51 protein-coding genes, 1 CRISPR repeat array and 1 riboswitch (1 of these 53 running past the window's edge) are annotated in these 57671 nt (G+C 58.2%); of the genes, 38 read left to right on the top strand and 13 right to left on the bottom strand.

Going from position 1 to position 57671, the window contains the following annotated elements; translation table 11 throughout:
- The 8 genes from L6439_RS22390 to L6439_RS22355 form a co-directional block, all read left to right on the top strand.
- On the top strand, positions 1 to 238 hold the final stretch of the coding sequence (locus L6439_RS22390) for a type II secretion system F family protein (protein ID WP_213470844.1). Its footprint begins 536 nt before the window's first position; 238 of the gene's 774 nt are visible here — the last part of the coding sequence; its start codon lies off the left edge, out of view; it ends in the stop codon at positions 236 to 238.
- A 41-nt stretch (positions 239 to 279) separates the two neighbouring features.
- Complete coding sequence (locus L6439_RS22385; protein ID WP_237096597.1) at positions 280 to 1161, top strand: type II secretion system F family protein; 882 nt, start codon at positions 280 to 282, stop codon at positions 1159 to 1161.
- A 95-nt stretch (positions 1162 to 1256) separates the two neighbouring features.
- Positions 1257 to 1442, top strand: a complete 186-nt coding sequence (locus L6439_RS22380; RefSeq protein ID WP_213470843.1) for a Flp1 family type IVb pilin — start codon at positions 1257 to 1259, stop codon at positions 1440 to 1442.
- Between the two features lie 26 nt (positions 1443 to 1468).
- Positions 1469 to 2167: a pilus assembly protein gene (locus L6439_RS22375; protein ID WP_168178335.1), complete on the top strand. Its 699-nt coding sequence runs from the start codon at positions 1469 to 1471 to the stop codon at positions 2165 to 2167.
- A gap of 19 nt (positions 2168 to 2186) precedes the next feature.
- Positions 2187 to 4439, top strand: a complete 2253-nt coding sequence (locus L6439_RS22370; protein WP_213470841.1) for a TadE/TadG family type IV pilus assembly protein — start codon at positions 2187 to 2189, stop codon at positions 4437 to 4439.
- A 187-nt stretch (positions 4440 to 4626) separates the two neighbouring features.
- Positions 4627 to 5520: an AAA family ATPase gene (locus L6439_RS22365; protein WP_237096596.1), complete on the top strand. Its 894-nt coding sequence runs from the start codon at positions 4627 to 4629 to the stop codon at positions 5518 to 5520.
- Positions 5521 to 5570: 50 nt separating this feature from the next.
- Entirely contained in the window at positions 5571 to 6092 is a 522-nt protein-coding gene (locus tag L6439_RS22360) for an A24 family peptidase (protein WP_213470839.1), read from the top strand.
- A gap of 78 nt (positions 6093 to 6170) precedes the next feature.
- Positions 6171 to 7907 (top strand): DUF6382 and FHA domain-containing protein, encoded by a 1737-nt coding sequence (locus L6439_RS22355; RefSeq protein ID WP_237096595.1) that lies wholly within the window; start codon positions 6171 to 6173, stop codon positions 7905 to 7907.
- 402 nt (positions 7908 to 8309) lie between these two features.
- Here the strand turns inward: L6439_RS22355 and L6439_RS22350 are convergent, their stop codons facing one another.
- From L6439_RS22350 to L6439_RS22320, 7 genes are all read right to left on the bottom strand, one after another.
- Entirely contained in the window at positions 8310 to 9275 is a 966-nt protein-coding gene (locus tag L6439_RS22350) for an ABC transporter ATP-binding protein (RefSeq protein WP_213470836.1), read from the bottom strand.
- Positions 9256 to 10254 carry an ABC transporter ATP-binding protein gene (locus L6439_RS22345; RefSeq protein ID WP_213470834.1) on the bottom strand — a complete coding sequence of 333 codons (999 nt, stop codon included), beginning with the start codon at positions 10252 to 10254 and terminating at the stop codon, positions 9256 to 9258. Before L6439_RS22345 ends, L6439_RS22350 begins: the two co-directional genes overlap by 20 nt.
- A 14-nt stretch (positions 10255 to 10268) precedes the next feature.
- On the bottom strand, positions 10269 to 11186 hold the full coding sequence (opp4C, locus tag L6439_RS22340; protein ID WP_237096949.1) for an oligopeptide ABC transporter permease: 918 nt from the start codon (positions 11184 to 11186) through the stop codon (positions 10269 to 10271).
- Between the two features lie 31 nt (positions 11187 to 11217).
- Positions 11218 to 12171, bottom strand: a complete 954-nt coding sequence (locus tag L6439_RS22335) for an ABC transporter permease (protein WP_168178330.1) — start codon at positions 12169 to 12171, stop codon at positions 11218 to 11220.
- 80 nt (positions 12172 to 12251) lie between these two features.
- The gene (locus tag L6439_RS22330) at positions 12252 to 13961 is read right to left on the bottom strand and encodes an ABC transporter substrate-binding protein (protein WP_213470830.1); all 1710 of its coding nucleotides are present in this window, start codon (positions 13959 to 13961) and stop codon (positions 12252 to 12254) included.
- 310 nt (positions 13962 to 14271) lie between these two features.
- Entirely contained in the window at positions 14272 to 15177 is a 906-nt protein-coding gene (locus L6439_RS22325; protein ID WP_213470828.1) for a TIGR01777 family oxidoreductase, read from the bottom strand.
- Positions 15178 to 15215: 38 nt separating this feature from the next.
- On the bottom strand, positions 15216 to 15656 hold the full coding sequence (locus L6439_RS22320; RefSeq protein ID WP_168178370.1) for a DUF2621 domain-containing protein: 441 nt from the start codon (positions 15654 to 15656) through the stop codon (positions 15216 to 15218).
- Between the two features lie 205 nt (positions 15657 to 15861).
- On the opposite strand from L6439_RS22320, the gene L6439_RS22315 reads away from it, so the two are divergent.
- From L6439_RS22315 to rarD, 4 genes are all read left to right on the top strand, one after another.
- The gene (locus tag L6439_RS22315) at positions 15862 to 16980 is read left to right on the top strand and encodes a deoxyribonuclease IV (RefSeq protein WP_168178329.1); all 1119 of its coding nucleotides are present in this window, start codon (positions 15862 to 15864) and stop codon (positions 16978 to 16980) included.
- A gap of 107 nt (positions 16981 to 17087) precedes the next feature.
- Entirely contained in the window at positions 17088 to 17993 is a 906-nt protein-coding gene (gene purU, locus L6439_RS22310; RefSeq protein WP_168178328.1) for a formyltetrahydrofolate deformylase, read from the top strand.
- Positions 17994 to 18345: 352 nt separating this feature from the next.
- The gene (tkt, locus tag L6439_RS22305) at positions 18346 to 20364 is read left to right on the top strand and encodes a transketolase (protein ID WP_213470826.1); all 2019 of its coding nucleotides are present in this window, start codon (positions 18346 to 18348) and stop codon (positions 20362 to 20364) included.
- 148 nt (positions 20365 to 20512) lie between these two features.
- Positions 20513 to 21457, top strand: a complete 945-nt coding sequence (gene rarD, locus L6439_RS22300; protein WP_168178326.1) for an EamA family transporter RarD — start codon at positions 20513 to 20515, stop codon at positions 21455 to 21457.
- A 123-nt stretch (positions 21458 to 21580) separates the two neighbouring features.
- Here the strand turns inward: rarD and L6439_RS22295 are convergent, their stop codons facing one another.
- Positions 21581 to 22471, bottom strand: a complete 891-nt coding sequence (locus L6439_RS22295) for an NAD(P)-dependent oxidoreductase (RefSeq protein WP_213470824.1) — start codon at positions 22469 to 22471, stop codon at positions 21581 to 21583.
- Between the two features lie 251 nt (positions 22472 to 22722).
- Here L6439_RS22295 and L6439_RS22290 point away from each other — a divergent pair, with 251 nt between their 5' ends.
- The 7 genes from L6439_RS22290 to L6439_RS22260 all read left to right on the top strand — a co-directional run bounded on the left by L6439_RS22290 (position 22723) and on the right by L6439_RS22260 (position 29826).
- Positions 22723 to 24078, top strand: coding sequence for a glucose-6-phosphate isomerase (locus tag L6439_RS22290; protein ID WP_213470822.1), 1356 nt, complete (start codon positions 22723 to 22725; stop codon positions 24076 to 24078).
- Positions 24079 to 24228: 150 nt separating this feature from the next.
- Positions 24229 to 24861 (top strand): YigZ family protein, encoded by a 633-nt coding sequence (locus tag L6439_RS22285; RefSeq protein ID WP_168178369.1) that lies wholly within the window; start codon positions 24229 to 24231, stop codon positions 24859 to 24861.
- A gap of 14 nt (positions 24862 to 24875) precedes the next feature.
- Positions 24876 to 25478, top strand: a complete 603-nt coding sequence (locus tag L6439_RS22280) for a TetR/AcrR family transcriptional regulator (protein WP_213470820.1) — start codon at positions 24876 to 24878, stop codon at positions 25476 to 25478.
- A gap of 429 nt (positions 25479 to 25907) precedes the next feature.
- Positions 25908 to 26723 (top strand): sulfate ABC transporter permease subunit CysT, encoded by an 816-nt coding sequence (gene cysT / locus L6439_RS22275; RefSeq protein ID WP_168178322.1) that lies wholly within the window; start codon positions 25908 to 25910, stop codon positions 26721 to 26723.
- 83 nt (positions 26724 to 26806) lie between these two features.
- The gene (locus tag L6439_RS22270) at positions 26807 to 27592 is read left to right on the top strand and encodes a sulfate ABC transporter permease subunit (protein ID WP_168178368.1); all 786 of its coding nucleotides are present in this window, start codon (positions 26807 to 26809) and stop codon (positions 27590 to 27592) included.
- 1 nt (position 27593) lies between these two features.
- Positions 27594 to 28664 (top strand): sulfate/molybdate ABC transporter ATP-binding protein, encoded by a 1071-nt coding sequence (locus tag L6439_RS22265; protein ID WP_168178321.1) that lies wholly within the window; start codon positions 27594 to 27596, stop codon positions 28662 to 28664.
- 16 nt (positions 28665 to 28680) lie between these two features.
- Positions 28681 to 29826 carry a sulfate ABC transporter substrate-binding protein gene (locus L6439_RS22260; RefSeq protein ID WP_168178320.1) on the top strand — a complete coding sequence of 382 codons (1146 nt, stop codon included), beginning with the start codon at positions 28681 to 28683 and terminating at the stop codon, positions 29824 to 29826.
- Between the two features lie 731 nt (positions 29827 to 30557).
- Positions 30558 to 32112: direct repeats of the CRISPR family, unit length 32 nt; unit sequence GTCGCATCCTACGCGGATGCGTGGATTGAAAT.
- A 444-nt stretch (positions 32113 to 32556) separates the two neighbouring features.
- Here the strand turns inward: L6439_RS22260 and L6439_RS22255 are convergent.
- Positions 32557 to 33297 (bottom strand): glycerophosphodiester phosphodiesterase, encoded by a 741-nt coding sequence (locus tag L6439_RS22255; protein ID WP_168178319.1) that lies wholly within the window; start codon positions 33295 to 33297, stop codon positions 32557 to 32559.
- 234 nt (positions 33298 to 33531) lie between these two features.
- Here L6439_RS22255 and L6439_RS22250 point away from each other — a divergent pair, with 234 nt between their 5' ends.
- A complete protein-coding gene (locus L6439_RS22250) occupies positions 33532 to 34422 on the top strand; it encodes an MBL fold metallo-hydrolase (protein ID WP_213470818.1) in 891 nt (296 codons plus the stop codon).
- 45 nt (positions 34423 to 34467) lie between these two features.
- Here the strand turns inward: L6439_RS22250 and L6439_RS22245 are convergent, their stop codons facing one another.
- Both L6439_RS22245 and L6439_RS22240 read right to left on the bottom strand, forming a co-directional pair.
- Positions 34468 to 35304 (bottom strand): Cof-type HAD-IIB family hydrolase, encoded by an 837-nt coding sequence (locus tag L6439_RS22245; RefSeq protein ID WP_172879037.1) that lies wholly within the window; start codon positions 35302 to 35304, stop codon positions 34468 to 34470.
- Positions 35305 to 35362: 58 nt separating this feature from the next.
- Positions 35363 to 36274, bottom strand: coding sequence for a DMT family transporter (locus L6439_RS22240; protein ID WP_237096594.1), 912 nt, complete (start codon positions 36272 to 36274; stop codon positions 35363 to 35365).
- A 207-nt stretch (positions 36275 to 36481) separates the two neighbouring features.
- Between L6439_RS22240 and L6439_RS22235 the strand changes: the two genes are divergently transcribed.
- Positions 36482 to 37339, top strand: coding sequence for a MurR/RpiR family transcriptional regulator (locus L6439_RS22235; RefSeq protein WP_213470867.1), 858 nt, complete (start codon positions 36482 to 36484; stop codon positions 37337 to 37339).
- A gap of 90 nt (positions 37340 to 37429) precedes the next feature.
- On the opposite strand, the gene L6439_RS22230 is transcribed toward L6439_RS22235, so the two are convergent.
- Entirely contained in the window at positions 37430 to 38434 is a 1005-nt protein-coding gene (locus tag L6439_RS22230; RefSeq protein ID WP_213470814.1) for a lipoate--protein ligase, read from the bottom strand.
- Between the two features lie 150 nt (positions 38435 to 38584).
- Here L6439_RS22230 and L6439_RS22225 point away from each other — a divergent pair, with 150 nt between their 5' ends.
- A complete protein-coding gene (locus L6439_RS22225) occupies positions 38585 to 39142 on the top strand; it encodes a nitroreductase family protein (protein ID WP_168178315.1) in 558 nt (185 codons plus the stop codon).
- A 92-nt stretch (positions 39143 to 39234) separates the two neighbouring features.
- On the opposite strand, the gene L6439_RS22220 is transcribed toward L6439_RS22225, so the two are convergent.
- Entirely contained in the window at positions 39235 to 39693 is a 459-nt protein-coding gene (locus L6439_RS22220) for a phosphatase (RefSeq protein ID WP_213470812.1), read from the bottom strand.
- Positions 39694 to 40037: 344 nt separating this feature from the next.
- Here L6439_RS22220 and cobD point away from each other — a divergent pair, with 344 nt between their 5' ends.
- The 16 genes from cobD to L6439_RS22140 all read left to right on the top strand — a co-directional run bounded on the left by cobD (position 40038) and on the right by L6439_RS22140 (position 57223).
- Positions 40038 to 41135 carry a threonine-phosphate decarboxylase CobD gene (cobD, locus tag L6439_RS22215; protein ID WP_213470865.1) on the top strand — a complete coding sequence of 366 codons (1098 nt, stop codon included), beginning with the start codon at positions 40038 to 40040 and terminating at the stop codon, positions 41133 to 41135.
- Positions 41136 to 41380: 245 nt separating this feature from the next.
- The gene (locus tag L6439_RS22210; protein ID WP_213470810.1) at positions 41381 to 42118 is read left to right on the top strand and encodes an adenosylcobinamide amidohydrolase; all 738 of its coding nucleotides are present in this window, start codon (positions 41381 to 41383) and stop codon (positions 42116 to 42118) included.
- A 93-nt stretch (positions 42119 to 42211) separates the two neighbouring features.
- Complete coding sequence (gene cbiB, locus L6439_RS22205) at positions 42212 to 43174, top strand: adenosylcobinamide-phosphate synthase CbiB (protein ID WP_213470808.1); 963 nt, start codon at positions 42212 to 42214, stop codon at positions 43172 to 43174.
- Between the two features lie 32 nt (positions 43175 to 43206).
- Positions 43207 to 44091 (top strand): histidine phosphatase family protein, encoded by an 885-nt coding sequence (locus tag L6439_RS22200; protein ID WP_172879036.1) that lies wholly within the window; start codon positions 43207 to 43209, stop codon positions 44089 to 44091.
- A 116-nt stretch (positions 44092 to 44207) separates the two neighbouring features.
- A riboswitch (cobalamin riboswitch) is annotated at positions 44208 to 44428 on the top strand.
- A 328-nt stretch (positions 44429 to 44756) separates the two neighbouring features.
- Positions 44757 to 45752 (top strand): ABC transporter substrate-binding protein, encoded by a 996-nt coding sequence (locus L6439_RS22195; protein WP_213470806.1) that lies wholly within the window; start codon positions 44757 to 44759, stop codon positions 45750 to 45752.
- Between the two features lie 20 nt (positions 45753 to 45772).
- On the top strand, positions 45773 to 46816 hold the full coding sequence (locus tag L6439_RS22190; RefSeq protein WP_168178309.1) for a FecCD family ABC transporter permease: 1044 nt from the start codon (positions 45773 to 45775) through the stop codon (positions 46814 to 46816).
- Positions 46813 to 47718 carry an ABC transporter ATP-binding protein gene (locus L6439_RS22185; RefSeq protein WP_237096593.1) on the top strand — a complete coding sequence of 302 codons (906 nt, stop codon included), beginning with the start codon at positions 46813 to 46815 and terminating at the stop codon, positions 47716 to 47718. Before L6439_RS22190 ends, L6439_RS22185 begins: the two co-directional genes overlap by 4 nt.
- 187 nt (positions 47719 to 47905) lie before the next feature.
- A complete protein-coding gene (gene cobT / locus L6439_RS22180; protein ID WP_168178364.1) occupies positions 47906 to 48985 on the top strand; it encodes a nicotinate-nucleotide--dimethylbenzimidazole phosphoribosyltransferase in 1080 nt (359 codons plus the stop codon).
- Positions 48982 to 49593 (top strand): bifunctional adenosylcobinamide kinase/adenosylcobinamide-phosphate guanylyltransferase, encoded by a 612-nt coding sequence (gene cobU, locus L6439_RS22175; RefSeq protein WP_168178308.1) that lies wholly within the window; start codon positions 48982 to 48984, stop codon positions 49591 to 49593. The genes cobT and cobU overlap by 4 nt, the downstream gene beginning before the upstream one ends.
- A complete protein-coding gene (gene cobS / locus L6439_RS22170) occupies positions 49590 to 50429 on the top strand; it encodes an adenosylcobinamide-GDP ribazoletransferase (RefSeq protein WP_168178307.1) in 840 nt (279 codons plus the stop codon). The genes cobU and cobS overlap by 4 nt, the downstream gene beginning before the upstream one ends.
- A 5-nt stretch (positions 50430 to 50434) precedes the next feature.
- On the top strand, positions 50435 to 52051 hold the full coding sequence (locus L6439_RS22165) for a cobyric acid synthase (protein ID WP_237096592.1): 1617 nt from the start codon (positions 50435 to 50437) through the stop codon (positions 52049 to 52051).
- An 821-nt stretch (positions 52052 to 52872) separates the two neighbouring features.
- Complete coding sequence (locus L6439_RS22160; RefSeq protein WP_213470805.1) at positions 52873 to 53388, top strand: DUF2179 domain-containing protein; 516 nt, start codon at positions 52873 to 52875, stop codon at positions 53386 to 53388.
- Between the two features lie 331 nt (positions 53389 to 53719).
- Positions 53720 to 54883 carry an ABC transporter ATP-binding protein gene (locus tag L6439_RS22155; protein WP_168178304.1) on the top strand — a complete coding sequence of 388 codons (1164 nt, stop codon included), beginning with the start codon at positions 53720 to 53722 and terminating at the stop codon, positions 54881 to 54883.
- Positions 54884 to 54886: 3 nt separating this feature from the next.
- Complete coding sequence (locus L6439_RS22150; RefSeq protein ID WP_168178303.1) at positions 54887 to 55546, top strand: ABC transporter permease; 660 nt, start codon at positions 54887 to 54889, stop codon at positions 55544 to 55546.
- A gap of 63 nt (positions 55547 to 55609) precedes the next feature.
- Positions 55610 to 56506: a glycine betaine ABC transporter substrate-binding protein gene (locus tag L6439_RS22145; RefSeq protein WP_168178302.1), complete on the top strand. Its 897-nt coding sequence runs from the start codon at positions 55610 to 55612 to the stop codon at positions 56504 to 56506.
- Between the two features lie 15 nt (positions 56507 to 56521).
- The gene (locus L6439_RS22140; RefSeq protein ID WP_168178301.1) at positions 56522 to 57223 is read left to right on the top strand and encodes an ABC transporter permease; all 702 of its coding nucleotides are present in this window, start codon (positions 56522 to 56524) and stop codon (positions 57221 to 57223) included.
- The last annotated feature ends 448 nt before the right edge of the window (positions 57224 to 57671 follow it).

The following is a 57671-nucleotide window of genomic DNA, read 5'->3' as shown; positions in this document are numbered from 1 at the left end:
CATTGGCGAGAAGATGGATATTAAGCAGGAGATTGACGTTCTTGTCGCCCAGAAGCGGTTGGAGATGAAAGTGATGATGGCCGCTCCGTTCCTGTTTTTGGCCTTTCTTAATCTCGCTTCCCCGGATTTCATGGCGGCGCTGTATGAAGGCGTCGGCCGCGTTATCGCCACGGCGGCGCTGCTGCTTCTGCTGCTTGGCGCGTGGTTGATTCGCAAGCTGATGGATATCCGCGTGTAGCGCGCTGGTTACATCATTTTTTTGGATGAGGTGATGGGGACATGATGCTGCCGCCATGGATATGGGCTTGCGGATCCGCCTTACTGCTTCTCCTGTTCCTGCTGCTCAATCATAGGAATCAGCCGCGTTACGGGACGCTGCTGGCCGGCATAAATCCCCGGATCAAGACGGTCCGCTGGCTCGCGGCGCCGCTGCGCTGGCTGGAGAGGGTCCAACCGGTTCTCGATACGCATCCGGCTCTGTCTCCGGTTCGCCAAGCGTTGATGCAGATCCACGGCCCGGCCCGGAGCCATACGATGTACCGGGTGCTGCTGGCCGAGCTGGCGTTGTACCTGTATACGGGCCTCTGCGGGACTTTGCTGCTGCCGGCGCTGACGGACGGGAGCGTGACGAATCTGGTTGGCGGCATGCTGGTTGCCTTCGTTCTGCCGCTGGCCAAGGTGAAGGACACGCTGAACCGGGCGGAGCGGAAAAAGCAGGACCTCCAATTGGAGCTGCCGGAGCTGATCGGCAAGCTGACCTTGCTCGTGCAGGCGGGAGAGACGGTGCCGAAGGCGCTGGCCATCTGCACCGATCGTAAGCGGGAGGAATGGAGCCACCCGCTTTACGCTGAGCTTGCCAGGATGCAGCAGGATGTGCATAACGGGTATTCGTTCGCGCAGGCAATGGAGCAATTCGCGAAGCGATGTTCTCTTCCGGAGGTTTCGATGTTCGTTACGACGGTGCTGATCAATCAGCGCAGGGGCGGAGATACATTCGTGCTGGCGATGCAGGATGTCGGCCGGCAGCTGTGGGAGAAGCGCAAGGCGGTGGCCCGCCGGAGAGGGGAGGAAGCGTCGGCGAAGCTGGTCTTTCCGATGATGTTGATGTTCCTGGTCATCCTGGGCATCGTGGGCGCTCCCGCCCTGCTTTTGATGAAGTAGGAGATGAAGCGGCGAAATAATCAAGAAAAAATAATTCAGGAAACACTCAGGAAAATAATCACAAAGAAAATGGGATCGGAAAGAAGGAAGCGGACATGGACAAAGACTTACTGTTTTTTAAACGGCTGTGGAAAGAGGAAGACGGGCTCGGCATGGTGGAGATTGTCATTATTATCGCGGTGATCGTGGTGTTGGCGCTTGTCTTTAGAGAGCAAATTACGGCGTTCCTGGAAAACTTGATCTCCAGAGCGACAAAGGAAACAGACAAGATTTTTAAATAGAAGCCGCTTTGAAAGGAGGATGTGGCTTGAGCCCAAAGCTGCGGCGTTGGCTGCGTTCCGTTCAGGAGGAAGAAGGCTCGATGATGTTGGAAGCTTCGCTTGTCTTTCCCGTCATTTTCTACTGTACGCTGGCGATCCTGTTCTTCGCCATCCTCATCTATCAGACGGTGCTGAGTTCGCATGCCGCGTCACTGGCCGTGGAACGGACGGCAGCCTTCTGGGACAACAGCCACAGGGAGGCGGTGACCGGCGCTTTTGAAGCAGGGCAGCAGGATGGATTGTATTGGCGCCTGAATGACGATCGGATATTGGACAAAGTACTCGGGATAGGCTTCGGCGGGGAGAACCATATGGTAAAGCTTCCTGCCGGCGCTGCCGGCGCCTCTCTGCCCGAACGGAAGCTGATACGGACCGCCAGACTCGTGCCTGATGCCTTTCGCGGGAAGATGATCTACGAGAATGGCCTGCTGGACCGCAGAATTACCGCGGTTGTGGACAAGCCCTTCCATCAGGCGATGTTCCGGAACATTGCGGGAAGAGAGATCTCGAACGAGGGACAGGCCGTATCGGCCGTAGTGGAGCCGGCAGAATTCATCCGCACAGTGGAGTTCGCGCGGTATATGGCAGCGAAGCTGAAGGAATGGAAGGGACAAGGCGTCCCAATAGAGGAAGCGGAAGGCATCTTGAAGCAAGCGGCTGGACAGACTTCGGAACCGGCATCTTGAGCAGAGGGGAGTGCTGCCTGTGAAGCGCAATCGGCTGAACCGATTGGCGAAGCGGATTTTTATGGCAAAGGACGGATCGGTGTCGATATTGCTTGTGTTTATTGTGGCTGTCATGTTCTTGTTTACTGCAGTGTTCATTGATTATGCCCGCATCGCGGCGGCCGAATGGCGGACCGAGGCGCTGGCCCGTGCAGGCATCCGCTCCGTCATGTCCGCTTATGAGCCCGCTCTGCAAGAGAGATATCAATTATTCGCATACGGAGCGACCGATCCGGCTCAAATCCTGGAGGATGTCATGCAGGAGCAAAATCTGCTGCGCTCGACAGGCGTATTTCCATGGGTTCCTCTGCTGTTGGATAGTCATTCGACATTGGTTACCCGCCCGCTTGCGGACTATGACGAGATGGAACGCCAGATTTTGGAGGAGATGAAATATAAAGCGCCGTTGCAGTTTGTGTTCGAGCTGTCCGGCAAGCTGAAGCCGATGTCGGGAGCGTTGAAGGAAGCGGCCCAGACGACGGAGCTGCTCGCCAAGCTGCAGAAGCTGGTTGATCGGAGGGACAAGGAGCTGTCGGCTGTCTTGAAGCTGCAGAAAAAATCCCGCGATGCGCTGGACCGCTCGGGGATCGGCAAGAGAATCGCGGGTAATAGGAACGAGATAATAGAGGATCGTGCCGTTGGCCCGATTCGAACGGCAGCCGATATTGCAGCCCAGTATGCCGATTACGCAGAGAAGAAGCGCCAAGATGACCGCAGGGGAGAAGATGAGGGGCCGCAGTATCGGTACGATACGGATCGTTACGAGAAGGATTCGCGCGAGCATGCATGGCGACTGCGGCGTGCCGTCACCCTGCATAGCGGGAATCATGAGCGTTGGCTCCGCGAGGCCATACCGCATCTGAAGGAAGCCAAGGCGCTGAACGAAGAGATGAAGCGGGTTATCGCAGAGGTGCGCTCCAGCCGACACTATGCCGGATATGACAGGATAGGCCAGTCGGATATTCCGGGCGGGGGAACGATGGATAACGGCAAGCAGGTTGAAGATGCCATCAAGGAAATCAATGCTTCCGCCGAGCAAGTGGTTATCCCTGACTTTTTCTTCGAGGAATGGAGCGGAGAAATCGATCGCCAGCAAGCGGCCATGTCGCAGCTCGATCACGCCGCTTCCGCATTCCAGCAATTAGCGGAAAGCTTATCCGCATACACCATCTCCGCTTATACATTGAAGAATGAGGCGAGACAGCTGTTCGAGGCTTACGACACGTATGACTCTGAGTTTATCCGGCCGGCCGGCAGCTATATTGAACGGAGAGAGGTGGCAATGACCAAGCATCAAGGAAAGGACAAGGACCGCAAACGGTTAGAGCAGGAAGCGGACAAGGAACTGAAAAAAGCGAAAAACTTGCTCTCTTCGCTGTCTGGGCTGAAAACCAAGTTGCGGGAGCACCAGGCTGCTTTCGATGAGATTCGCAGCAAGGCGGATGCGATTGATGCCTATAACCAATCAGCGTCCGAGATGCCTGTGGAACGAACGGTCGGAGACGATGCCGTCGAGGAGAGCAGGCAGTCCATGGATTCCGTCACCGCGCTGTATGATCAAGCGGCAGACGGCTTAGTATCGCTGCGCGATCGTCTGTACCGGAACGAATATGCCTATACGTATTTCACCTCCTATGATCCGCTGCAATTGAAATCATTGCTGGAGGCAGAGGATGCGGGTGAGGAGGTCGTGAAATCGTTGGGGATTGGCAACCAGGAGCTGGAGTATATTGTGTACGGCTTTCACAACCCGGTCGGCAATATTGCGGCCGCCTATGGCGAGATTTTTTCGATGCGGCTCGCCGTACGCACGATGGAAGGATTGGTGGAATTCGGCAAGCTCGGACATCCGCTGCTTGTTTTGGCTTCAGCGATTCTGTACGGCATTCAGCAAGCGATTCAGGATATGCTGCAGCTCATTGCGAAGAATGAGATTCCGATTTCGCGTTATTTACCGTCGGTGAAGCTGACCTATGCCGATCATCTTCGCCTGTTCATGCTGGCTCATGGAAGCCGGGAGGGAATGTTGAAGCGGATGCTGGCGCTGATTCACTATCATACCGGAATCGATCCGGCTGCGAGGGGGACGCATGGCGAGACGGAAGTCCGCCTCAGCACGCCGCTCTGGTTCCTGCCGGGATTTATGAAGCTCTTAGGACATGCCGGACTATGGGACGGTGAGATTGAGAATGGATGTTATTACGCGGTCAAGCGCTCCGTGTTCTCCTATTAATTGCGGAAGAGACCCGGTTAAATGCGCAAGTATCCCGGGATCTAAATCCGAAAGGGACCCGGTTAAAAGGGGAAGTGCCCCGGGAACTAAATCCGGAAGGGACCCGACATTTTGGGGGAGAGCGGGCCGGATCCCGTCTCGGAGCCTGTCCATTGACAGGGGCGGCAGCATCACGGTTGAAGCCGCTTTGCTCCTGCCGATGGTCCTGCTCGTGTTCATGTTTTTCGTGTTCATGATTCACGCCGCCGTCATCACGACGTCTCTGCAGTCCGCTGCCATGAATACCGTGAAGCAGGTGTCCGCTCACTTGTATCCTGTCAGTCTGCTCGCTGCCCAGTCTGCCGATGCGGATGGAGCCCGTTCAGAGAAGCCGGGCACATGGCTGCCGCCGGCGCAGAGAATGAAGATGGCGGTGCAGGAATTTGGCCGCTCATTCGGGAGCGAGCTGCCGAAGCCAGCCGGCGACTGGGCGAAGGACGGAACGGAGTGGGCTGCCCGGCAAGCGGAGGCGGCAGGGGAAGCGGGCCAGGCTCGCCTCGCCGAGACGGTTATCAAGCCATTGCTGGTCCGCTATGGAGTTCAAGGCGTCCTGCGAGAGGAGCGGATTCGGGTGACACATGTGAAGCTGCCGGATCTGGATAAGAAGACCGATCCTTACTTCGCCATAGAGGTGGCCTATGACTTGCCGATGCGTGTTCCGTTCCTGAACAAGACGCTGACGTTGTCCGCGCGAGCCGTGGAGCGGGTCTGGGTCGGCGACGGACCGGCTGCGTCTGATTCGGGCAGCGGGTCGCCGGATAAGGCGGCCCCGGTCCTCGTAGAGCTGACGCCCGATCCGCTCCTTCCCGGCCGAAAAGCGAGGCTTACCGCCAAGGCGGAGCCGCATGAACGGGTGGAACTGGTCGTCTATTACAAGAGCGGCAAGAGTCAGGCGAGGCATGTCGGCTGGGCAGCCGCGGATGCGGATGGCATCGTTGCGTGGGAATGGCATGTCTCGGGCAATACCACCTCGGGAACATGGCGGCTGTCCGTGAAGACGGAAGACGGGCGAAGCGCTGAACGTGAGTTTGAAGTAAAATAACGGGCTCCAACCGGAAACGGACGGAAGCGGATGAGAGAAAGGAGAAAGCGATGAGTGCTGTGAACGGTGCGATATGGATATGCGGGGTGCTGCTGCTCGCCGCGTTTGCTTCCGATGTGCGGAGTAAGAAAATACCGAATCGGCTGACGATGATTGCCGCTGCCGCCGGGTTTATGATTCACGGTGCCGCGAATGGATGGCAGGGACTTGCTTTCAGCGGTCTCGGAGCGGGATGCGGGTTCGGAGTCATGCTCCTTTTGTACATCATCAAGGCTGTCGGGGCCGGTGACGTGAAGCTGTTTGCCGCCATTGGCGCATTGACCGGAATGTATTTGACTTGGCATATCTTTATCTATTCGATTTTGTATGGCGGGCTTATTGCGGCATGTATGATGATGGGCAGCCGCAGGGGGAGAAGTCGCGGTTGGCGGTATGCGCGGATAAGCGGCTGGCTGCTGCGCTCCATGGGGCCCGTTCAGGCGGAAGCGGGAAAGCAGGCTTCCTTTCCTTTCATGTGGGCCGTGCTGCCGGGAGCGCTGACCGCTTACTTGACTGTCGCATCTCCCGCGTGATGGGCCATTCGAACAGCAAGGAGCGTGATTCTCATTTACGGTTACCGGGTTCAATTTATTCAGGAAGAAAGAATGGGCATGATGCTGACCCGCGACAATCCTGTTCCATCCGATGCGCTGGATCCGCATCAAGCCAAGATGCTGGCCTATAACCGGGTGCCTCATTTCCTTCGCCTAGATATCCGTGAAGTCGATCTGGAGATCTCCTTTGTCTACGATATCAGCGGCAAACGAATGCTTAAACAGGCCCTAAGAAGCATGAGAATGACTTCGAGTCAATATTTGGAGTGGATGCTGCAACTGGTCCGCATTTTGGAGGATTGCCGGGCTTATATGCTTCATCCGGATCATGTGCTCCTGCACGAGGAATGCGTGTTTGTCGATGAACAAGCCGGGGACGGAGGATTGCATGTCCCTTACTTGCCGCTGCTGGGACCGCTGCAGACGCGGGCCGGAATGGATGGTCTGCGCAGACTGGGCATTCTGCTGTCCACCCATGTTGCCCAATGGAATGGTGACGGATTCCAGCGGCTGGTTCAATGCTTGTCCCAGGAGGACAATTCTCTTGCCGAGGTGCGGAAGCTGCTTCAAGCTCTCATTGCCGGAACAAGCGGAATAGGGGCGGAACTCCCGGTCAGTCAACGGCTTCCCGAAGGGAACGAGGGGATGCGAGGCTTGTCTTTGGGGAAAGCAGGCGACGATTGGCCGATGAAGCTGGAGGGCGATAATCCATGGATCGGCTCTGATCAGGAGTCTGCCGCCCTCGGACCTTGGCAAACTGGCGAAGGCCTCCCGGTCCCGGGAGAAGCCAATACGCTCCGAGAGGTGAATGAGAATAAGGGGACCGTTCCGGAGACCAAGAGAACCGCCTCCGGCAAAAGCTATTTCGCGGCGGGAGGGGCCGCCATCGTAACGTCCGCGCTGGCCTGGAGATATATCTATCTTGCCTATCCGGCCTTGAACACGCTGCTTATCTCGGCTGGAATCAGTGTCGGGGCCGTTGCCTTGGGGGCCGCCTGGATCTCGGGCATGCCGGCCTGGGTACCGGGGATGCCCGCTCGCCGGGAGAGCGCCGCTTCTCCTTCGGAGGAAGGGCCGGAAGCTTCCTTCCCCGGCCGGCATTCCGGGGATGAACTGCTGCGGCCGGAATGGCAGAAGCAGGAGCATCAGGCGGGGAGCGAATCGGCCGCGGCGGATGCCGTTTGCCTGACTGGGGCGCAAGGCGTTCACCTCCATGTAACAAATGCCGTTGGCCCGTTAGCCGAACGTGATAACCACTCAAGGAACTATCATGGCATCCCGCAGGATTTGTGGAACCGGCATTCATCGCCTGATGGGTCACGGATGGATTCCTTCTACGCTGAGCTGCCTATGCATACATCCGTGCTCGACCGTTCCGGATCCGAAGCGACGGTCGTCCTTGAACGAAGGCACGGCAGCGGCACGGACTTCCGGGAAGGGGGGCGGGGCGCGCCTTATCTACAGAGGTTGATCGGGCTGGCCGGAAGCGCTGGAGCCGGAGGGAGGGGGATTCCGCAGGATGCGCCGGCTGCCGCTGAACGAATTCCTCTGGCCTTCCCTTTCGTGATAGGCCGTTCGGAACAAGGGGTGCAGTGGCGTGAAGCCGGGGCAGGCGTCTCGAAGCACCACTGCGAGCTGGTTCAAGGCGACGACGGCGCAATCGCGCTCCGCGATCTCGGATCGCGCAACGGAACCGAACTGGAGGGAGAGCCGATCATTCCCTATAAGCTGTACCCCTTGCAAAGCGGGGATCGCTTTTCTGTGGGAGGCACAGTGTTTCAGTTTTATGGCTGAACTTGGCCAGGTGTAATGCGGGACAATGGTTTAGTGCGGATAAGAGCATCTTGAAGAGCGCGGGTGAAGCCATATTGAATGCGAAGGAGTGAGTAATGAACATATAAACTGATATATAATTGCTTACCACGGGCAGATAAATTTTTTGTACAACGATAATGGACAAATGGCGTTTTTGTCTATACAAAGGTGGACAAGGAGGGATATACGGCATTGCACGGATGGATGCCAATATATAGTAGTCAGGGCGAGTTCGAATCGCATATATAGGGGTATGACTCTAAGCTAAAGCAGGTCTCTTTCTTGATATAGTATCCACCATTTGGATGACATTCTTCCTAGTTTTCCGTATCAAGAGGACAGCAGAGGGGAAAGGAGCCTCTCCCCAGGCCCTCTGTCTGCTCAGATGAGGTGACATGCGGCATAATGCCCGCTGCCCGCTTCCCGGAAGAGCGGAGCTTCCTGACGGCAAATGTCCTTGGCCACCGGGCAGCGGGTGTGGAATTTGCAGCCGGACGGGGGATTGACCGGACTCGGGATGTCGCCGCGGAGCACGATCCGCGACCGCTTGCGCTTCGGGTCGGGGATCGGGATGGCAGAGAGCAGCGCTTGGGTATACGGGTGGAGAGGCTGGCGGAACAGTTCGTCCCGGGGCGCAAGCTCGACAAGCGATCCCAAGTACATGACGCCGATCCGGGTGCATAAATGCTCGACGACGCTCAAGTCATGCGAGATGAACAGGTAGGTGAGCCCTCTCTCTTCCTGCAGCTGGCGGAACAGGTTGATAATCTGCGCCTGTATGGATACGTCCAGCGCGGACAACGGTTCGTCAGCGACAATGAAGCGGGGCTGCAGGATGATGGCTCGGGCGATGCCGACCCGCTGGCGCTGCCCCCCGGAAAATTCATGAGGGTACCGATCATAGTGGTACGCCGACATGCCGCAGACGGACAGGATGTCCTCCACCCGATCCCGGATCTCTTCCTTGGCGGCCAGTCCGTGCTGCAGCAGCGCCTCGCCGATCGCATCGCCGATGCGCATCCGCGGATTCAGCGAGCTGTAAGGATCTTGGAAGATGAACTGCAGCTCGGGGCGCAGCCGCCGCATATCCGTACGGGACAACCGATGGAGGTCGGTCCCCTGGTAGCGGACTTCGCCGGCGGTCTTGTCGGTCAGCCGCAGGATCGCCCGCCCGGCCGTGCTCTTGCCGCTGCCGGATTCGCCGACGAGGCCGAACGTCTCGCCCGGGCAGATCGAGAAGCTGATATCATCGACCGCCTTGACGTGGTTGACGGTGCGGTTGAACAAGCCGGCGCGAACGGGATAATATTTTTTCAAGCGGCGAACTTCAATCAGCGCTTCGCTCATGGCGTTCCTCTCCTTCGGCGCACAGCCAGCAGGCCACATGATGATCCGGCGCTGTGCGGCGCAATTCGGGATGAGCCGTCCGGCATGCTTCCGTCCGCTGATCGCAGCGGTCATAGAAGTAGCAGGACGAGCCCAGCTCCAGCGGGTTGGGCACCTGGCCCGGTATGGAATAGAGCATCTTCCGCCGCTGATGCAGCACCGGCTTGGATCGAAGGAGCCCTTGGGTATACGGGTGCCGAGGGCGATCGAACAGCTCCTCGACCGAAGCTTCCTCCACGATTTTTCCAGCGTACATGACGACGACATAGTCGGCCATCTCGGCCACGATGCCGAGATCATGCGTAATCAGCAGGATGGCCGTCTGCATCTCTTCCTTCACCTGATGCAAAATCTCAAGAATTTGCGCCTGGATGGTGACATCAAGAGCTGTCGTCGGTTCGTCGGCAATGAGAAGGCGGGGCTGGCATGCCAATGCTGTCGCGATCATGACGCGCTGCAGCATTCCGCCGCTCAGCTCATGCGGGTAGGCCTTCAAGATGGCTTCAGCCCGGGGAATGCCGACCAGATTGAGCAGTTCGACCGCTCTGGTTCTGGCCGCGGGCTCCTTCAGATGAAGATGCTCCCGCAGCGGTTCGGTCATCTGCTTGCCGATGGTGAGCACCGGATTCATGGCCGACATCGGTTCCTGGAAGACGATCGCGATCTCGTTGCCGCGCAGCCGCCGGAGCTGCTCCTTGCTCCACTGCCTGATATTCTGGCCGTTGAAGCGGATTTCGCCGGAGACGATGCGCCCGGAAGGCTCAGGGAGCAGCCCCATGACCGACATCGCGGTTGCGCTTTTGCCGCAGCCCGATTCCCCGACGACGCAGACCGTCTCTCCTTCCTTGATGCGCAGGCTGACATCATCGACGGCTTTGACGATGCCTTCTCCCGTGTAGAAATGAGTGCTTAAATTTCGAATGTCGAGCAGCGCATTCATGAGCTCCCCTCCGTTTATCGCTTCTGCTTCGGATCGAGCGCGTCCCGCAAGCCGTCTCCGAAGATGTTGATGGACATGACTGTGACGAAAATGGCCAATCCTGGCGGGATCCAGAGCCAAGGCCGCTTCTCGAAATCGATGATCGAATTCGCGGCATCGATCATATTGCCCCATGTCGGGGTGGGCGGCATGACGCCAAGGCCGAAGTAGCTGAGCACCGATTCGCTCAGAATGGCCCCGCCCGTGCTAAGCGTCGCTACGACGATCAGCAGGGGGAACAGGTTCGGCAGCAGATGGTGGAACAGCTTGCGGCGGTCGTTCAGGCCGAGCGCTTCCGCTGCTTGCATGAAGTCCCTTTCCCGCAGGCTGAGCAGCTCTCCGCGCACGAGGCGGGCGAGCCCCGGCCAACCGACGAGGCTGAGCATTAGCATGACGATGTAGAGCCGGTACCCGGTCGGCACCTTCCATTCGGACAGAATGGCCCCGATAATGAACAGCAGCGGCAAGCCGGGAATGGTCATCAGGAGATCCGCGGTTCGCATAATCAGTTGATCGGCCACGCCGCGGTAATAGCCCGCTATCGCGCCGAGGACGGTGCCGATGAGGACCGACAGCACCATGGAGGCCAGCCCGACTGTCAATGAGATGCGTCCGGCCTGCAGCAGGCGGGTGAGCACATCGCGGCCCAGATGATCGGTCCCGAGCCAGTGCGCTGCGCTGGGCGCCTGATTCATGACGGCCAGATTCACTTTGCCTGCCGCATAGGGCGAGAAGAGGGGCCCGATGAAGCAGGCCGCGAACATGAAGGCAATGACCGCCAACCCGCTTAGCGCCAGCTTGTTGCGCTGCAGCCGCTGGAGCGACTGCCTCCAGAGTGAGGGCCTCGCCGCTGGCTGGGCAACGGAACGCCGGCGCGATAATTTTCCTGTCATCGATAAATTGGTCATGATCGATTCCTCCTTCCTACAGCCGAACGCGCGGATCGGCGACACGATACAGCAGGTCGGACAGCAACGTGCCGATCACGGTCAGGATCGCGATCAGCATCGTGAATCCCATGAGCAAGGGATAGTCCCGCATGGTGAACGACTGCATGTATAACTGCCCGATACCCGGCCAGTTGAAGATTTTTTCCAATATCAGCGAACCGCCGAACAGCCCCGGCAGCTCGAAACCGATGAGCGTAATGGCGGGCAGCATCGCATTCCGCAAGGCGTGGCGGTACAGAATCGCCCGCTCCCTCATTCCTTTGGCCCGCGCGGTGCGCACGTAGTCCTGCTTCATCGATTCCAGCATATGGGTCCGGAAATATCGGGTCAGCCCGCCGGTCCCCAGCAGCGTCATCACCATGACGGGCAGAAACATATGGTGCGCGACCTCCGCAATATAAGCGAGCCCGTTCGCATTGCTTCCGGTCGTAATCATGCCTCCCGGAGGAAGCAGCTTGGCATCGACCGCCAGCAGCTTGATGAGGAACAGCCCGATGAAGAACACCGGCACGGACATCGCGGCGAAGATGCCGAGCGTCACGATCCGATCGAACCAGGAATATTGCTTATAGGCGCTGAGGACGCCAATAATAACGGCGATGAACCAGGTCAGGAACGTAGAAGCGGCCGCGAGCAGGAAGGAGTTCCAAATATATTGGCTGAACAAGGTCGTGATCGGCTGCTGGTGCTGGAGGGAGTAACCAAAATTTCCTTTCAGCACGTTGCCCATCCAGATCAGATAACGTTCGATAACCGGCTTGTTCAGACCGTACATTTCTTTCAATTCCAGCTTGCGGGCTTGGGTCAGATTCATATCGTTATCGACGAAATCGCCCGGCGTCAGCGCATACAGCGCAAAAATAAGGACGGATGCGCCCAGCAGCGTAAGCAGCATATACAGCGTTCTTCTCAGCAAATACGTGCCCAATTGATGCGCCTCCTTTGAGTAAAGATGAACCCCGCCCGCCTGCTTCGGCGCGCTCCCATGGCCACAGGCGGGAGGAAGTGCTATTCGATCCGGATCGACGGCAGACTCGTGGCGATCCCCCGGTACGGATTCGGCTCAAGTCCCTGAATCCGGGCGTTATAGGCGTAGAGCAGCTTCGAATAGCTGTAAAAGATGTACGGCGGATCCTCGTTCAGCTCCTGATACAGCTTTTTGTAGATTTCCTTCCGCTTCTCGGTGTCCAATGTTCCCAGCCCTTCCTGAATGAGCTTGTCGACGGCTGGATTGGAGTAGCCTTCCGCCTCCTCCGTGGCGAAATGGGCCACGCCGTATGCCGGATCAATGATCATCGGCGTCGAGAAGCTGGCGAGATCGTAATCTCCGCCCTCAACCTTGGCCCGCAGCGCGTTGAAGTCGGCGAACTGCTCCGGCTCGAATTGGATGCCGATCGCTTCATAATTTTCTTTGGCGATGGCAATGAAGGCATCGCTGTTTTTGCTCTTGGAGGACAGATAGCGGATGACCAGCTTTTGCCCGTCTTTTTCCCGGATGCCTTGCGCCCCGGCTTTCCAGCCCGCTTCCTCCAGCAGCTGCTTCGCTTTGTCCGGATCATAGTCGTACGGGTTGATGCCCTCCTCCGTATAGGCCCAGGAGGTAGGAGAGACAGGCACATTGGCGACTTGAGCGGAGCCCTGCGACACGCCCTCGACGATCGTCTTGCGATCCAGTCCATAGATGAGCGCTTGGCGAACCTTTTTATCCTGCAAATAAGCCTTGTGGTGATTGAACGCGATATAGCCGTAAGCGCTGGAGGTATTCAATTGCAGATTGACGAAGCCTAGCCGCTGCAGCTTCTCCAGATTATCTTGTGTCGCCGCGAAGGAAGCGAAGTCCTGTTCACCCGTCTCCAGGAACTGGAACGTGTCGCCCTCGGTCGTCTTATAAATGAACCGTTCGACCTGCGGCTTCCCGGCAAAATAGTACTCGTTCGCGATAAACCGGATTTCCTGCCCCGGCAGATGCTTCTCCAGCTTGTAGGGACCTGCGCCCACCGGCTTCGCGTGCAGCCCGCGAATATAGTCGAGGTGGCCAGGCGCGTAGTCTTTGCCATAGTAAGCCTTCGACAGCACCATCCCGCCAAGGGTCAGCAGAGCGGTCGCGTTCACCTGCTCCGTCGTAATCTCGATCGTCAGCGGATCGATGACCCGGATGCCTTCGATCTTCTCAGTCTTGCCCTCCTTGTAGGCCTGCCCGCCTTTGATATGAGTCTGGAAAATGTCCGTGCCCCCGTCATAGGCCTTGTCATGCAGAATGGTCAGCGTAAAGGCGACATCGTCCGCGGTCAGCGGCGAACCGTCGCTGAACTTCAAGCCTTTGCGCAGCTTGTAGGTATACGTAAGCTGGTCGGAAGATATCTCCCACTTCTCTGCCAGCAGCGGAATAGGGAGTCCCGTTTTGTCGACGGTGACCAGCGGAGCGAACAGGACGGACGCGACATTGCCGTCATAGCCGCTCTGGTGGAAATGCGGCGTGAACGCCCCGCTTGGCTCGATCAGGCCGGCGACAAAGGTACCGCTTCGCTTCTTGGCGGCTTCCGGCAGCTTGCTGATATCTGAAGCAGGAATGAGATCAGTCCCCAAATGTACAACGCTCGTGCTGACGTCAGCGGCGGCAGACTCCTGGCCGGAAGCGGCAGAGGGCTGGTCTCCGCAGCCGGCGGCCAAGCCTCCGAGCAGGGACAGCAGGACGAGCGTGCGGATCAATTTGGCCATGAATGAATTACCTCCTGGACGATGAGATGGAAAATCATTGAAATGTAAGCCAAATTTTAATTAATCCGATCGGATAAGTCAACATTAAAAGTTGATTTCATTTTGGGGAAAAGAAGCAAAGGCCCAAAAGGGAGCAGAGAAGCCGCAAACGCAAAAAACGGCGTCTGTCATAAGGACAGGCACCGTCAGCCATGCGACAAAGGCGCGGCATGCCATCTCGCGTTGGCGCTCAATTTAGCGTACCGCTGCACTGCTGCATAGATTGCTGTGATAGAAGAACGCGGATTCCCGGAAGTTAAAGAGACTGCGCCTACTCGTCCCGGAGCGCACGCAGCGCGTCACCCAGCTTCCCGTAACGGAAGGCGAACCCGGCGTTCAAGGCGGCGGCGGGATAGACGCGTTGTCCTTCCAATATCAGCATCGACATCTCGCCGAGCGCCAGCTTGATCGCCCAGGCGGGCGCAGGGAACCAGTGGGGACGGCGATAGACGGCTCCCAGCTTCCGGCCGAATTCATCGTTCGTCACCGCCTCCGGGGCGCTGGCATTGACGGGACCGGACAGGGCAGGTTCCTGCACGGCATAATCGATCAGCCGCACCATATCATCGATATGAATCCAGGAGAAGGGCTGACGGCCGCTGCCGACTCTGCCGCCGAAGCCGAGCTTGTAGGGCAATCTCATGAGAGGAAAGACGCCGCCGTCATTGGAGAGCACGGGAGCGATGCGGAGCTTGACGCGGCGTTCGGCGGGAATCGCGTCAGCCGCGGCCTCCCATTGCCGGATGACATCCGACAAAAAATCCTGTCCCGCAAGCGGGCTTTTTTCGTCAAAGACCTCGGTCTCGGACGAACCGTATCCCGAGCTGCCGGAGGCATTGATGAGCAAGGGGAGCTTGCGCGGCTGCTGCTCCGCCCATTCCGCGAGCCTGCGGGCAGGCACGATGCGCGAAGCGACGATCCGGTTCTTCGCCGTCACCGTCCACCGCTGGCTGATCGTCTCGCCGGCCAGATTGACCACCACGTCGGCGCCGCGGCAGCTTGGGGGATGATTCTCCAGCTCGGACCAACTGACGACATGCACATGCGGGTGCGTCTTCTTCGCCCGCAGCTTCGTGCCGGAGCGCGACAAAATAATAACCTCGTGTCCTTGCTCCAGCCATGCTCTGTACAGCGCTTTCCCGATTAGTCCGGTCCCGCCGCTAATCATGATTTTCAATCCAATCCCCCCTCGAACGCTGCCCTGCCAGCGGACGGCTATTTGTTCAACAGATGCCGGTATGGACTGTAGTCGATGTTGTTTTTGTCCAGGTAGCGGACAAGGCTGCGGTAATCCCGCTTGGGCGTCGCCATGATATAACCCTTGATGCAGTGCTCGCGGGTTACTTCCGCGGCGCCGCTCTCAATGGCGACCTCACCGATCTTGGCGGCGATGGAGTGGCGCGCGATATCGCGGAACGGCTTCGGAACCGGGGCTACCAGCATGTCCAGGAATGCCTTCGTATCCTCGGTCCACATCTCCCGGCTTCGCTCCACCCAGTAATTTTGCCAGTCGAGCTTGGACATGCCGTCGCTCTTCGGCAGCACTTTGAGAAACTTGCGGAACATGAAAAACCCGCCGATCGCCATCAGCCCAAGAAGAACGAAAGTCCAAAACGCGATCGAATTCATGAACCACTTGTTAGGCCCCTCGGCCATGAATGGTAAATAGAAGAAGGAACGCACTCCATTTCACCTCACCGGATGATCAAAATTCGCTTTTTGCGCGTATTTTTCCGAAGCTTTATACCGAAATCGGCCTTATATGAACATAAATGATAAGCTATAGAAATTATACCGCATTCCTAGATTTATTTCGATAATCCTTGTAGAATAAGGGAAATGATTTGAGAGGAGAGAACGTATGCTGAAGATTGGTTCTCATGTATCCTTTTCCGAAAAAGGGCTGTTGACCGCGACGAAGGAAGCGATAAGCTATGGCTCCAGCTCGTTCATGATATATACCGGAGCGCCTCAGAATACGCGGCGCAAACCGATTGACAAGCTGTTCATCGAGGAAGGCAAGGAGCTGATGAACAAGCACGGCATCGACGAGATCGTGGTGCACGCGCCTTATATTATCAACCTTGGATCGTACAAGCCGGCGACGTTCGAATTGGCCGTGTCGTTCCTGCAGGATGAGATTCACCGCACGGATTGCATCGGCGTCAATAATATCGTGCTTCATCCGGGAGCCTACACGGACAAGGATGCCGAATACGGGATCAACCGCATTGCGGAAGGCTTGAATGAAGTGTTGCGGAACACGAAGGAGACGAATGTGAACATCGCGCTGGAGACGATGGCGGGCAAAGGCACCGAGGTCGGCCGGAGCTTCGAGGAGATCGCGGCGATTATCGACAAGGTCGAGGACAACGGCCGCCTGACCGTGTGTCTGGACACCTGCCACATTCATGACGCCGGCTACGATATCGTCAACGATCTGGACGGCGTGCTGGAGGAGTTCGACCGCGTGATCGGCCTCGGCCGCATCGCCGTCGTTCATATCAATGACAGCAAAAATCCGACCGGAGCGGCCAAGGACCGCCATGCGCCTATCGGAGCGGGCTATCTCGGCTTTGACGCGATCCGCAATGTCGTGCAGCATGAAGCGCTGCTCGGCAGGCCGTTCATTCTGGAGACGCCGTGGATCGGCAAAGATTCGAAGCAGCAGCGCCCAATGTACGAGGCGGAGATCGCGCTCCTGCGCGGCGACGCCAAGGAACGCTTCGGCGAGGAGTTCTGGGAGGACGTCGAGCGGATGCGCCACTTCTTCGAGAAGCAGGATGTTCACTGCCGCGACTTCGTGCTCGAGACGTGGAATGTGCTCAAAAACGACGCCAAGGCGAAGAAAGCCGACCCGCGCGAGCCGATGGAGCGGCTGTACGATATGATCGTGGATGCGGAGCTGCTGCCGGATCGGACGGAGGAAGAGATTAATCAGCGCATTACCGCATGGTATACGGGACAAGCCGCGGAATAGCCTGCGGGCCCCGCGGGCCGCGATGGCCGAGAGCTGGTGGCCCGGGCTAAAAGCGGATAATAGAGAGAACGATAGACCAATATTGGATCAGTGGAGGACATAGGCTCATGAAGCACCAGCATACGATGGTTCACGCCCGCGAGCAGGCCGGCGAGAACACGCGGAACCGCGCGCGCATGCTTATCTCCTGCCCGGATCGGGCCGGCATCGTCGCGGCGGTATCGCGCTTCCTGTACGAGCATGAAGCGAATATCGTTCAATCGGACCAATATACATTGGATCCGGAAGGCGGCATGTTTTTCATGCGGATCGAGTTCGACATGGCCGGATTGGAGCAGCGGCTGCCGCAGATGGAGGAGGATTTCCGCGTCATCGCGCAAGAATTCAAGATGGAGTGGCGCTTTTCGCGGGTGAGTCAGAAGAAGCGGTTGGCGATTTTTGTATCGAAGGAGGATCACTGCCTCGTTGAACTGCTCTGGCAGTGGCAGGCCGGCGATCTGGACGCCGACATTGCGATGGTCGTAAGCAATCATCCGGATATGCGGGACTACGTTGAGTCCTTCGGCATTCCGTACGTGCATATTCCGGTCACCCCGGACAATAAGCCGGAAGCGGCGCGCCGGCAGCTGGAAGCGGTCGAAGGGAAGGCGGACCTTATTATATTGGCCCGCTACATGCAGATCATCGCTCCGGAGTTCATCGAACGGTATCCGAACCGGATCATCAATATACACCACTCCTTCCTGCCGGCTTTTATCGGAGGCAAGCCTTATCAGCAGGCCTACGTCCGCGGCGTCAAGCTGATCGGCGCGACGGCGCACTATGTGACGGAGGAACTGGACGGCGGACCGATTATCGAGCAGGACGTGGAGCGGGTCACGCATCGCGCCGATGTGGACGAGCTGAAACGGATGGGACGCACGATAGAGCGCGTCGTCCTTGCGCGGGCCGTTCATTGGCATATCGAAGACCGGATTCTGGTGCACCAGAACAAGACGGTCGTATTCAATTAATAAGGCGGTTCAAATCGGGGAAAACCGGACTTTTTGAGCATCGCTGAAATGTAATAGTCAACGGCAACGCCCTTCGCTACAGAAGGGCGTTGCCGCGTTTGATGCCGGCCTGCTCCGCGGAACCGCGCATGCCGAGCCGGGATTCTAACCATAATAGAATCGGTGTCCGACCTTTTATGGCAATGATTTCAATCCGGATCCAGGCGGGTTTTTGCCATGTAAAAAGTGGCGTCGAAGGAATAGTAATGGTACAATAAATCAAATGCATAAAAGGACAAGTCGAGCGAGGGCGGGCGAATGGCCTTGCCCCTCGTTCGCTTGGACAGAGAAGGATATGAGGAGGAAATCAGCAATGACTGTCAACCAAGCGCAATTGGACACGCTCTCTGTAGCGGCCATCCGAACTTTGGCTATCGATGCGATCGAAAAAGCGAAGTCGGGACATCCGGGAATGCCGATGGGGGCTGCACCGATGGGTTACCATCTGTTCGCGAAAGAGATGACGCATAACCCGGCCAATCCGACATGGATTAACCGTGACCGCTTCGTATTGTCCGCGGGCCACGGATCGATGCTGCTCTACGGCTTGCTTCATCTGAGCGGCTATGATCTTCCGATGGATGAAATCAAGCAGTTCCGCCAATGGGGCAGCAAGACGCCGGGTCATCCTGAGTTCGGCCATACAGCAGGGGTAGACGCGACGACCGGTCCGCTGGGCCAAGGCATCGCCATGGCTGTCGGCATGGCAATGGCCGAGGCGCAAATGGGAGCCACTTACAACCGTGACGGTTATTCAGTCATTGATCATCATACCTTCGTCATCTGCGGCGACGGGGACATGATGGAAGGCGTGGCAAGCGAGGCGGCATCTCTGGCCGGCCACTTGAAGTTGGGCAAATTAATCGTGTTGTACGATTCCAATAATATTACGCTGGACGGAGAAGCGGACTTGTCCTTCAGCGAGAATGTGCGCCAGCGCTATGAAGCGTACGGCTGGCAGACCCTGCTGGTCGAGGACGGCAACGATCTCGACGCGCTCGCGCGCGCGGTGGAGCAGGCGAAGCAGGTGTCGGATAAGCCGACGCTCATCGAAGTGAAAACGGTGATCGGCTACGGCAGCCCGAACAAGCAAGGCAAGGGCGGTCATGGCGGCACCCACGGTTCCCCGCTCGGGCCGGAGGAAGCGAAGCTGACGAAGCAGTTCTACCAATGGGAGCATGAAGATTTCTTCGTGCCGGAAGAAGTATACAAGCATTTCGAAGAGAATGTGAAAAAGAAGGGGATCCAGGCGAACGAAGCCTGGGATCGGATGTTCCAGCAGTATAAGCAGGCGTATCCGGAATTGGCCGCTCAGTTCGAGACTGCGGTGAAGGGCGAGCTTCCCGGAAATTGGGATGCGAATCTTCCGGCCTACACGGCAGAGGACAAGCCGGTATCGACACGCGTCGCTTCCGGGAACGCGCTGAACGGCTTGGCGGGCAATGTGCCGAATCTGATGGGCGGATCGGCGGATCTGGAGAGCTCCACGATGACGCACCTCAAAGGCCTGCCGGTCTACCGTCCGGGCCAATATGACGGCCGCAACATTTACTTCGGCGTCCGCGAGTTCGCGATGGCGGCAGCGATGAACGGCATGGCGCTGCACGGCGGCGTGAAGGTATACGGCGGCACCTTCTTCGTGTTCACGGATTACCTCCGGCCGGCGGTGCGGCTGTCTGCCTTGATGCAGCTTCCGGTCACATACGTGCTGACGCATGACAGCATCGCGGTCGGCGAAGACGGACCTACGCATGAGCCGATCGAACAGTTGGCTTCCGTCCGCATCATTCCGGGCTTGACGGTGATCCGTCCGGCTGACGGCAACGAGACATCGGCTGCGTGGGCGTATGCGATGGAGAACCGTTCGAATCCGGTCGTGCTCGTCCTGACGCGCCAGAACCTGCCGATTCTGGAGACGTCGGCGGAACGCGCGCGCGAAGGCGTGGCCCGCGGCGCGTATGTCGCCAGCGAGGCGGCGAACGGGCAACCGCAGGCGCAGATTATCGCGACGGGATCCGAGGTGCAGCTCGCTGTACGGGCACAGCAAGCGCTGGCTGAAGAAGGCATCCACGTTCGCGTCATCAGCATGCCGAGCTGGGACTTGTTCGACAAGCAGCCGCAGGAATACAAGGATTCCGTCCTGCTGCCGAATGTCAAAGCCCGCCTGGCGGTGGAAATGGCTCATCCATTCGGATGGGAACGCTATGTCGGCGATCAAGGCGACATCTTGGGCATCTCGACGTTCGGCGCATCCGCGCCTGGCGACCGTGTCATGGCCGAATACGGCTTCACGGTAGAGAATGTCGTCAGCCGCGTGAAGGCATTGCTCTAAGAGCAAGCCCTCCGGGAATAAACATAGATCGGGATCCGGCCCCACTGGCCGGATTGCAATAGTTTACGGGCCGCTGGCGGACGGATTTGAGCATTAGACTCAGTCCCTTGCCAGCGGTCTTTCTTGCAGACAGAAAGGTGGATTTACGTTGGAACAAAAGCAAAGCCAATATGTGATGGGGCTGCTGGCAGCCGGGCTTTCTTATCTGATCTGGGGATTCCTGCCGCTGTACTGGAAGGCGGTGGGCACGGTGCCCGCCGGAGAGGTGCTGTCGCATCGCATCGTGTGGTCGCTCGTGTTCATGCTTCTTCTTCTGCTCCTGCTGGGGAAATGGAAGCTTGTCGCGGCGGAAATCAAAGCGGTCTGCCGCAACAAAAAGCAGGCCGCCGGCGTCATCATCGCCTCCGTGCTCATCAGCATCAATTGGCTCGTCTATATTTTTGCGGTCGAAAGCAATCATGTCGTCGAGGCAAGTCTGGGCTATTACATCAACCCGCTGTTCAATGTATTTCTGGCGACGTTCTTCCTGAAGGAGCGTTTGAGCAAGGCTGAATGGCTGTCGGTGGCCATTGCGGCGGCCGGCGTGCTGTGGCTGACGGTGCATTTCGGCACCTTCCCTTGGGCGGCTCTGACGTTGGCGGCGACCTTCGGCTTGTACGGGCTAATCAAAAAGAAGATTCCGGTTGGCGCCTGGACGGGGCTTACCTTGGAAACCTTGATCATGGCGCCGTGTGCTCTTATCTTCTTGTTCTTTTTCAATTCAGGGGCGGTTCCGCTGGCGGAAGAGCAGTTATCGACCGTGCTGCTGTTAATGGGCGCCGGCGTGGTGACGGCGGTTCCGCTGCTTTTATTCGCGGCCGGAACGAAGCGGATCTCGTTTACGCTGGTCGGCTTTCTTCAATATATCGCGCCGACGATCATGCTGCTCCTGGGATTGTTCGTGTTCCATGAACCGTTTGACGCATCGCAGTTGTTCGCGTTCGCCTTAATCTGGGTCGCGCTCGTTCTTTTTTCGTGGTCCCGGTCCAGAGGCATGCTCGCGCGAAGAACAAGCGAGACCAAGCTTCATGACGCACGCAAGCTGCAGGCTTAGGCAAGCTCCTGCCCGGGGATAGGAACCGGCAAGCGGATGAGCGGCTGCCGGGTCTATCCCGGGGAGGAAGCTGCGAAGGGAGTGCGGCGCAGATGCGCCCACTCCCTTTGTCATGTTCCGCGTTTATTTGTCTTTCCCGATCGGATGCCCAATCCACTGCTCGTACATTTTGACGACGGCGCACAGATCCTCTTCGCCATAGCCGGCCGTCTGCCCCATCTGGAACAGGCTCTTGGCCGCATCCAGCATCGGGGAAGGGGACTGCATATCTTCGGTCAGCCGGGATGCGAGCTTCAGATCCTTCAGCATCAGCTTCAAGGAGAATTGATTGTCGAAGTTGCCTTCGATAATTTTCTCTCCCTTCAGTTCGGCCGCCTTGCTGCCGGCGCTGCCGTTGCGCACCACTTCGAGAAATCCCGCCGGGTCGACGCCCGCGCGCGCCACCATTGAGAAGCCTTCGGCGAGCGCCGCATTATTGATGCCGACGATAGCGTTATGCGCCAGCTTCGTAATGGATCCGCTTCCATTCGGCCCCATATGGACGATTCGGCTTCCCATCGCTTCGAATGCCGGCATCGCCTTGTGGAGCGCCTCCTGCGCCCCGCCGACCATGAACACGAGCGTGCCCTCGATCGCGGCCGGCTTGCTCCCCGTCACCGGAGCGTCGAGGAAAGCTCCCCCGCGAGCTTCCACATCCGCGGCTACCCGCTTGACCAGAGAAGGCGAGATGGTGCTCGAATCAACGACGACCATGCCTTCGCGCAAGCTGTCAAGCAGGCCCTGCTCGCCATAATAGACCGCTTCAATCGAATGGTCGTCGCTTACCATCGTCAATACGATATCCTGATCGAGGGCCGCTTCCCGCGGCGATTGCGCTGCACGGGCGCCCATCGCTACCAGCTCGTCCGCTTTGCCGGCGGAACGGTTGTATACCGTCACCTCGAAGCCTTGGCGAATCAGATTGGCGGCCATCGGCGCTCCCATCGTTCCTAAACCCAATACGGCTACTTTCATTCGCATCGTCACCTCTCACGTTGTCTTGTCCTTCGACTCAATTGTAACATAGAAAAGCAACCTTCTTGTCCGCGCCCGTTTCTGTATGTTGCCGCCCGTTTCATGGTATAATAGTAATTAATTTTATCATGTAAACATTTTCATTTCCTGGCGTTCCCTTGTGTTTCAAGGAGAAATCCAGTATCCTAGGACTATATTGATTTTCACGGGTTAAAGTGGCAAAGTCAACCAATACTCGAGGAGGGTGTACGATGACCAAAAAAGTGCACTTTGATTACAGCAAGGCGTTGACGTTCGTAAGTCAGCATGAAATTGATTACTTCAAAGAACCCATTCGCCTGGCGCATGAGCAGCTACATAATAAAAGCGGATCCGGTTCGGATTACCTGGGCTGGATCGATCTCCCTTCCCAATATGACAAGGGCGAATTCGCACGCATCAAGGAAGCGGCGGCCCGGATTCAATCCAACTCCGACGTGCTGATCGTCATCGGCATCGGGGGCTCTTACCTGGGAGCGCGGGCAGCCATCGAGATGCTGGGGCATTCCTTCTACAACATGCTGCCGAAGGACAAGCGCAAGACGCCGGAGATTTATTTTGCGGGGAACAACATCAGCTCGACGTATATCGCCCATCTCATGGAACTGATCGAGGGCAAGGATTTCTCCGTCAATGTCATCTCCAAATCCGGCACCACGACCGAGCCGGCGATTGCGTTCCGCATTTTCCGCGAAGCGCTGGAGAAAAAATACGGCAAGGAAGAAGCGAAGAAGCGCATCTTTGCGACGACGGATCGCGAGAAGGGCGCGCTGAAGAAGCTGGCGACCGAGGAAGGCTACGAGACGTTCGTCATTCCGGACGACGTGGGCGGAAGATACTCGGTGTTGACGGCGGTAGGCTTGCTTCCAATCGCGGTGGCCGGCATCAATATCGACGAGATGATGCAAGGGGCGCAAGCCGCGGCGGAAGCGTACAGCAATCCCGATGTGGCGCAGAACGAGAGCTATCAGTATGCGGCCGTCCGCAACGCGCTGTACCGCAAAGGCAAGGCGATCGAGATTCTCGTGAACTATGAGCCGTCTCTGCACTATGTATCGGAATGGTGGAAGCAGTTGTACGGAGAGAGCGAAGGCAAGGACAATAAAGGCATCTACCCGGCGGCTGTCGACTTCTCCACTGATCTTCACTCGATGGGCCAGTTCATTCAAGAAGGAACGCGCAACCTGTTCGAGACGATTATTCAAGTGGCGGAAGTGCCGCATCAGGTGACGATTCAGGAAGATCCGGACGATCTGGACGGGCTGAACTTCCTGGCCGGCAAGACGATGGACTTCGTCAACAAGAAAGCATTCGAAGGAACGATGCTCGCCCATACGGATGGCAATGTGCCGAATCTGATTGTCACGATTCCGGACATGACCCCTTACTCCTTCGGCTATTTGGTATACTTCTTTGAAAAGGCGTGCGGCATCAGCGGCTACCTGCTTGGCGTCAATCCTTTCGATCAGCCGGGCGTGGAAGCCTATAAGAAAAATATGTTCGCCTTGCTGGGCAAACCAGGCTACGAGGCAGAGAAGGCTGAACTGGAGGCGAGACTGTCCCGCTAATCGGGGCGGCCGCCCATACATCGAAGATAAGCGATAAGCCGGGAAGCAGTTCTCCGTACGGGAGAACTGCTTTCTTGGCACTCATGGAAGAGGGTGTTTGACAGGGGCGGCTACCAGGCCTTGTTGAACATGCATGGAGAGGTGATACCCCTGTTAGAGCGTTACAAGACGGTTCGTCAATTCGGGAGCAAGGAGATCGTCATCAAAAAGTCCCGCTTTATCGGTTATGGCCGCCCGGTCGAAACCGAGGAAGAGGCAATTGCATTTATAGAGGAAATTAAGCGTAAACATTGGAATGCCACGCACAATTGCTCGGCCTATATGATAGGCGAGCGCGACGAGATTCAGAAGGCGTCCGATGACGGCGAACCCAGCGGAACGGCCGGCAAGCCGATTCTGGAAGTCATTCGCAACCAAGGCCTGAAAAATACGGCGATTGTCGTTACCCGGTATTTCGGCGGAATTCTGCTCGGAGCCGGGGGGCTCATCCGGGCTTACACCGATGGGGCCGTCGCCGCTATCGAAGCGGCGGAGGCCATTGAGAAAGTGCTGCATCAAGAAGTGTTCGTTGACATCGATTACACCTGGCTAGGCAAGTTGGAAAATGAATTGCGCAATAGAGAGACAAGGATGGGAGAGACGCAATTTACCGACAAGGTGACCTTGACGTGCTTGCCTGTAGCGTCGGAAGCCGACCGGTTTGTCGCATGGATTACGGATCTCACGCAAGGGCAGGCCGTGATCCGGAAGGGAGATCCTGCTTATTACATTGAAGGGGAATAAGGAGAACAACCGCTATGCCGAGAAAAGCAGTGGATCAAGAATTGTCGCGAGAGCGAATCTTGGAAGTGGCGCGCCACTTGTTCGTAACCAAAGGGTACCGGGCTATCTCCATGCGAAGCATCGGCCAGCATCTGGGGTACAGCCACGGCTCGCTTTACTATCATTTCAAAGATAAAGCCGAACTGTTCTATGCGCTTGTCCGGGAAGATTTCAATCGGCTCGAACGGCTGTTCGAACGTGTTCTCAACCAGGCTCCTTCCGAAGGATTTTCCAAGATGGAGCAAGTCATGCTGGAGTTCGTCCGGTTCGGTCTGGATCATCCCCACCATTACGAGATTATGTTCATGACGCGAGATGAGGAATTGCTCGCCTATGCGCGGACAGAGCAGGGCCGCTGCCTGGAGCTGTTCTCGACGATCGTCCGGCAGTCCATGGCAGGCAACGGGCATTCGGAGCAAGAGCGTCATAATATTCCGCTTAGTTTATTTTTGGCAATGCACGGGTTCATCTCTTTCTATATTCAAGATCAAGTCACCTATGAAGAGATCCAGCCGGCTGCCCTGGCCCATATTCGTTTTTTGTACCGAAGGGTATTGGGCGCGGCGCAATCGGCGTAGTTCGTGCCTTTCCCCGGATATATCCTGCTCGTCCGCCAGTCAGGGCGGCCCGTCATCTTGCCGCGGCTGCCCTGTTGTGATCTTCCCCCGCCAGCGCGTGCTGTTCATTTTTTCAAGAAACACGTTATACACGGCTTTCCATGCCGCTCATTCCCCTTCGAATTCTGCTGTCATCGTCTCCGATTCTGTCTTCGCCACCGGGTCACTCTCCCGCCTGTCCTTTCTCCGCCGCCGCATACGCCCAGATTATCGCTCTCCGCAAAAATCCTCGAACTGGGTAATCACCTATCATAAGCATTTCGAATAAGTTGCATAAGAATCAGTTAGGTATTGACGTTTTGTTCTAGTTTTTGGTATTGTAATCACAATAAACACCGAGTAAACAAGTAGGATTAATGTTATATCTGTTGCAGATAGGAGGAGTCTGGGGTGAATGGTGTTCTGCGGCACAAAGGCGCAATCTGGGGTTTCCGCTCGACATTGCTGCTATATGTTGGTTTGCTCATTGTGCTGCCGATCGGCGGAATCTATGCGCACTCGTTCAGCGGAGGCTGGCAGGCATTCCGGGAGAGCATCGCCGAGCCGCTTGCTTGGCATGCCGTTGCATTGACGTTCCGTCTGGCGCTGATCGCGACCGCCATCAATATAATCATCGGCACGATGACAGCCTGGGTGCTTCATCGGTACCGGTTCGCCGGAAGAGCCTGGCTGAACAGCCTCGTTGACCTCCCGTTCGCGCTGCCGACCGCAGTGGGCGGGCTGATGATTCTGCTCCTGCTCGGGCCCGGGAGCCTGGCGGGCCGGGCGGCCGAAGCCGTCGGCTGGCGCCTTGTGCTTGCCGAGCCGGCGATCGTCGCCTCGATGGTCTTTGTCACCTTCCCGTTCGTCATCCGGGCGGTGCAGCCGCTGCTCGAAGAGGCGGATCGCTCCGAGGAGGAAGCGTCCTACACGCTCGGCGCGTCACGGCTGCGGACCTTCCTCCGCGTACTGCTGCCGCAGATGCTTCCGGGCATCGTCAGCGGCGCGATGCTCGCCTTCTCCCGGGCGATGGCCGAATTCGGGGCCGTCGTTCTCGTCGCGGGCAATATCCCGGGCAAGACGCTCGTTGCGTCGGTGTATATTTTCGGGGAGATCGAGAGCGACAATCCTCAAGGAGCCGCCGTCGTATCAGTGCTGCTGCTCACGATCTCGTTCCTGATTCTCTGGCTGGCCGGCATGCTGCAGTCGCGGAGGGTATCGCCATGACAGATCAATCCGCATCCCTCTCCGTAGCTTCCCGGCAATCGAGACCGGGGCGGTCTTCCCGAACCCGCGTCATCTTCATCGGGATGACGTATGCCGTTTTTGTGCTTCTGCTGCTGGCTCCCTTGGCTCAGATCGGAGCCGAAGCGTTCCGCGGGGGGTTCTCCTCCTTCGCTGCCTCCCTCACCCGGCCGGAGGCGCTGCACGCGCTGGGCATGACCGGAGCCGTCGTCATCGTCGTGACGATACTCAACACGATATTCGGCGTCCTGTTCGCCCTGCTGCTCGTTCGCGGGCGCTGGCTGGGCAAGCGGGCCCGGCGGCTGTTGAACAGCATCGTCGATCTTCCGTTCGCCGTATCGCCGGTCATCGGCGGCTTCATGATTGTGCTGCTACTCGGGCCGAACACTGTGCTCGGCGCCCTGTTCTCCGGGTTGGGCATGCCTGTCGTCTATGCTTTCCCCGGCATGGTGCTTGCGACCTTGTTCGTGACGTTCCCGATGATGGTCAGGGAAGTGGCTCCCGTGCTGCAGGAGCTCGGCACGCAGCAGGAAGAGGCGGCTTCGACGCTGGGGGCGTACGATTGGACGATTTTCTGGAAGGTCACTTGGCCGTCCATCCAGTGGGCGGTCACGTACGGGATCGTGCTTACGATCGCCCGTTCGCTCGGCGAATTCGGGGCCGTCCTGGTCGTGTCCGGCAATATCATGAACAAGACCCAGACGGCGACAACGCTCGTCTATCAGGACGTGGAGAATTTCAATATCGGTTCGGCCGGCAGCCTCGCGCTGGTGTTGGCATGCGTATCGGTCGTACTGCTTTTGCTTATGGAATGGGCGAAAAAGCATAAAAGGCACAAAGGAGTCGATTGACATGCATATCGAGGTTCGCCAGTTAAATAAATGGTTCGGGGCCTATCACGCCGTGCGGGATGTTAGCTTCTCCGTCGAAGCGGGCCAACTCATCGGCCTGCTCGGGCCAAGCGGCGGCGGGAAGACATCGGTGCTGCGGATGCTGGCCGGGCTGGAACATCCGGACCAAGGCGAGATCTTGTTCCGGGGCACCGTCGTCAATGATGTGCCGCCACAGCAGAGGGGCATCGGCTTCGTGTTCCAGAACTATGCGCTGTTCAAGCATATGAATGTCTATGACAACATTGCCTTCGGGCTGCATATTCAGAAATGGCCGAAGCCGCGGATTCGCGAACGCGTAGCCGAGCTCTTGGACCTGACCGGATTGTCCGGCGTGGAACGGAGGTATCCGCATCAGTTGTCCGGCGGGCAGCGGCAGCGGGTGGCGTTCGCCCGGGCGCTGGCTCCGGAGCCGCAGCTGCTGCTCCTCGACGAGCCGTTCGCGGCCATTGACGCGAAGATTCGCCAGGAGCTGCGAAGCTGGCTGCGGGAGCTGATCGAGCGCGTCGGCATCACCTCGATCTTCGTGACGCATGATCAGGATGAGGCGATCGAGGTGGCGGACGAGATTATGATCATCAACCAGGGACGCGTCGAGCAGAAAGGAACGCCATGGGAAATTTATAAAATGCCAGATACGCCTTTTGTCGCGGAATTCATTGGGGAATCGACCATTTTGAACGATATTTATGCCTTGAAAGGATTTGAGATGCTGAATGTCGGGGAAGAGTTAAGAGCCCTCATCCGGCCGGAATATATCGAGGTCGGCCGGGAAGGCGAGGTCGGGCTGGCTGCCGCGAGCGAGTCCGGACGGGTCAAAGCGGTCCATTTCCGGGGCAGCGAATGGATGGTGGAGGTCCAGGTTGGCGATCTGATCCTGAAAACATACCGTTCCCTCGAAAGGCCGCAGCTTCAGGCAGGCGAGCAGGTCCAGGTTCTTATCCATCGCGTCTATATGTTCGAGGGAGACGAGAGCTGGGTGGTCGAGAACCGGTTGAAGGCCGAGCCGATGCCTGTTCATATTACGGGCTGAACGAAGGAGGGGCAGGATGGACAGGGACCAATCACGCGGGCTATCCGGTTTTATTGCGACAGTTATCATCTTTATTCTCTTGTTCGGCTGCAGTCCAGGCGTTCGGGATGCCTCTCTGCAGGAGGGGAGGCAGGACCAGACGACGACCGCCGTATCTGCCCCTCAGCCGACCCCGTCCGCGAAGGCATTCGTCCCTTCTTCGCCAGAGGCGTCCGGTCAAGACAGCGTAACGCTTGTCATTGGCGCCTATTCCGTCGTGAGGGACGTGATGCAGCGGATACTGCCTGAATTCGCGGCCGATTGGAAGGCGAATACCGGGCAGCAGGTCGTCTTCCAGGAATCCTATGAAGCTTCGGGGACGCAAGCGCGCTCGATTGCCGGCGGCCTGGAAGCCGACGTCGCTCTCTTCTCGATGGAGGGCGATGTCGATAAGCTCGTACAGGCCGGACTGGTGCCGGCCGATTGGCAAGCGCGGGACGCTTATGGAGGAATGGTCACCGGCTCCATCGTCGTGCTGGGAACGCGGCAAGGGAACCCGCATCGGATTCGCGACTGGAACGATCTGACCAAGCCGGGCGTTCAAGTCCTCTACCCGAACCCGAAGACATCGGGCGGGGCCCAATGGGATATTAACGCGATCTACGGAGCCGGCCTTCTGGAAGCGGAGGAGCGGGGAGAGGATGGCCCGCGCCGGGCGAAGGAACTGCTGATGAGCGTTCACCGGAATGTCATCTCAATGGACAAAAGCGGCCGGGCGTCGATGGCCGCCTTCGAATACGGCGTAGGCGATGTCATCGTCACCTACGAGAACGAAATTCTGTCCCGCATGCAGGCGGGCGTCCCGTACGAGCTGGTTCGGCCGGAGCGGACGATTCGCATCGACAACCCTGTCGTCGTCGTCGAGCGCTATGCAGAAAAGCATGGCACGACAGACCTCGCCCAAGCGCTCGTTGACTACTTGCGGGAGCCGAAGGCCCAGCGTCTGTTGGCGGAGGCCGGGTTCCGTCCAGTCGCTCCGACCGTGCGATCGGAGACAGCGGACCGCTATCCCGAGCCGGCGGGATTATTCGGCATCGAAGACATGGGCGGCTGGAAGCATGTCCGCGAGACCTTGTACAGCAAGCGGGGCATCTGGTACGAGGTGCTGGCGGGGATAGAGTAGAGCCGGCCCAATATAGAGAACGAGAATGAAATGGCGCACGGCGGCGATGCCTGCGCATTTTCTTTTGCGCTGGAGAGGCGGAAGGCCTATGAGTCCGGATGACTCTGGTGTGGGTATGATGGTGAGGCTGTTGGTGCTTATCGTATCGATGCGGGAACGAAAGCGCCCGTGTCGTTGCGTGTGGTGGAGATATACCTTTCTCGGGCCTTATGAGCATTCTCCCTTCGGCTCAGAAAGCGATCGGCGAGGGCGGCCGGACGTTGCCGCGCATGCTGTTCACGAACAAAACTTATACGTTCACGTCCGTCCACTTCCTCCAGAAACGAAAGGCGCCTGGCCGTTTTGCTGATAGACAGAGACTCATCGAGACAGACGGTATCCGGAAAGCATGGATAGATAAGGGAACGCTCCTTGATGGTTTTTGCTTGAAGCCGTCTGTCAAGGACTTAGCGCCACACATGTAGTATGATATACTCAGAATCAGGATAAAGATGTAATTGACAAAATCGCATTTATTCCGTGTGATGCCCAAAATCTCATTCCGTGGCAAGTGCGAATGTGAAGTGCACATGAAATCCCTGGGGGATTCGCACCAAGTTTATTTAAAAATAATCCAAATTAGTTATTTTAAGGTATTTTTTTCGAGACTGTTTCTGGTTAAATATCTCATTTTGTTCCGGAATAGTGGTAATTAACTGATTAATTTGTCATGTTTTATGTTATTTTTCGCTGTCGCATCCTACGCGGATGCGTGGATTGAAATGTATCCTCGGCATACATACTTCGCGTGGTATCCGGTCGCATCCTACGCGGATGCGTGGATTGAAATCCATTTTCTTTGCCGTGGGATGTTAAACGGGCATTGTCGCATCCTACGCGGATGCGTGGATTGAAATTTTATCGCGGGCATGCTGCCTATCATGAGCTTTTGTCGCATCCTACGCGGATGCGTGGATTGAAATCACTTAGGCCGCCCGAAAAATATTGGGGTAGGTGGGTCGCATCCTACGCGGATGCGTGGATTGAAATATAGGGACTATATGCGCGATTTGGCTAATGAGGCCGTCGCATCCTACGCGGATGCGTGGATTGAAATTGCTGGGTCCTGTCGTGCATTTGGGTATGTCCGTGTCGCATCCTACGCGGATGCGTGGATTGAAATTTTATTCCTGGCGTCGTGATGGTTGTGTCTGTGATAGTCGCATCCTACGCGGATGCGTGGATTGAAATCGACCGGATTGTTTAAGGCGTATCCACGGGACGGTCGCATCCTACGCGGATGCGTGGATTGAAATTGCTCCAAAATGCTGACTTGCAGATGTAATATGTCGCATCCTACGCGGATGCGTGGATTGAAATCAAAATACCTCTCAGGCGGCCTAATCGGAAAATGTCGCATCCTACGCGGATGCGTGGATTGAAATATGAGTCTTGAGAAGCGATATGACAAAACTATATGTCGCATCCTACGCGGATGCGTGGATTGAAATAAAGATTCGTAATATCTGCGAACAATCCGGTCTTGGTCGCATCCTACGCGGATGCGTGGATTGAAATATTGCTTTAAAGAAGCCGTCCGGAGTGAACTTGGTCGCATCCTACGCGGATGCGTGGATTGAAATTCGTTTAGCCGTGATATTCCACTGCTCGGGATGGCGTGTCGCATCCTACGCGGATGCGTGGATTGAAATTATACGCCAATATCAATCGAGCCGAAACGGTGGCGTCGCATCCTACGCGGATGCGTGGATTGAAATGTCCGCAAGACGGCGGCCATAGTCCGGCGACGGGGCGTCGCATCCTACGCGGATGCGTGGATTGAAATTCCCAGCGCTGACGATGCCACTTCGTCAAATATGTCGCATCCTACGCGGATGCGTGGATTGAAATGCCCGGGACGGTCGTGTCCGCACCCGGTCTCACGTCGCATCCTACGCGGATGCGTGGATTGAAATCTCCACGCTGTTCCGGCCCCTCCGGGGGACGGCTCGTCGCATCCTACGCGGATGCGTGGATTGAAATGCCCCAAATCACGGGCATGAAGCCGATTTTGTTAGTCGCATCCTACACGGATGCGTGGATTGAAATATGTAGATCTTTTCAATCGCATCTACCGGTTGCACGTCGCATCCTACACGGATGCGTGGATTGAAATTTCGAGTTTTCTTATCGGATCTTCCCGCATCTCAGTCGCATCCTACGCGGATGCGTGGATTGAAATCGCGATGCAACTACCAAAGCCGCGACGCTAATGGTCGCATCCTACGCGGATGCGTGAATATTGCTATGCTCTTGAACGGCGGGATGTTTGGTCGCGTCCAAATGCGATGAAGCGGAATGGAACAATGCTTCCCAGTCCGGGCATGGTGGCTGTTCGTTGGAATGAGAGGCGGCGGAATCCATAACGCAGTATGCCTGAGCTGTCTCGCACTTTTTGTCGCATCGTGCCGGAGTGCAGGGCATAAATCAATGCATAGCCATAGACCGCTCCCTCTGTGCACTCTCCCCTTCGGTCAGAAATGTGCTCGTTCTGAGCGGATGGGAGAGTGCTCATAAGGAAGAGAAGAGGGGAAGAATGCCCCGAGCACAGAGCGGAGGATCGTGGGGTAAAAGGCAAAGAGCCCCGCCCAGACGACGGCACATCGTGTCTTGAGCGGGGCAACGGATTTTGCTCCGAGGGGATACGTTAAGCGTTGGTCCACCAAGAAAAGCTCCCCTCACGTTCCCGGTTTATTCGGAGGCGGGCAAGACGCCCTTCAATGGAATGTCGGTCGTTATGCGGCGCACTCCCAGATCGTACAGCTTGCGGGCATCGGCTTCGTCGCGGATCGTCCACGCAGCGAGGCTGAAGCCTTTCTCCCGCGCGATGGCGACGATGTCAGGATGTTTCAGCACGGCGTGATAATACAGCAGCAGCGCCGCATGGCCGAGCCCGGTCAACAGGTCGAGATCGACCAGTTTGTCTGAGAGCCAGCCTACCTCGATATCGGGATGCAGGCTTCGAATCAGGCGCAAATTATCCACATGGAATGAAATGATCATGGTCCGTTCCGTCAATTTATAGGTATCCAGCAAATGCAGCAGCCCGGCCGCTTCCTGCTCGTTAATGCGCTCTTTCAATTCCAGCTGCAGGCCGGCCTGGCCCTCGGACAGCAGCGCCAGCACCTCTTCGAGGAGAGGGATGCCGCTTCCGGCGTAATCCGGATGGAATTTGATGCCGGCGTCCGCCTGCTGCAGCTCCGCCACGGTCTTGCTCCGGACAGGTCCCGAGCGATCTGTCGTCCGGTCCAGCGTGTCGTCATGAATGACGACCGGGACTCCCTCAGCCGAATGGTGCACGTCAATCTCCAGCGCATCCGCGCCCATGTCAAGCGCCCGCCGGAACGCGATCATCGTATTTTCGGGAAAAAGGGCGGCGTAGCCGCGATGGGCGACGATTTCCACAGGGTTCTTTGGTAAGGGAACAGTCATGAAAAGTCCTCCTTCGGTGTTGAGGATATGTAACAGCATCGTTGAATTATTGGGTCGGCTAGCTGTCGGCTGCTTGTACGTCGGCTAGGAAATCTGCAGGCTGCCGCTTGCTTGCCATGCATAACGATTCGAAACCGATTATACTGGAAGCATGACAGGAGAACAATGGAGAATTGCCGACAAAATCATATGAATATTGTAAAAGGCATCGCCTGTTCTAGAGGAGGAATAGAGATGACAGACCAATCGAAGCAGCTTCCAGAACTATTCCACGGCGAAGAAGGTTCCGGCTCAGGTTCCGACAGATCCGGCAGACGGTGGAGCGTCACGTTCTGGGGAACCGGAGACTCGATGGGCGTGCCGCGCGTATATTGCGCTTGTCCGGTATGCGAGGAGGCGAGGAAGGAAGGCGTGAACCGGCGCTACCGTTCGTCCGTGCTGCTCGAACGGGGCGAGGAACGGCTGCTCGTCGATCGCGGGCCCGACTGGACGGGGCAGATGGAGAGAGCGGGGCTGTTTTGGCTGGATGATATTTTGATTACGCATGCGCATCAGGATCATATCGCAGGCTTGACGGCCTACGCGGATGCCTGCCGCTGGTTGAAGCGGCAAGGGCGGGCGACGATGCCGCCCGAGGTCGGTGAGACGATACGGACGATGTATCCGTGGCTGGAACGGTATATAGAATTTCAATATATCGAGGGGCCATGGCGCTGGAAGGACTGGAGCATTCAGCCCATTCGCGTCAATCACGGCAAAAACGGCTATTCGTACGCTTATCGCTTCGATCCATGGACAAGCGGAAGGCCCGCAAGGGAGAACAAGCCGGAAGTTCAGAGCTGGCTTTATGCCTCGGATGCGATCGGGCTCGGCGAGCAGGAGCTGGCCTGGTTCCGGGAGCTGGATCTGTTGATTCTCGGGACGAATTTCGTCCATGAGGAGGCCCCTTACGAGACCCGCTCGGTCTATGATATGCGGGAAGCGGTGGAGGTTCTTCGCGAGGTGAAGCCGCGCCGGACGGTGTTCACTCATTTATCTCACGGCGTCGACCTCCGGGAAAAATATCCTCAGCTGCCGCCCTCGGTAACGCTGGCCCGCACGGGGTTGGTCATTCCGCTGCAATAAAAAAAGAAAGCCGCCGGGAACGGGCACGGCGGCGAAAGGCTGGCGTTACGGCTGGTTGAGGACGAATTTCTCGATGACATGACGCACGCCTTCCTCGTTGTTGGTGCGGGTCACGTAATCGGCCACGGCCTTGAGCGAGTCGACGGCGTTGCCCATGGCGACGCCGAGCCCGGCCGTCTCGATCATGTCATGATCGTTCCACGAATCGCCGATGGCGATCGTCTCCTCCAGGCTGCAGCCGACATGCTCCGCCAAATGGCGCAGGGCGCTGCCCTTGGTTCCTTCCCGGTGCGTTATTTCCAGGAAGTGAGGCTTGGACTTCGTAATATGGACATCCGGCCCAAGCAGCTCTTTCAATTCGGCGGCGGCCGCATCCAGCGTCGCCGGCTCGTCGATGATGAGCATTTTAGTGGAAGGGGAAGCGAGCAGCCGATCGAAATCCGGTTCGATCGTATAAGGAATATCGGATAGCTGCGCATAAGCGATCAGCTTGTCGTTTTCCTGGCGGGCGTACAGATGATCGTCGATATAGAGCTGAAGATGAAGCCCGCGTTCGTCGCAATAGCGGAGCAGGCGCATCGCTGCTTCCTTCGGCACGGCCCGCTCGTACAAAATATGGCCGTCCATCACGTTTTTGACGAGGGAGCCCTGGTAGGTGATCAGCGGAACGTTCAATCCGGTCTGCATGGCCAGGTTGCGGGCGGATGCGTACATGCGGCCCGTAGCGAGCGTGACCGCAGCGCCTGCGGCAACCGCCCGCTCCAGCGCGCGCTTCGTGCCGGGCGTAATCTCCTTGTCGTCCGTAATGAGCGTATCGTCGATATCAATGGCAATAAGCTTGTACAATGTCGATGTCTCTCCTTTTTTCGAGCCGCCCGGCATGCTCTCGAGATCAGACCGGCGCTCCGATGATAGTCAATAGCTGCTAGAATCTCTCCCTCTATTGTACCGCATGCCGCCCCCATTTCAATTCGGCGACGAGCATTCCCGCCAAAATCAGCAGGCAGCCTACCACCGCCCACAGGCCGAGCGTCTCTCCGGCGAAGGTAACGCCCGTAATCGCAGCGAAAACCGGCTCCATCGCGAAGATGACGGCGACTCTGCTGGCCGAGGTATATTGCTGGCACCACGTCTGCGCCCAGTACGCGAAGGCGGTGGAGATGCATATGGAGATCAGAAGGGCGACGATGACCTCCGGCTCCGCGAGCGCTTCCCGCAGCGCCGCGCCCGTAAGCTGCGGCTCGAACAGGAAGGAGCTGCCGGCGGCGGCCAGCGCGACGGCCGCGAACTGCACCGTGACGAGCGGGACGGTATTATGGATGGCCGCATATTTCCCGGTGAAGGCGATATGGAGGGCGAAGCAGAACGAGCACAGGAGCACGTAGCCGTCGCCCTCATTCAAGTGAACCGCACCGCCATTGAAGGCGAGAAAATAGAGCCCGGCCAGCGCCAGAGCGGCAGCAATCCAGGTAGGTGGCTGCAGGCGCTGCTTGGCCAGCCACAGGCTGATAAAGGGCACGAGCACAACCGACAGCCCGGTAATGAAGCCGGCATTGGTCGTCGTCGTGTAGACGAGGCCGATGGTCTGGAAAGCGTAACCCCCGAACAGGAACAAGCCCAGCAGCGTGCCGTGCAGAAGCAGCGCCCGCGTCCCTGAGCGGCTGAGGCTCCGGCGCTTTCTGGCCAGCAGCGCGACGAGGCCGAACAGGAGGGCGGCCCCGGCGAATCTTACGGCGTTGAAGGCTAGCGGGGGCAGGACGAAGACGGCATGCTGAACCACGAGGAAGGTGCTTCCCCATACGAGAGCGACAAACAACAAGCAGAAATCCGATGCGAATTTTCGATGTTTCACCGCAAGCGACGCTCCTTTGATGTGCATATGAATTTTCAAATTTTACAGCAGGCGCGGCGAGTTGGCAACAACGCCGTGCATCGCTTCGATCCGTTTCCCTGCATGCGGGGCCCGGGACGGGGCGTACCTGGAGGGGAATCGTTGTGGACGGGTTATTTTCCGGTTCGGTATAATGAGGGGAGAACGAGGAATGGAAGTGAATCCATGATGACCACTGGCGAGCATACGAACACGCTTCTCCTGATACGGAGCTTATATCCTTCATTAACGAAAACGGAGAAGAAAATCGCGGACTGCGTGCTGAGAAGCCCGGACGAGGTCCTGTACGCGACGGTGACGGATCTGGCCGAGAAGTCGGATGCCGGCGAGACGTCGGTGCTGCGCTTCTGCCGCAACCTGGGCTATACCAGCTACCAGGAGTTCAAGCTGTCTCTGGCCAAAGATCTGGTGACGCCGCTCAAGCATGAAGAGAGGGAGATCGACGAGGAGGACGATCTGGCGGCCGTGGCGCAGAAGATGACGCTGGAGAACATCGCTTCGCTGGAGCATACGCTGTCCCTGTTGAATAGGAAGGACCTGCAAGCAGCGGCGGAAGCCATCATCCGTTCCAGCCGGATCTTTTTCTTCGGCGTCGGCTCATCCGCCATGACCGCGATGGAGGCGCAGTACCGCTTCATGCGGTTGGGCTTCGCGGGGGAGGCGATATCGGATCCGCATCTGATGGCGATGAACGCGTCGCTGATGACCGATCAAGATGTCGTATTCGGCATCTCCACCTCGGGCAGCACGAAGGATCTGGTCGATGCCGTGCGACTGGCGAAGGAGAACAACGTCTTTTTCATCTGCCTAACGAGTCATGCCAAATCGCCGCTTACGAAATACGCGGATTCGAACCTGCTGATCCACGCGAAGGAGACGCCGCTTCAGGACGGGGCGTTCTCTTCCAAAATCGCGCAAATTCATGTGCTCGACATGTTGTCCGCCGCCGTGGGGCTGCAGGCGAAGGAGAGGGCGCACCGCGCTCTCAACCGGACGGCTCAGGCCGTGCAGGACAAGTTGTACTGAATCGAATGGCGGCCTGGCGCCCATGCGCGGGCCCAAACATAGGCAGGCCCGGGCTGTCTTGGCATCCAAGACCGTCCGGGCCTGTATGATCTATTCGTTCAGCATGACGAGTCCGATGAAGTCTTCCGCGCTGATATTGCCGAGATAGTGGGTGATGTCCATATCGGCAAGCGCTTCGCGAACCGCCTGCTCCTCATAGCGGACGCCCTGCAAGCGGGCCTCGATGTCGCTGACTTCGCCGACTCCGAAGAAGTCGCCGTATATTTTCATGCGCTGAATCAATCCGTCCTCGACATCCATGCGCACGTCGACGATTCCGGCCGGAAACTTCTTCGAGTGCTCCACATTGAATTTCGGCGATGAGCCATAATTCCAATCCCAGTTCTGATAACGTTCCCGCGAGATGCGGTGAATCGTCTCCCAATCCTGCTCCGACAGCTTGTACTGCGGCACCTGATCCGGTTCCATCCCGAAAATATGGCGCAGGATCGCGTTCCTGAACTCCCCGATGCTCATCGGCTCGGCGAGAAACTCGGAAATGTTCGCGACGCGGGAGCGGATCGATTTCGTTCCTTTGGATTCGATTTTGATCGGCTTGACCTTGAGCGCCGAAGCGACATGCTCCATCTCCGAATTGAACAGCAGCGTACCGTGGCTGAACATGCGCCCGCGCGTGGAGAATTGGGCATTGCCGGATATTTTCTGCTCTCCGATCTGGATGTCATTGCGTCCGGTCAAGTCGGCATTGACGCCGAGGGAGCGGAGCGTATCGATGACCGGCTGCGTAAATTTGCGGAAATTGTGAAATGATTGCCCGTCATCCTTCGTGATGAAGCTGAAATTCAAATTGCCTGTATCGTGATACACGGCGCCTCCGCCCGACAGGCGGCGCACAACGTGGATGTTGTTCGCTTTGACGTAATCGCTGTTGATTTCTTCGATCGTATTTTGATTTTTCCCGATAATGATGGAAGGCTCGTTGATATAGAATAACAAATAGCTGTCTTCTTCCAGCGGCAAATGCTTCAGAACAAATTCCTCGATCGCCAGGTTGACGCGAGGATCGGTGATGCCTTGGTTGTCGATAAACTTCATGGCTCGTCCGCCTCCTTCTTCTGTTAATTGTAATCAATTTGGAACAAAACACAACTTGCATTTGATATTGATAATCGTTATCAAATATAATAGGAGTATCGGATGCATAAAAGAGATTAAGAGGAAAAAGTCATTCAAGGAGGATAAACCATGTCAATTGCAAATACAATTCGGGAACGCCGGAGCATTCATCGCTTCTCGGATCGGCCTGTCGATAAAGAACTGGTGCTGTCTCTGCTGAAGGATGCCGTCTGGGCTCCCAATCATGGGATGCGCGAGCCATGGCGTTTCATTTATGCGGCGGGAGAGGCGAAGAACCGGCTTGTCCGCTGCGTGATGGAGCTCGTCGAAGGAACGAAGATGAGAGGCTGGGACGAAGAGAAAAAGGAGAAGTTCATTCAGACGAATCTGGCTGTGCCCGCGTACCTTATCGTTGTCATGCCCGAGGATCCGCGGCCGAACATTTGGGAAGAGGATCTGTCGGCCGTCAGCGCCCTGATTCAGAACTTCCAACTGCTGGCGTGGGAACAAGGGCTCGGAATGCTGTGGCATACCGGGGACTATATTTATAATCGCAAGTTCCGCGAGACGGCGGGAGTGCAGCCGGGCGAGAAGATTGTCGGGGTGCTTCGCATGGGGCATTTTGATGAGATTCCGCCGGCCCGCCCGCGTACGGACGCGTCGGAACGCTTCACCGAGCTCTCTTAAAATCATACTTAAGACTGACAAGCGCAGGGCCCAGGGCCGCTGCGCTTGCTTCATGTTGTCAATGTCAGGAATCGAAGTAATCGTTTTCATAATTAGGGAGGGTCTGAGGAGTCGGCTTTTTGATAGCGGTAGTACAGCATCAGCTCGACCGTATACTTGATGATCCAGGCGGCCAGCAGCACGCTGACCAGCAAATGAGCGCTGACGAGCGGGGACAGCAGCAGAGTGCTTGTATCGGACACATAGATCAGATAAGCCGCGCAGCAGGCCACCGAGAGCACGAGAAAGACCAATCCCATCTGGTTCGCTTGCAGCGAGATCAGACGTGACAATTCCTTGTCCTCGGGCTCGTCTTTGGACATGAAATTCACGAAGTACATAACGGCCTGCACGACGGCGGCGACGCCGAATACGTTGCGGGCCAGCGCCATCATCTCTGTGCTGTACAAACCGATGTCGCCTTTGAGGCGAAACAGTATCACCGCGTAATAGGTAGTGACGATAATGGCGGCGCCCAGGGATGCCCATGATGTTTTGTGATGCACCGACATAATTGAACCTCCTTGAGCTTGACATAGCATTGCGCCAATACCGGTCTGCAATGTGATTATACAGCATTTAACAGTCGTGTTACAGTGTGCGATGTGCCAATGTTTTTCGGCATTTCGTAGAAAAGGAAAAACCGTTTGACGAATGGGTCTGACTTACGCATAATGTACCATGAGAAATCATGCGCGTCCTGCTTCCTCCGCCTGTCCTCGGGCGGGACCGGGGAGCATGGAGCGTACGGCAGAACAAGGGCAGACCGGACCGATTGACGATGGCGGAGCTCCAAGGGAACAACCGCTATAGAGATATTGTACGCGACCGTCTGTCCGTCTTCAAGGAGGGGCTTATGGTCACAATTGAACGGTTTGGACATGGAGGAGACGTATGGACGGCGGCGGAGGCTTTCGGGCGAACGAGCGGCGAATTCGTGGATTTCAGCGCGAACATCAATCCGCTCGGACCGCCGCCGTCCGTCATGGCGCGGCTGAAGGAGGAGCTGGCCGGCATTGTTCATTATCCCGATCCGGGGCACCGGCGGATGAAGGAGGCGTTGTCCCGCCGCCTTCAGGCAGGTACTGAGCATCTGTTGATCGGCAACGGGGCGGCCGAGTGCATGGCGCTGGCGATTCTGGCGCACGCGCCGCGCACGGTCGGCGTGGTGGCACCCTGCTTCTCGGAATACGAGGCGCTCTCAAGGCAATTCGGCGCGGACGTCGTCCGTGTCATCGGACAGGCTTCCCGGGATTACCGGGCGGAGTGGCCGGAGCTTGAACGGCTGATTGCGGATGCCGATATGGTCTTCCTCGGGCAACCGAACAATCCGACCGGCGCCGTATACGAGCGCCGGATGCTGGAGGAAGCGGGACGGCTGGCGGAGCGGAACGGAACGCTGCTGATTGTGGACGAGGCGTTCATCGATTTTCTCCCGAACGAGGAAGAGGCGAGTCTGCTGCGGTTCGCGGCGGACAACCGGAACGTGCTTGTCATCCGGTCGCTGACGAAATTTTATGCCATTCCGGGCCTTCGCCTCGGGTATGCGGCGGGGCATCCGGATACGATACGCGCGCTGGCTTCGAAGCAGGTCACGTGGAGCGTGAACGGGCTGGCGCTGGCCGCCGGCGAGGCGCTGCTCCTCGACGAAGCGGCGGACGACTACGCGGAACGGACCCGAAGCCTGGTTGCCGGCGAGCGGGAATGGCTGAGCGGGCAGCTGGCCTCGCTTGGCCTGCGCCTCTGGACGAGCCAGGCGAACTTCCTGCTGGCGGAGGCCGCGGCGCCGTGGAGCGCCCGGCGCTTGCAGGAAGAACTTGGACGCCGGGGCGTCCTCATCCGCAATTGTGACGGGTATGCGGGCCTGGGGGCCGGACATTTCCGCATCGCGGTGAAGGACCGTCCGGCAAATAAACGTCTAGTCGAGGCCCTGCAAGCTGTGTTACATTTATAAGATGTGGATCCTGCAATGGGCGAAGGCCTCCATCCGTTGGCTTTGCCCGTTGCCGGGATAGCAGGAACGAGAGGCAAGGCCGTCCGGCTTTCGGCTCGAGTCATCAATATGGCTCTGCACGCGCGTGTTCGTGTTCAAAAAACGGTTACTCCATCGCCGGGGAAGTGCCGGGAATCGGGGCCTTTTTGGAACGGCAGTGGTGAAAGCCAGGCGCAGGCGGAGCGGACAAGCAAGGGGGAAGCGGGATGCAGCCTTGCCGTGAAGGCATTCGGAGCTATGCATCGGAAGTTATGGCCGGCGTGACGGTAAGCTGGAGGAGCGATACGATGACCGTGGAGCTGCCGCATCGGGCTCCGGTATGGAGCAGCGCGGTATGGAACGGGGGAACCGCGCTGGCATCGCGCATAGTGAACCGGATGGTTCAGTCTGGCTTCGACTGCTCCGATCCGGTGGCCTATATGAAGGAGCTATGCCTGCAGCAAGGGTATGCTCCGGATGCGACCGTCGGCCTGATGACGGCGGCGAAGGTGACCCATGCGTCCGTCATGGAAGAGGAGGGAGACGGCTTCTCCCTGCTGTGCGTGACGACGGCCGGGACGGGCAACGCCGCCCGCGCCGGGCTGCCGCGGCAGGTGTACTCGGCTTGCGAGCCGCTGAAGCCGGGCACGATCAATACGATCATCGTGCTGGACGGCAGGCTTGCGGAAGCGGCGGTATGGAATGCGGTCATGACCGCGACGGAAGCCAAGTGCGCCGCGCTGGACGACCTGAAGGTGACCGACCGGGAGACGGGCCGTGTCGCGACGGGGACGACGACCGATGCGGTGGCGATCGCCATCGTCGACAGCGGGCGCTACGAGGCCGTTCACCGCTATGCGGGCACGGCGACGACGCTGGGCGCCGCCTTGGGGCGGCTGGTGTACGGTACCGTAGCGGAATCGGTGCGCACGCAGCGGGAAGACGACGGGCCGCTGTTCGAATAAGAGAAGCAGGCGCCCCGCTGCCAGGCAGCCGGGAAATGCGGCCGCCTCGGGAGTAAGGAGTGGGCTGCAGGCAAGAGGAGTCGGTTAGCAATCATGATCGCGGCATTAATCATTATCACAGCATATGTATGGGATCGGATTGTTGGCGATCCGAAGTGGCTTCCTCATCCGGTCATCGGCATGGGGAAAGCGATCTCGGCCCTGGAACGCCTTCTCCGGAAGGCGGCTCGGTCCGAAGCGGCGCTCAAGCCGCTGGGCTTCTTGCTGCCGCTGGTGATGGCGGGCGGGGCATTTGGCTTGACGTGGGCCGTGCTGGCCGGGCTCTATGCCGTCAACGTCTGGCTGGGCGCGGCGGCGGAGGCGCTTCTGATCGGCACGACCATCGCCACGAAAGGGCTTCGCGACGCCGGCATGGCTGTCCATGCCCGGCTGGCGGCAGGAGATCTGGCCGGGGCGCGGCGCGAGGTCGGCATGATCGTGGGAAGGGACACCGAGACGCTCGATGAACCGGAAATTACCCGCGCCGCCGTCGAGACGGTCGCCGAAAATATTATGGATGCCGTCATCTCGCCGCTCTTCTACGCGGCCATCGGCGGCGCGCCGCTGGCTATGGCCTATCGGGCCATCAATACGCTGGATTCCATGGTCGGCTATAAAAATGAGAAATACGCCAATCTCGGTTACGCCTCGGCGCGGCTTGACGATCTGGCGAATTGGATACCGGCGCGCTTGACCGCGCTGTTGATCGTTATCTCCGCCCTGTTCGGCTATGACGCGAAGCGGGCGTGGAAGACGGCGCTGCGCGACGCGCCGCAGCATCCGAGCCCGAACAGCGGCTGGCCGGAAGCGGCCACTGCCGGAGCGCTCGGCATCCGCCTTGGCGGGTTGAATTGTTACAAAGGCGTATGTTCCTTCCGCGCCTATATGGGCGATCCCGTCGTCGAGACGGGAGGGGAGCATATTGCGGCAGTGTGCAGACTGCTGGCCCGAAGCACGCTGCTCTTCGCCATCCTGGCCGCAAGCCTCCTCTGGGCCTGCGGCGGATGGCTCCTGTAGACGAAAGGCGAATGAAGGAGTAATGGGATGAAATGAAACAAAAGCGCACATACAAAGCTCCCCCCGTTCGCCGCAAGCGGCGTCACACAGGAGCTAGAAGACAAGCCCGGCCCAAGCCTCCGCGCTGCGGCACCCGGCATATCCGCCGCCGTGCGGGCGCGTCCAGCGTCATCGTGCGGTTCGCGCTCGTCAGACATTCGCTGACGCAGGCGAATGTGGAGCGGCGGTATATCAGCTATACGGACAGCCCGCTGCTTCCGGAAGCGGAAGAGGTGCTGCGGCCGATGCGCAGGGCGGTGGCCCATCCGGCGCCGCTCCTGTATACGAGCGATATGCGCCGCTGCCGCGAGACGCTGGCTCAGCTGCGCCCGCGCGATGCGGAACGGGCTCATGTCGACACAAGGCTGCGCGAATACGATTTTGGCATGTGGGAAGGCTTGACGTACAACGATCTGAAGGAGGATCCGTCTTACCGCCGCTGGCTTGACGATATGACCGCCGTGCAACCGCCGCGCGGCGAGCCGTGGCAGACCTTCAGCACGCGGACGGCGCATGTCTGGTGGGAGATTCTGCAGAAGGCCGGCAGACAGACGGCTGTGGCGCCGGGTCAACGCGTCCGCGGCAATCGCCAGCGGCGGGAATGCGAATCGGACAGGGATATGCCCGATCAGGGAGGCGAACGGGGCAGAACGGCCCGGCTGCGCCGGAAGCGTCCCCGCCAGGTAGGCAACGCGTATGAGGCGCGGCCCGATGTGCTGGTCGTTACGCATGGAGGCATGGTGCGGAGGCTGTACACGCTCGCCTTCCCGAAGAAGACATTCTGGGAAGCTGCCGTCCCGATCGGGGCGGGGATTTTGATTACGGCTGCCAAGTCTCCCCGCCGCTGGAAGTTCCTGCGGGCGGAGCGGCTGCCATGATGGAACGAACGGGGGGAAGCGGCGGAACAGACAGATGCCCTATAGGATGTGACGAATGTTATTGCATGGACAGGGCGATTCCCCTATAATCAATAGTCAAGCAAGATGGAAGACAAGCGAATAGCAATCTATCGGGTCCTTGCGCCGTACAAGCAGTAAGCTTGTGCCCAAGGATAATAGGGAAGCCGGTGTGAATCCGGCACGGTCCCGCCACTGTAAATGGAGTGCTGCGCTCACAATGCCACTGTCTCCGCGGATGCAAGCGATCCGCCGATGGGAAGGCGAGCTCGGCAAGATGCTCCTAAGTCAGGAGACCTGCCCGATAGGAGGACGAGTTATTTCCTTCGCGGAGAGGAGCGGCGTCATTTGGAACGGACTTCCCGTTGCTGCTGGGCGGACATGCTGTGTAACAGCGTGAGATCGCCAGGCGGTTCGGAGTGGAAGATCCCATCCAGGAGACTGCGTTCCCCCGATCCCAGGATCGGGGGTTTTGCGTTGGTGCGCTCTTTGACAATCCCCCCCTCAAGCGGATGGGAGAACCGGACTGGCAGGATGCCGCGCCGGGGATAACTCGGAGCCGGCCCTTCCGGGGGAGGGAACGGCATTTGCATCACTTCGCAATCATTGAGGCATCACATATTCAGGTAAGTGAGGGAGAACAAATGATGAGCAAATGGTGGAACAAAACGATAGCGGTCGCGGCAGCGGCCGTGCTGGCTTTGAGCTTGGCTGCTTGCGGGTCGGGTCCGGCGAAAGAGGCGGACAAGGCTCCTGAGACAGCGCAGCAGCAGGAGAACGGCAATGCGGCTTCCGAGGCCGGGAAGACGGCCTATCCGTTGACCGTGAAGGATGCGACCGGGCATGAATTCACGTTCGACAAGGCGCCGGAACGGATCATTTCCGTCTCGCCGGCCGAGACGGAGTCGCTATTTGCCCTTGGTCTTGGCGACCAAATCGTCGGCGTATCCGATTATGACGACTATCCGGCAGAAGCGTCCCAGAAGCCGAAAATGGGCGGCATCACGAAACCGAATGAGGAAGCGATCATTGCGGCGAAGCCGGATGTCGTCTTTACCGGCATCTCGATGAAGGAAGAAGCCGTCAACAAATTCCGCGAGCTGGGCATTGAAATTTTCAAGGTCGAGCCGAAAACCTATGATGACGTAATCAGCAATATCGAGCTGTACGGTCTCATTACCGATCATCAGAAGGAAGCGAAAGAGATTACCGATCAGATGAAAAAGGTGCGCGATGACGTAACGGAAGCGGTCAAAGGCGTCACCGAGAAGAAGAAGGTCTATATTGAATTCTCGCCGGGCTGGACCGTCGGCAGCGGCGAATTCATGAACGAGCTGATCGAGCTGGCGGGCGGCGTCAATATTGCGGCGGCGGACATGACCGGCTGGAATCAGATTAATGAGGAGAACATCATCAAGGCGAATCCGGACGTTATTCTGTTCGCGAAGGAACTCGTCGACAGCGAGACGAACAAGACGCTGGAAGACATTATTCGCGGACGCAGCGGGTGGGAAGCCATCACCGCAATCAAGGACAATCAGCTGTTCGGACTGGACAACAACAAGCTGAGCCGCCCGGGCCCGCGCGTGGCCGAAGCGCTGCAGGATGTGGCGAAGGCGATCTATCCTGATTTGTTCAAATAGATGATGGGATGGACATATCGATGAAAAAAGGGTTGGGCTTTGGAGTAGCGATGTTGGCGCTGCTCCTTTTATCTATTGTAGGCTGCCTGTCCGTCGGATCGGTGAAGATGCCGATGGGCGAGATTGCGAAAATATTGCTGCATCATGTTCCCGGGCTGGAATCCCTCATTCCCGTCACCTGGGACGACGCTTCCGCGACCATTATGCTCAAGGTCCGCTTCCCGCGCGTCGTCCTCGCGATGCTCGTCGGCGCGTCGCTGGGATTGGCCGGGACGGGCTTCCAGGGCGTGCTGCGCAATCCGCTGGCGGATCCGTACACGCTGGGCGTGTCTTCCGGAGCTTCCGTCGGCGCCGCGTTCCTGATCTACTTCGGTCTGCAGTATGCGCTGCTGGGCCAGTGGACGGTTCCGATCGTCGCCTTCATCACTGGCACGCTGACGCTGTTGGCTGTCATGCGCCTGGCCAGGGAAGACGGCAAAATCCCGATCGAGACGCTGATTTTGGCCGGTGTCGTCACGCAGGCGTTCCTCGGTTCGATCGTCTCCTTTCTCGTCGCGATGTCGAAGCAGACGATCAACGAGATTTTGTATTGGGTCATGGGGAGCCTGGCGCTGCGGGGCTGGTCTTATTCGGCCGTGCTGGCGCCCTATATGGCGCTCGGGCTTATCGCCTTGATCGCTTATGCCCGCCCGCTCAATCTGCTGGCCCTCGGAGAGCGGCAGGCGTCTCATCTCGGGCTTCATGTCGAGCGCACGAAGTGGGTCGTTCTGCTCGTATCGACGTTCATTACGGCGGCCGCCGTCTCCGTATCGGGGGTTATCGGCTTCGTCGGGCTCGTCGTCCCGCACATGATTCGGCTGCTGGTCGGCCCGGACTATCGCTTGCTAGTGCCGTTGTCGGCCGCGGGCGGAGCGATCTATGTCATGTGGGCAGATACGATTGCGCGGACGGCGCTGGCACCGACCGAGATACCGCTCGGGGTGGTGACCGCCTTCATCGGCGCGCCGTTCTTCGCGTATCTGCTGATCCGAAATAAACGGTCGAAACGGAGGAAATGGTCATGAAGCCGGGAACAGCGTCCGGGCGGATCAACCCGGGAGAGCCGATTCTTCAGGCCGGGCATATCAGCAAAAGTTATGGCAGCCGAACGGTGCTGAACGACGTCTCCTTGACCGTCCGCGCCGGAGAATGGGTCGGCATCATCGGGCCGAACGGCAGCGGCAAGTCAACGCTGCTGTCGCTGCTGTCCGGCGCCGATTCTCCGGCCAGCGGGCGGATTGAGCTTATGGGACGCTCCCTTCGCTCCTACTCGCGCAAAGCGCTGTCGCAGACGATGGCGGTCCTGCTCCAGGAGTCGCTTCCGCCGATCGGATACTCGGTCCGCGAGGTCGTCGAGATGGGCCGCTTCCCGTATCAGTCCTGGTTCGGCTCGGAGTTGGAGGACAGCGGCCCCTATATCGATTCGATAATGGAACGGCTGCAGCTGACGGAACTGGAGGAACGGCCGATCGACCGGCTCAGCGGAGGACAACGCCAGCGGGTCGCCCTCGCGAAGCTGATGGCGCAATCGCCGTCTGTCGTGCTGCTGGACGAGCCGACGACCTATCTGGACATCCGGTACCAGGTGCAGTTCATGGATGTCGTCCGCGACTGGCAGCGGGACTGCGGCTTGACGGTGGTCTCGGTGCTGCATGATCTGAACCTGGCGGCGCTGTATTGCGATCGGCTCGTCGTCGTGCATGAGGGGCGCATCGCGGCAGACGGCGCACCGGAGGATCTGATGTCGCCGGATGTCATCGCGCGCTACTTCGAGACCCGCGCCGCCATCGTGCCGCATCCGGGGAACGGGCGTCCGCAGCTGCTGATGTGTCCGGCCCATACGGAGGAGGAAGCGGAGACGGGGATAAAACAGGCGCAGAAGGAAGCGGAAGCCGGGACAGAGGGCGACGAGGCGGCAAGAGCATAAGGGAAGCGAGAACACGAAGGCGGCGACAGCCGGTAACAAGGGAAGCCGCGAACGGGAATCGGGCTGATTCCACGGCATGGCGGGAGATGGAAGGACGAACACGCAGGAAAAGGCTCATTTCTGTAATTGGGATGAACATCGATGGCACTGACAACTATGGAAAACGGAGATGAATGAGATGAATGCGATGAATGAACGGCTTAGCGAATTGATCGGGCGGATCCCCGCTCTGGACAAGACGGCGATGGAGGCGGCCGCCGGGCATCAAAATCAACTGACGAAGCCTCCGGGCAGCCTCGGGCTTCTGGAGGAGCTTGCGGTTCAATTGGCCGGCATTACCGGGACTGTTACACCGGAATTCAAGCAGAAGGCGATTATCGTGATGGCGGGCGATCATGGCGTCTGCGCGGAAGGGATCAGCGCCTTCCCGGCCGAAGTGACCCCGCAGATGGTCATGAATTTCCTTGCCGGCGGCGCGGCCGTCAATGTGCTGGCGCGTCAGGCGGGGGCTGAAGTCATCTGCGTCGATGTCGGCGTCAACGCCGATCTGAGCCACCCGCAGCTGCAATCGCGCAAGGTGCGCCGCGGCACCGGCAATATGGCCCAGGGTCCGGCGATGACCCGGGACGAGGCGGTGGCGGCGCTCATGGCCGGCGTCGATACGGTGAACGAGTGCGTCCAGGCCGGAATTCGCATGTTCTCTACCGGAGAAATGGGCATCGGCAACACGACGCCGAGCGCAGCCATTCTGTGCGCCTTGACCGGGTTGGCCCCGGAGGAGGCCGTTGGGCGGGGGACCGGCATCGGCGATGCGCAGTGGGCCCACAAATGCAACGTCGTGCGTCAGTCGCTTGAAGTCAACCAGCCCGATCGCAGCGATGCGCTGGATGTGCTCGCGAAGGTCGGCGGACTGGAGATCGCCGGACTGACCGGCGTCATTCTCGGCGCGGCCGCCCATCGGCTCCCGGTCGTCGTCGACGGCTTCATCTCCAGCGCGGCGGCGCTGGCTGCGGTTCGGCTCGCTCCGGCGGCGCAGCCTTATCTCATCGCATCGCATCTGTCCGAAGAACGCGGGCATGCCGCTTTACTGGCCGAGCTTGGCCTGAAGCCGGGCCTGCACTTGAATATGCGCCTTGGCGAAGGAACGGGCGGCGCTCTGATGTTCCCGGTTATCGATGCTTCGCTGCGCATTATGCAAGAGATGGCGACCTTCGCCCAAGCGGGCGTATCCAACAAAGACACGGACGATAGCGAGGGACAAGCATGACGGGCACGGCTGCCGGAGGAAATAAGCTTGTCCTCGTCACGGGCGGCGCTCGCAGCGGCAAAAGCGGCTTCGCGGAGCGGCTGTTCATGAAGCGCGTCCCGGATGGGGGCATCTATGTCGCGACCGCGGAAGCCCATGATGAGGAGATGCGCGACCGGATTTGCCGCCACCAGTCGGATCGGGAGCAATCGGGCTACGCCTGGAAGACGGTGAACGAGCCGCTCCAGTTGCCGGAATGGCTTGCCCGCACCAGCGCGGACGCAGGGGCCGCCCATGAAGGGCCGGCCGTGCTGGTCGACTGCCTGACGCTCTGGCTGTCGAACGAGCTGCTTCAGGCGGAGCGGCAATGGGGAGAGGCGCCGGAAGCCGAGCGTTATCTGGAGGCGCGCATCGAACGGCTGGCGGAGGAGGCCGGCCGCTTCCGCGGCACGCTGGTGATGGTGACGAACGAGGTCGGGGACAGCATCGTTCCCGTCTACAAGCTCGGCCGGATGTTCCGTGACGCGGCGGGCCGCTTGAACCAGCGCATCGCCGGGAAGGCGGATGAAGTGTATCTCGTGACCGCAGGCATTCCGATCGAGTTGAAAAGCCGGGAGGTGCGGCTATGAAGCGGACATGGCAAGGACTCGTTGCGGCGATGCAATTTCTGACCCGGATTCCTGTTCCGTTCTCGGTGCCGTTCACGAACGAGGTGCTGAAGCGAAGCACCTTCTTCTTTCCGCTGGCGGGCTTCTGCATCGGCGGGCTGGTCTGGGCGGCAGGCTGGGGGTTGATGCATCTGCTTCCCGTCTTTCCGGCGGCCGCGCTGACGCTTACCCTGGCCGTTGCGCTGCAGGGCGGGCTGCATATGGACGGCTGGATGGACACCGCCGACGGCGTGCTCAGCTCGCGTTCCCGCGAACGGATGCTGGAGATTATGAAGGACAGCCGCAGCGGGGCGATGGGCGTCATCGCCTGCGTTCTGCTGCTGCTGCTCAAATGGACGCTCCTCGTCTCTCTGATGGAGCTGGGCATGTGGAACGGCTGGGTTGTCGTACCGTTCATCTGGTCGCGCGCCGCGATGGTATTGGCGTTGGCGAGCAAGCCCCAGGCGCGCCCGGAAGAGGGGCTCGGCGGGTATTTCCTCGGCGTGAAGGCCGGGCACGTCACGATGGCCTATCTGCTCGGCTTCGCGCTTGCCGTCCTGGCCGCCGCGGCATCGGGAACGGCAGAGGCCGGAACGAGCTTAAGCGCGCTCACGGGACTGGGACTCTCATCTCCGGCCGCCGCCCTTGCGATGAGCGTAGGCGCGCCGCTGCTGTGCACGGCGGGGGCTTGTCTGCCGATGGAATATTTGTCGCGCAAGCTCGGCGGCCTGACCGGAGATACGTACGGCGCGATTAACGAATGGACGGAGGTCGTCGGCTTGCTGCTGCTTCTCCTGGCGGCATCCGGGAAAGGATGAAGGATATGAGCGAGAAATCCGGCGCCGCGCAAGGCGGGGAACAGACGAAGAAGACGGAAGGACGGCCGCGTGGGCGAACGATTATGCTCCAAGGAACCGCCTCCGATGTCGGCAAGAGCGTCGTGACGACGGCGCTATGCCGCATTTTCAAGCAGGACGGGTACCGGGTAGCCCCGTTCAAGTCGCAAAATATGGCGCTCAATTCGTATGTGACGCCGGACGGCAAGGAGATTGGGCGCGCTCAGGGCGTGCAGGCGGAAGCGTGCGGCATCGCGGCGACGACGGACATGAACCCGGTGCTGCTCAAGCCGACGAAGGACATGCATTCGCAGGTCGTCGTCCACGGCAAGCCTTATAAGAACCTGAGCGCCCGCGATTACCGGTCCGGCTTCCTGCCGGAAGCGAAGCGGACCGTGGTGGACGCAGTGAACCGGCTGCGCGCCGCTTACGATATCGTCGTCATGGAGGGGGCGGGCAGCCCGGCCGAAATCAATCTGAAGCAGAATGATATCGTCAATATGAACATGGCTGCCTGGGCGGAGGCTCCCGTCTTACTCGTGGCGGACATCGACCGGGGCGGCGTGTTCGCTTCGATCGTCGGTACCCTGGAGCTGCTAGAGCCGCATGAACGGGAGCGGGTGCAAGGATTCATCATTAACAAATTCCGCGGTGACGTCACGCTGCTGCAGCCCGGACTCGACTGGCTCGAAGAGCGTACGGGCATTCCGGTGATCGGCGTGCTGCCTTATGCCGACGATCTCGATATTGAAGCGGAGGATTCGGTCGCGTTGGAGCAGTGGAAAGGGAAGGCGCTCCCCGAGAACGACCTGGATATTGCGGTCGTGGGCTTGCCGCGCATCTCCAATTTCACGGACATCGATCCGCTGGCCGCGGAACCTGATGTGCGCATCCGCTATATTCGCCGGCCGGAGGAGCTCGGCGCGCCGGATGCCATCATTATTCCGGGGACGAAGAGCACGATGGCCGATCTCCAATGGATGCGGGAGAACGGGCTGGCCGACGCGTTGGCGGCATATGCGAAGGAAGGGGCCGTCACCGGCATTTGCGGAGGCTATCAAATGTTGGGCGTGCATCTGCGCGATCCGCATGGTGCGGAGGCCGAGGCGGGGGCGGTCATGGACGGCCTGGGGCTGCTCCCGATGGAGACGGTGTTCGCCGCCGACAAGCGGACGGAACGCGTGCGGGGAACAGTCATCGCCTCCGGACTGCGCGGGACGCCCCTCGAGGCATGCCCTATGGAAGGCTATGAGATTCATATGGGCCGTTCACTGCCGACCGCGGCGGATATCGTGGCCGAACCGCTGTTGGAGCTGCGGGCTGCGGACGAGGCGGATGCCGCTTCCGCCAGTCATGACGGCTTGCTGCACCCGAATGGACGCATCATGGGCACTTATTTGCATGGCTTGTTCCATAATGACGTCTTCCGCAGGGGCTGGCTCAACCGGCTTCGCGAGGCGAAGAGCCTTCCGCCTTTGCCGGTCCAATTAAACTTTGCCGCCCAGCGCGAGGCTGCTTTTGACCGCTTGGCGGATCGGGCTCGCAGCCACTTGGACATGGAGCGGATCTATCATATACTGCGGGTTGCGGAACCGCAGTCCTGACATCAGGGGGGCAACAATGCCGCCTCCCCGCTTGATGGTTACCGGATAGCGGACAGCCCGGCGCTTGCGATGCAGGCGCCGGGCTTTTGGCGTCCGCTCTATGGGGCTGGCGGAGGGGGCTTAGCCTCTTCGAAGTAACTCCCTTTTACTCAGGAACCTATCCCGTTCAAAGTGCTTTTGCCCGAGACGTACCGTGCCTCCCGATGTATTGGGCATTATGCCTCCGGGATTCTGACCCGATGGGAGAGTGGCCGTAAGGGAGAAAGACCGTTCCTTATCTCCCTGTTTCCCATGAGTGTTCCTGAGCACGTGTCTTTAGATTCCAAATCATGTCCCTTTCGCATGTATCTTTCGGTGTATCTCTCGCCTGTAAAGTATGTACCTCTCGCATGAAAGTATGTTCCTCTTGCATGTTTCCAAGCAAAGTCCCGGGGCAGGCCGGGAATAAGGCTGGTCCATTGATGCGGGGTGAGGCGGATAGCAGGTACGGAGAGCGAGCGTACCGGAACGGAAGACGGGCGCGCAGGAGGGACAAGGCGCACGGAAGGATGGGCCAAGCGACGGGAAGTACGGCAGGCGAAGGAGATGGATGCTTCGGGCTGTCGGCGCATTGGAATTCACTTGCCCCGAAGCCTTGAATTGGCAAGGGCCGTCCCCCAGGAAGCCGCTTGTGTTGCGGCTGTAAAGAGATTACAATCAAGGGAGTCTGGCTTGAGGCCGGGGTCCTTCTTTTTTTGTCCGCGTTTCCGGAAAGGAGAAGAAGGGTAAAGATATATATTAATCGCGTTGCGCTTGCATCGGCGGAAGGAAAGGAATACGCCATGTTTACGATTCTCATCGCCATTTTCACGATACAAATCGTCTATGTCTCTCTTTTCACGCTGCGCATGATATTAACCTTGAAGGGTCAGCGGTACTTGGCGGCCTCGATCAGCACGGTCGAGATTATCATCTATGTGCTTGGCCTGAATATGGTGCTCAAATATTTGGACGAACCGGTCAGCCTGATCGTGTACGCCGTCGGGTACGGCATCGGGGTGCTGGTCGGCTCCTGGATCGAGGACAAAATTGCGCTCGGCTACGTTGTCTTCAAAGTCATCGTCAACAATCCGGACAGCCCGCTGCCGAATTATCTCCGGGATCATGGCTTCGGCGTCACCTCCTGGATCGGCAGCGGCCGGGACGGGCATCGGCTCATGCTTGAGGTGCTGGCGAAGCGGAAGAACCGCAGCATGCTCCAACAATCGATTTTGGAAATTGAACCGAAGGCATTTATCGTCACCTCCGAGCCGACGCAGCTTCACGGAGGATTTTGGACCAAGGTCACGCGCCGCTAGGCGCGGGGCCTTTTTTTGTGGCTGGAGAAGGACGGTTTTTTTGGTAAACATAAGAATCTAAAATTTGCAGATAATGAAGACCAGAGGCCTGTTTTTTGTCGAAGCCTAAGTCTTTTGTTTCATATGGTCAGGATAGGTTTAATTATTAAGTATGCTTATGTGTAAATGCGCTATCAGCGATCGCGCGTTCTATTCCTTGCGCTGATTCGCGTACACATAACAAATAACCGCTCCCCATTTCAGGCCGGCCGGATTCATCTACATACTTGGCAGCACCCGCAGGGGTCGACAGCTTCTATCAATATTTTTTATAAAAAAGAGGTGATGGCGCATGATCCAATTCCAAAAAGTGAATAAGGTTTACGAAGGTGGCTTTCACGCGTTGAAAGACATCAATCTGGAATTCAAGAAGGGCGAGCTCACCGTTCTGATCGGACCGAGCGGATGCGGCAAATCGACCACCATGAAAATGATTAACCGTCTGATAACCCCTTCAAGCGGAAAAATCCTCATTAACGGCCAAGATATTTCGGAGCAGAACGCTGTGGAGCTCCGGCGCAATATCGGCTACGTCATTCAAAACATCGGATTATTCCCCCACATGACCATCGGCAAAAACGTTGCCGTCGTCCCGCAATTGAAGAAATGGGATAAAGCCAAGATCGAACAACGGGTGGATGAATTGCTGCGGCTCGTTCACCTCGATCCGGAAGTGTACCGCGATCGCTATCCATCCGAGCTGAGCGGAGGCCAGCAGCAGCGCATTGGCGTCATCCGCGCATTCGCCGCCGATCCGGACATCATTTTGATGGATGAACCGTTCAGCGCGCTCGATCCGATCAGCAGGGAGCAGCTGCAGGATGAGCTGATCCGGCTCCAGCAGGAGCTGAACAAAACGATTATTTTCGTCACCCATGACATGGATGAGGCGATCAAAATCGCGGATACGATCGTGCTGATGAAGGATGGCGAGGTCGTGCAGACCGGATCGCCGGAAAATATTCTTCGGCATCCGGCGAATGATTTCGTCCGCACATTCATCGGCCAGAAGCGGCTGGAGGGAGCGGCCGGCTTCGATATTCCGGTCGTGGATGAAGTAATGGTGCCGAAGCCGGTGACGGCGTATCCGAACCGGGGGCTGGCGGAAGCCATCAAGCTGATGGAGAGCCGCAAGGTGGACTCGCTGTTCATCGTCGACCGTGACGACAAGCTGCAGGGCATCGTCTCCATTTATAAGGTGCTGGACCAATACGGGGAGGAGAACAAGCGGGTGAGGGATGTGATGCGGCCGATCGGCTATTTCGTCCGGCCGGGAACGCCGCTGCCGGAAGCGGTGAAGATCATGAGCGACAACCGGCTTACGATTTTGGCGGTCGTCGACGAGAACGGCAAGTTTATCGGCTTGATTACCCGGGGCAGCATCGTCAAGCATTTGGCGGACGTATATCCATCAATCATGGAGAGCGCGCCGAATACATTCGGAGAGGAGGCGTAACCGATGGGTGGATGGTGGACATTTCTGCAAGAGCGTGGAAGCGACATTGTCACGGCGCTGGCCGAACATATGGTCATCTCGGCCGCTTCGGTGCTGATCGGGTGTCTCGTGGCCATTCCGCTCGGCATCGCGCTTATCTACAACACGTTCTCCTGGCTGAACAGCATCGTATTCTTCGTTGCCAATCTGCTCCAGACCGTGCCGAGTCTGGCGTTGCTGGCCATTATGATTCCGCTGATGGGCATCGGCATGAAGCCGGCCATATTCGCTTTGTTCCTCTATTCGATTATGCCGATTCTGCGCAATACGTACGATGGCTTCGAGTCCGTGGACCGGAGCGTGCTGGAGTCGGCCCGCGGCATGGGCTATGGGACGTTCCAGCGAATTGTGCGCATTCAGCTTCCGCTGGCCTTGCCTTATATTATGTCCGGCGTGCGCGTGACAACGGTCTACATTATTAGCTGGGCGACGCTCGCCGCCTTGATCGGGGCCGGGGGCCTGGGACAGTTGATCGTATCGGGCATGGGAGTCAACAAGCCGGAGCTGATCGTTACCGGAGCCGTCGGGGCCATCGTGCTCGCGTTTGTCATCGACGGACTTCTCGGGCTTTTGGAAAAAGCACTTACACGCCGTTTTGGACGGACGAGCAGCTTGTCTGCTTAACCTTGCCGTCCGTAACGGGGTGTACGGTCCGGGACTGGAGTGAATGAAGGAGGAGGATTCGGTATGACTGGACGAACACGGCCGGCGGGCCTCGCGATTGCCCTGCTGGCGTTGACGATATTGCTGTCATCCTGCGGGCTGGACAACCGGCTTGTCATCGGAGCGCAGACCTATTCCGAGGCGAAAATATTGGCCGAAATGTACAAGGCGCTCATTGAAGACCGCACCGAACTGAAGGCCAAGGTGCTGCCAGACCTGGCGGCGAGCGGCATCGTCATTAACTCGATGAAGAAGAACGAGCTGCAGATTGCCACGCTCTACACGGGCGAGATCTTCAACAACCATTTCCCGGTCGTCGAGACGAAGCAGCGGGATGAGGTATTGAAGCAGGCCCAGGAGGGCTTCGATAAATATTTTGATTTTACGTGGTTCGATCCGCTCGGCTTCGAGAATACGTATGCCTTCACCGTGCGCAGCGATCTGGCGCAGGAGCGCGGATATGAGAAAATATCCGATGTGCAGAAGGATGCCGGCAGTCTGCGGCTCGGCGTCGATACCACCTGGCTCGAACGGGGCCTGGACGGATACAAGGGCTTTCAGGATGAGTACGGCTTCCGGTTCGGCAAGGAGTTCCCGATGGAGCAAAGCCTCGTGTACGAGGCGGTGGCGAACAACCAGGTCGATATTGTGCTTGCTTATTCCACCGATTCGCGCCTGAAGGCTTATCAATTGAAGACGCTGCAGGATGACAGGCAATTTTTTCCGCCGTATGACGCTTCGACCGTGGTGCGCAATGATGTGCTGGAGGCGCATCCGGAATTAAAGGAGGTACTCGGCCTGCTCGTGGGAACCCTGGACGAGAAGACGATGATCGATTTGAACTATGAAGTGGATGTCGAAAAGAAAAGCGAACGGGAAGTGGCCGTCAATTATTTAAAACGAGTCGGGCTGCTTAAGTAAGAAAGGAGGCGCGCAATGGGAAGCTATGAATGGACAATTGCGGATTTAATCGCGTATATCGGCCGCAATACGGATTTATTATGGGAATATTTCGTGACCCATATCGTAATGGTGCTCACCGGCGTCGGCCTGGCCTTCGTCATCGGCGTTCCGCTCGGCGTGCTGTGCGCCCGGTACAAGGGCTTATCCCGGCTCATTCTCGCGGTGACGAGCACGCTCCAGGTCATCCCGAGCCTGGCCCTGCTCGTGCTGCTGATGCTCGCGTTCGGACTCGGCACGAAGACGGTCGTCGTCGGCCTGCTTCTGTACTCGCTCAACCCGATCGTCCGCAACACGTACGTCGGGCTGAAGCAGGTCAATGCGAGCTATGTCGAGGCCGGACGCGGCGTCGGCATGAGCCCGCTGCAGCTGCTGTTCAAGGTGCGGTTCCCGCTGGCGCTGACTTATATGCTGACCGGGCTGCGCATCGCGGCCGTCATCGCGATCGGGGTCGCGACGATCGCGCCTATCGTCGGCGGGGACGGATTGGGCCGGGAGATCTATGCCGGCATCAATTCGCAGAACCCGCTGCGCATTTACGCCGGGGCGATCCCGGCGGCGCTGCTCGCCATCGTCGCAGATGTGCTGCTCGCCATCCTTCAGAAACGATGGAACCTCACGGAGCGCAAATCGCGGAAGAACGGCGCCGGGCCGGGCTCGACCCGTCCGGCCGCCTGACGCGGGCGGAAGCCCCGCGGCGGGGGATTAGGCCTGCCGTTACGATAATCGGCTAATTTTAACGGTCAAAAAAATACCCTAAAATAAAAACGATCAGTATAAGCAGTATGATTAGCGCTGCTTTTTGCCGCCAGGACATATACGGACTCTCCCATAGGCACACATCATTTCTGAAATGATTTCATGGAAACAAGTCAGTCTTCCCTGGAGAGTCCAAGGAAGACTGACGTCATATTTCTAGTCGTTAGCGGTCGTAGAGAAGGAATTGCCGTCTGCCAAGCCGCGAACTTCAAAAGTATATAAGCAACGCTACCATTTATAAGTTAAAATGTAAATCCTGATTTTGAGTCATAAGAAATTATAAAAGTTAGTTGGAAGAACGAATCACAGCAATATCCTCAAGAAGTCTGATGAACAAAGGGGTAAAGGGCCGAGGGGGAGTCGGAAC

This window comes from Paenibacillus dendritiformis (assembly GCF_021654795.1).
Taxonomy (GTDB): Bacteria; Bacillota; Bacilli; order Paenibacillales; family Paenibacillaceae; genus Paenibacillus_B.
This window is presented reverse-complemented; position numbering and strand designations above follow the sequence as displayed.

Excerpts from the sequence above, each read along its gene's own strand:
- L6439_RS22385 (WP_237096597.1), top strand. The coding sequence starts at position 280 with ATGATGCTGCCGCCATGGATATGGGCTTGCGGATCCGCCTTACTGCTT.
- L6439_RS22380 (WP_213470843.1), top strand. The coding sequence starts at position 1,257 with ATGGACAAAGACTTACTGTTTTTTAAACGGCTGTGGAAAGAGGAAGAC.
- L6439_RS22360 (WP_213470839.1), top strand. The coding sequence starts at position 5,571 with ATGAGTGCTGTGAACGGTGCGATATGGATATGCGGGGTGCTGCTGCTC.
- L6439_RS22355 (WP_237096595.1), top strand. The coding sequence starts at position 6,171 with ATGATGCTGACCCGCGACAATCCTGTTCCATCCGATGCGCTGGATCCG.
- L6439_RS22350 (WP_213470836.1), bottom strand. The coding sequence starts at position 9,275 with ATGAGCGAAGCGCTGATTGAAGTTCGCCGCTTGAAAAAATATTATCCC.
- L6439_RS22345 (WP_213470834.1), bottom strand. The coding sequence starts at position 10,254 with ATGAATGCGCTGCTCGACATTCGAAATTTAAGCACTCATTTCTACACG.
- opp4C (WP_237096949.1), bottom strand. The coding sequence starts at position 11,186 with ATGACAGGAAAATTATCGCGCCGGCGTTCCGTTGCCCAGCCAGCGGCG.
- L6439_RS22330 (WP_213470830.1), bottom strand. The coding sequence starts at position 13,961 with ATGGCCAAATTGATCCGCACGCTCGTCCTGCTGTCCCTGCTCGGAGGC.
- L6439_RS22320 (WP_168178370.1), bottom strand. The coding sequence starts at position 15,656 with ATGGCCGAGGGGCCTAACAAGTGGTTCATGAATTCGATCGCGTTTTGG.
- L6439_RS22315 (WP_168178329.1), top strand. The coding sequence starts at position 15,862 with ATGCTGAAGATTGGTTCTCATGTATCCTTTTCCGAAAAAGGGCTGTTG.
- purU (WP_168178328.1), top strand. The coding sequence starts at position 17,088 with ATGAAGCACCAGCATACGATGGTTCACGCCCGCGAGCAGGCCGGCGAG.
- tkt (WP_213470826.1), top strand. The coding sequence starts at position 18,346 with ATGACTGTCAACCAAGCGCAATTGGACACGCTCTCTGTAGCGGCCATC.
- L6439_RS22295 (WP_213470824.1), bottom strand. The coding sequence starts at position 22,471 with ATGAAAGTAGCCGTATTGGGTTTAGGAACGATGGGAGCGCCGATGGCC.
- L6439_RS22290 (WP_213470822.1), top strand. The coding sequence starts at position 22,723 with ATGACCAAAAAAGTGCACTTTGATTACAGCAAGGCGTTGACGTTCGTA.
- L6439_RS22280 (WP_213470820.1), top strand. The coding sequence starts at position 24,876 with ATGCCGAGAAAAGCAGTGGATCAAGAATTGTCGCGAGAGCGAATCTTG.
- L6439_RS22270 (WP_168178368.1), top strand. The coding sequence starts at position 26,807 with ATGACGTATGCCGTTTTTGTGCTTCTGCTGCTGGCTCCCTTGGCTCAG.
- L6439_RS22265 (WP_168178321.1), top strand. The coding sequence starts at position 27,594 with ATGCATATCGAGGTTCGCCAGTTAAATAAATGGTTCGGGGCCTATCAC.
- L6439_RS22260 (WP_168178320.1), top strand. The coding sequence starts at position 28,681 with ATGGACAGGGACCAATCACGCGGGCTATCCGGTTTTATTGCGACAGTT.
- L6439_RS22255 (WP_168178319.1), bottom strand. The coding sequence starts at position 33,297 with ATGACTGTTCCCTTACCAAAGAACCCTGTGGAAATCGTCGCCCATCGC.
- L6439_RS22250 (WP_213470818.1), top strand. The coding sequence starts at position 33,532 with ATGACAGACCAATCGAAGCAGCTTCCAGAACTATTCCACGGCGAAGAA.
- L6439_RS22245 (WP_172879037.1), bottom strand. The coding sequence starts at position 35,304 with ATGCCGGGCGGCTCGAAAAAAGGAGAGACATCGACATTGTACAAGCTT.
- L6439_RS22235 (WP_213470867.1), top strand. The coding sequence starts at position 36,482 with ATGACCACTGGCGAGCATACGAACACGCTTCTCCTGATACGGAGCTTA.
- L6439_RS22230 (WP_213470814.1), bottom strand. The coding sequence starts at position 38,434 with ATGAAGTTTATCGACAACCAAGGCATCACCGATCCTCGCGTCAACCTG.
- L6439_RS22225 (WP_168178315.1), top strand. The coding sequence starts at position 38,585 with ATGTCAATTGCAAATACAATTCGGGAACGCCGGAGCATTCATCGCTTC.
- L6439_RS22220 (WP_213470812.1), bottom strand. The coding sequence starts at position 39,693 with ATGTCGGTGCATCACAAAACATCATGGGCATCCCTGGGCGCCGCCATT.
- cobD (WP_213470865.1), top strand. The coding sequence starts at position 40,038 with ATGGTCACAATTGAACGGTTTGGACATGGAGGAGACGTATGGACGGCG.
- L6439_RS22210 (WP_213470810.1), top strand. The coding sequence starts at position 41,381 with ATGCAGCCTTGCCGTGAAGGCATTCGGAGCTATGCATCGGAAGTTATG.
- cbiB (WP_213470808.1), top strand. The coding sequence starts at position 42,212 with ATGATCGCGGCATTAATCATTATCACAGCATATGTATGGGATCGGATT.
- L6439_RS22200 (WP_172879036.1), top strand. The coding sequence starts at position 43,207 with ATGAAACAAAAGCGCACATACAAAGCTCCCCCCGTTCGCCGCAAGCGG.
- L6439_RS22195 (WP_213470806.1), top strand. The coding sequence starts at position 44,757 with ATGAGCAAATGGTGGAACAAAACGATAGCGGTCGCGGCAGCGGCCGTG.
- L6439_RS22190 (WP_168178309.1), top strand. The coding sequence starts at position 45,773 with ATGAAAAAAGGGTTGGGCTTTGGAGTAGCGATGTTGGCGCTGCTCCTT.
- L6439_RS22185 (WP_237096593.1), top strand. The coding sequence starts at position 46,813 with ATGAAGCCGGGAACAGCGTCCGGGCGGATCAACCCGGGAGAGCCGATT.
- cobT (WP_168178364.1), top strand. The coding sequence starts at position 47,906 with ATGAATGAACGGCTTAGCGAATTGATCGGGCGGATCCCCGCTCTGGAC.
- cobU (WP_168178308.1), top strand. The coding sequence starts at position 48,982 with ATGACGGGCACGGCTGCCGGAGGAAATAAGCTTGTCCTCGTCACGGGC.
- cobS (WP_168178307.1), top strand. The coding sequence starts at position 49,590 with ATGAAGCGGACATGGCAAGGACTCGTTGCGGCGATGCAATTTCTGACC.
- L6439_RS22165 (WP_237096592.1), top strand. The coding sequence starts at position 50,435 with ATGAGCGAGAAATCCGGCGCCGCGCAAGGCGGGGAACAGACGAAGAAG.
- L6439_RS22160 (WP_213470805.1), top strand. The coding sequence starts at position 52,873 with ATGTTTACGATTCTCATCGCCATTTTCACGATACAAATCGTCTATGTC.
- L6439_RS22155 (WP_168178304.1), top strand. The coding sequence starts at position 53,720 with ATGATCCAATTCCAAAAAGTGAATAAGGTTTACGAAGGTGGCTTTCAC.
- L6439_RS22150 (WP_168178303.1), top strand. The coding sequence starts at position 54,887 with ATGGGTGGATGGTGGACATTTCTGCAAGAGCGTGGAAGCGACATTGTC.
- L6439_RS22145 (WP_168178302.1), top strand. The coding sequence starts at position 55,610 with ATGACTGGACGAACACGGCCGGCGGGCCTCGCGATTGCCCTGCTGGCG.
- L6439_RS22140 (WP_168178301.1), top strand. The coding sequence starts at position 56,522 with ATGGGAAGCTATGAATGGACAATTGCGGATTTAATCGCGTATATCGGC.